This window comes from Pelagicoccus albus, from assembly GCF_014230145.1.
In the GTDB taxonomy this organism is placed as follows: Bacteria; Verrucomicrobiota; Verrucomicrobiia; order Opitutales; family Opitutaceae; genus Pelagicoccus; species Pelagicoccus albus.
Window position 1 is genome coordinate 580,435 of record NZ_JACHVC010000012.1, and the last position, 56,644, is coordinate 637,078.

At 52.2% G+C, this 56,644-nt stretch carries 58 protein-coding genes and 1 other RNA gene (2 of these 59 running past the window's edge); 34 read left to right on the forward strand and 25 right to left on the reverse strand.

Features of this window, described 5'->3' with window-relative positions:
* Nucleotides 1–2,847: the 5' portion of an FG-GAP-like repeat-containing protein gene (locus tag H5P27_RS12125; protein ID WP_185660657.1), read on the reverse strand. The gene continues 1,365 nt to the left of window position 1, outside the view; only the first 2,847 of its 4,212 coding nucleotides appear in the window; it begins with the start codon at nt 2,845–2,847; its stop codon lies beyond the left edge, outside the window.
* 193 nt (nt 2,848–3,040) lie between these two features.
* On the opposite strand from H5P27_RS12125, the gene modA reads away from it, so the two are divergent.
* The 7 genes from modA (at nt 3,041) to H5P27_RS12160 (ending at nt 8,666) form a co-directional block, all read left to right on the forward strand.
* Nucleotides 3,041–3,763, forward strand: a complete 723-nt coding sequence (gene modA / locus H5P27_RS12130; protein WP_185660658.1) for a molybdate ABC transporter substrate-binding protein — start codon at nt 3,041–3,043, stop codon at nt 3,761–3,763.
* A 140-nt stretch (nt 3,764–3,903) separates the two neighbouring features.
* Nucleotides 3,904–4,584, forward strand: a complete 681-nt coding sequence (modB, locus tag H5P27_RS12135) for a molybdate ABC transporter permease subunit (protein WP_185660660.1) — start codon at nt 3,904–3,906, stop codon at nt 4,582–4,584.
* On the forward strand, nt 4,581–5,648 hold the full coding sequence (modC, locus tag H5P27_RS12140) for a molybdenum ABC transporter ATP-binding protein (protein WP_185660662.1): 1,068 nt from the start codon (nt 4,581–4,583) through the stop codon (nt 5,646–5,648). Before modB ends, modC begins: the two co-directional genes overlap by 4 nt.
* A gap of 154 nt (nt 5,649–5,802) precedes the next feature.
* Nucleotides 5,803–6,468, forward strand: coding sequence for a hypothetical protein (locus tag H5P27_RS12145; protein ID WP_221774696.1), 666 nt, complete (start codon nt 5,803–5,805; stop codon nt 6,466–6,468).
* A gap of 75 nt (nt 6,469–6,543) precedes the next feature.
* Complete coding sequence (locus H5P27_RS12150) at nt 6,544–7,332, forward strand: CPBP family intramembrane glutamic endopeptidase (RefSeq protein ID WP_185660665.1); 789 nt, start codon at nt 6,544–6,546, stop codon at nt 7,330–7,332.
* Entirely contained in the window at nt 7,329–7,835 is a 507-nt protein-coding gene (locus tag H5P27_RS12155; RefSeq protein WP_185660666.1) for a GNAT family N-acetyltransferase, read from the forward strand. Before H5P27_RS12150 ends, H5P27_RS12155 begins: the two co-directional genes overlap by 4 nt.
* An 87-nt stretch (nt 7,836–7,922) precedes the next feature.
* Nucleotides 7,923–8,666, forward strand: coding sequence for a hypothetical protein (locus H5P27_RS12160; protein ID WP_185660668.1), 744 nt, complete (start codon nt 7,923–7,925; stop codon nt 8,664–8,666).
* Between the two features lie 35 nt (nt 8,667–8,701).
* On the opposite strand, the gene H5P27_RS12165 is transcribed toward H5P27_RS12160, so the two are convergent.
* Nucleotides 8,702–9,484, reverse strand: a complete 783-nt coding sequence (locus H5P27_RS12165; protein WP_185660669.1) for a TrmH family RNA methyltransferase — start codon at nt 9,482–9,484, stop codon at nt 8,702–8,704.
* A gap of 336 nt (nt 9,485–9,820) precedes the next feature.
* Here H5P27_RS12165 and H5P27_RS12170 point away from each other — a divergent pair, with 336 nt between their 5' ends.
* The 6 genes from H5P27_RS12170 (at nt 9,821) to H5P27_RS12195 (ending at nt 16,384) form a co-directional block, all read left to right on the forward strand.
* Entirely contained in the window at nt 9,821–10,678 is an 858-nt protein-coding gene (locus H5P27_RS12170; protein WP_185660671.1) for a BON domain-containing protein, read from the forward strand.
* A 57-nt stretch (nt 10,679–10,735) separates the two neighbouring features.
* Nucleotides 10,736–11,905: a glycerate kinase family protein gene (locus tag H5P27_RS12175; protein ID WP_185660672.1), complete on the forward strand. Its 1,170-nt coding sequence runs from the start codon at nt 10,736–10,738 to the stop codon at nt 11,903–11,905.
* Between the two features lie 161 nt (nt 11,906–12,066).
* Nucleotides 12,067–12,630, forward strand: a complete 564-nt coding sequence (locus H5P27_RS12180) for a DUF2062 domain-containing protein (RefSeq protein ID WP_185660673.1) — start codon at nt 12,067–12,069, stop codon at nt 12,628–12,630.
* 41 nt (nt 12,631–12,671) lie between these two features.
* A complete protein-coding gene (locus H5P27_RS12185) occupies nt 12,672–13,967 on the forward strand; it encodes a DUF1343 domain-containing protein (RefSeq protein WP_221774697.1) in 1,296 nt (431 codons plus the stop codon).
* Nucleotides 13,968–14,158: 191 nt separating this feature from the next.
* Entirely contained in the window at nt 14,159–15,202 is a 1,044-nt protein-coding gene (locus tag H5P27_RS12190; RefSeq protein ID WP_185660675.1) for a sugar phosphate isomerase/epimerase family protein, read from the forward strand.
* Nucleotides 15,203–15,226: 24 nt separating this feature from the next.
* Nucleotides 15,227–16,384, forward strand: a complete 1,158-nt coding sequence (locus tag H5P27_RS12195) for a Gfo/Idh/MocA family protein (RefSeq protein WP_185660676.1) — start codon at nt 15,227–15,229, stop codon at nt 16,382–16,384.
* Between the two features lie 58 nt (nt 16,385–16,442).
* Here the strand turns inward: H5P27_RS12195 and H5P27_RS12200 are convergent, their stop codons facing one another.
* A complete protein-coding gene (locus H5P27_RS12200; RefSeq protein ID WP_185660677.1) occupies nt 16,443–17,342 on the reverse strand; it encodes a LysR family transcriptional regulator in 900 nt (299 codons plus the stop codon).
* Between the two features lie 95 nt (nt 17,343–17,437).
* Here H5P27_RS12200 and H5P27_RS12205 point away from each other — a divergent pair, with 95 nt between their 5' ends.
* Together H5P27_RS12205 and H5P27_RS12210 are read left to right on the forward strand one after the other, a co-directional pair.
* Nucleotides 17,438–17,650, forward strand: coding sequence for a hypothetical protein (locus H5P27_RS12205; RefSeq protein ID WP_185660678.1), 213 nt, complete (start codon nt 17,438–17,440; stop codon nt 17,648–17,650).
* 177 nt (nt 17,651–17,827) lie between these two features.
* Nucleotides 17,828–18,538: a putative metalloprotease CJM1_0395 family protein gene (locus H5P27_RS12210; RefSeq protein WP_185660679.1), complete on the forward strand. Its 711-nt coding sequence runs from the start codon at nt 17,828–17,830 to the stop codon at nt 18,536–18,538.
* Here H5P27_RS12210 and H5P27_RS12215 read toward each other — a convergent pair.
* The 4 genes from H5P27_RS12215 to rapA all read right to left on the reverse strand — a co-directional run bounded on the left by H5P27_RS12215 (nt 18,521) and on the right by rapA (nt 23,730).
* Nucleotides 18,521–19,747 (reverse strand): hypothetical protein, encoded by a 1,227-nt coding sequence (locus H5P27_RS12215; protein ID WP_185660680.1) that lies wholly within the window; start codon nt 19,745–19,747, stop codon nt 18,521–18,523. The genes H5P27_RS12210 and H5P27_RS12215 overlap by 18 nt on opposite strands.
* Nucleotides 19,748–19,823: 76 nt before the next feature.
* Nucleotides 19,824–20,090 (reverse strand): hypothetical protein, encoded by a 267-nt coding sequence (locus H5P27_RS12220; RefSeq protein ID WP_221774698.1) that lies wholly within the window; start codon nt 20,088–20,090, stop codon nt 19,824–19,826.
* A gap of 112 nt (nt 20,091–20,202) precedes the next feature.
* On the reverse strand, nt 20,203–20,784 hold the full coding sequence (locus H5P27_RS12225) for an SGNH/GDSL hydrolase family protein (RefSeq protein WP_185660682.1): 582 nt from the start codon (nt 20,782–20,784) through the stop codon (nt 20,203–20,205).
* A gap of 84 nt (nt 20,785–20,868) precedes the next feature.
* On the reverse strand, nt 20,869–23,730 hold the full coding sequence (gene rapA, locus H5P27_RS12230; RefSeq protein ID WP_185660683.1) for an RNA polymerase-associated protein RapA: 2,862 nt from the start codon (nt 23,728–23,730) through the stop codon (nt 20,869–20,871).
* Nucleotides 23,731–23,914: 184 nt separating this feature from the next.
* On the opposite strand from rapA, the gene H5P27_RS12235 reads away from it, so the two are divergent.
* Nucleotides 23,915–24,871 carry a chemotaxis protein gene (locus H5P27_RS12235; protein ID WP_185660684.1) on the forward strand — a complete coding sequence of 319 codons (957 nt, stop codon included), beginning with the start codon at nt 23,915–23,917 and terminating at the stop codon, nt 24,869–24,871.
* Here the strand turns inward: H5P27_RS12235 and H5P27_RS12240 are convergent.
* Nucleotides 24,868–25,860, reverse strand: a complete 993-nt coding sequence (locus H5P27_RS12240; protein WP_185660685.1) for a hypothetical protein — start codon at nt 25,858–25,860, stop codon at nt 24,868–24,870. The two genes, H5P27_RS12235 and H5P27_RS12240, sit on opposite strands and share 4 nt — an antisense overlap.
* A gap of 100 nt (nt 25,861–25,960) precedes the next feature.
* Entirely contained in the window at nt 25,961–26,482 is a 522-nt protein-coding gene (locus tag H5P27_RS12245) for a chemotaxis protein CheX (RefSeq protein WP_185660686.1), read from the reverse strand.
* Between the two features lie 315 nt (nt 26,483–26,797).
* On the opposite strand from H5P27_RS12245, the gene H5P27_RS12250 reads away from it, so the two are divergent.
* From H5P27_RS12250 to H5P27_RS12260, 3 genes are read left to right on the forward strand one after another with little or no spacing between them, the layout of a single operon-like run.
* Complete coding sequence (locus H5P27_RS12250) at nt 26,798–27,658, forward strand: HDOD domain-containing protein (protein WP_185660687.1); 861 nt, start codon at nt 26,798–26,800, stop codon at nt 27,656–27,658.
* Complete coding sequence (gene sthA, locus H5P27_RS12255; protein WP_185660688.1) at nt 27,655–29,109, forward strand: Si-specific NAD(P)(+) transhydrogenase; 1,455 nt, start codon at nt 27,655–27,657, stop codon at nt 29,107–29,109. The genes H5P27_RS12250 and sthA overlap by 4 nt, the downstream gene beginning before the upstream one ends.
* A 54-nt stretch (nt 29,110–29,163) precedes the next feature.
* Nucleotides 29,164–29,925, forward strand: a complete 762-nt coding sequence (locus H5P27_RS12260; protein WP_185660689.1) for an SOS response-associated peptidase — start codon at nt 29,164–29,166, stop codon at nt 29,923–29,925.
* On the opposite strand, the gene H5P27_RS12265 is transcribed toward H5P27_RS12260, so the two are convergent.
* A complete protein-coding gene (locus tag H5P27_RS12265; RefSeq protein WP_185660690.1) occupies nt 29,922–30,902 on the reverse strand; it encodes a YheT family hydrolase in 981 nt (326 codons plus the stop codon). The genes H5P27_RS12260 and H5P27_RS12265 overlap by 4 nt on opposite strands.
* Before the next feature lie 132 nt (nt 30,903–31,034).
* On the opposite strand from H5P27_RS12265, the gene mgtE reads away from it, so the two are divergent.
* Entirely contained in the window at nt 31,035–32,375 is a 1,341-nt protein-coding gene (mgtE, locus tag H5P27_RS12270; protein WP_185660691.1) for a magnesium transporter, read from the forward strand.
* 211 nt (nt 32,376–32,586) lie between these two features.
* Entirely contained in the window at nt 32,587–33,108 is a 522-nt protein-coding gene (locus tag H5P27_RS12275; protein WP_185660692.1) for a chemotaxis protein CheX, read from the forward strand.
* Between the two features lie 6 nt (nt 33,109–33,114).
* Here the strand turns inward: H5P27_RS12275 and H5P27_RS12280 are convergent, their stop codons facing one another.
* Complete coding sequence (locus tag H5P27_RS12280; RefSeq protein WP_185660693.1) at nt 33,115–33,771, reverse strand: helix-turn-helix transcriptional regulator; 657 nt, start codon at nt 33,769–33,771, stop codon at nt 33,115–33,117.
* Between the two features lie 194 nt (nt 33,772–33,965).
* On the opposite strand from H5P27_RS12280, the gene H5P27_RS12285 reads away from it, so the two are divergent.
* On the forward strand, nt 33,966–34,295 hold the full coding sequence (locus H5P27_RS12285; RefSeq protein WP_185660694.1) for an ABC transporter permease: 330 nt from the start codon (nt 33,966–33,968) through the stop codon (nt 34,293–34,295).
* Here H5P27_RS12285 and H5P27_RS12290 read toward each other — a convergent pair.
* Complete coding sequence (locus H5P27_RS12290; RefSeq protein ID WP_185660695.1) at nt 34,292–35,047, reverse strand: exodeoxyribonuclease III; 756 nt, start codon at nt 35,045–35,047, stop codon at nt 34,292–34,294. The two genes, H5P27_RS12285 and H5P27_RS12290, sit on opposite strands and share 4 nt — an antisense overlap.
* Before the next feature lie 117 nt (nt 35,048–35,164).
* Here H5P27_RS12290 and H5P27_RS12295 point away from each other — a divergent pair, with 117 nt between their 5' ends.
* From H5P27_RS12295 to H5P27_RS12320, 6 genes are all read left to right on the forward strand, one after another.
* Complete coding sequence (locus H5P27_RS12295) at nt 35,165–36,670, forward strand: aminotransferase class I/II-fold pyridoxal phosphate-dependent enzyme (protein WP_185660696.1); 1,506 nt, start codon at nt 35,165–35,167, stop codon at nt 36,668–36,670.
* 7 nt (nt 36,671–36,677) lie between these two features.
* On the forward strand, nt 36,678–37,118 hold the full coding sequence (locus H5P27_RS12300; protein ID WP_185660697.1) for a DUF5069 domain-containing protein: 441 nt from the start codon (nt 36,678–36,680) through the stop codon (nt 37,116–37,118).
* Nucleotides 37,119–37,184: 66 nt separating this feature from the next.
* On the forward strand, nt 37,185–38,756 hold the full coding sequence (locus H5P27_RS12305; RefSeq protein WP_185660698.1) for an apiosidase-like domain-containing protein: 1,572 nt from the start codon (nt 37,185–37,187) through the stop codon (nt 38,754–38,756).
* 83 nt (nt 38,757–38,839) lie between these two features.
* Nucleotides 38,840–39,307 (forward strand): YiiD C-terminal domain-containing protein, encoded by a 468-nt coding sequence (locus tag H5P27_RS12310; protein ID WP_185660699.1) that lies wholly within the window; start codon nt 38,840–38,842, stop codon nt 39,305–39,307.
* Nucleotides 39,308–39,330: 23 nt separating this feature from the next.
* A complete protein-coding gene (locus H5P27_RS12315) occupies nt 39,331–39,786 on the forward strand; it encodes a transcription elongation factor GreAB (protein ID WP_185660700.1) in 456 nt (151 codons plus the stop codon).
* Between the two features lie 102 nt (nt 39,787–39,888).
* A complete protein-coding gene (locus tag H5P27_RS12320) occupies nt 39,889–41,859 on the forward strand; it encodes a glycosyl hydrolase family 28 protein (protein WP_185660701.1) in 1,971 nt (656 codons plus the stop codon).
* 7 nt (nt 41,860–41,866) lie between these two features.
* On the opposite strand, the gene H5P27_RS12325 is transcribed toward H5P27_RS12320, so the two are convergent.
* Nucleotides 41,867–42,628 (reverse strand): LysM peptidoglycan-binding domain-containing protein, encoded by a 762-nt coding sequence (locus H5P27_RS12325; RefSeq protein WP_185660702.1) that lies wholly within the window; start codon nt 42,626–42,628, stop codon nt 41,867–41,869.
* A 128-nt stretch (nt 42,629–42,756) separates the two neighbouring features.
* Here H5P27_RS12325 and H5P27_RS12330 point away from each other — a divergent pair, with 128 nt between their 5' ends.
* The 6 genes from H5P27_RS12330 to H5P27_RS12355 all read left to right on the forward strand — a co-directional run bounded on the left by H5P27_RS12330 (nt 42,757) and on the right by H5P27_RS12355 (nt 47,543).
* Nucleotides 42,757–43,737: a KpsF/GutQ family sugar-phosphate isomerase gene (locus H5P27_RS12330; RefSeq protein WP_185660703.1), complete on the forward strand. Its 981-nt coding sequence runs from the start codon at nt 42,757–42,759 to the stop codon at nt 43,735–43,737.
* Between the two features lie 143 nt (nt 43,738–43,880).
* Nucleotides 43,881–44,834 carry a polyprenyl synthetase family protein gene (locus H5P27_RS12335; RefSeq protein ID WP_185660704.1) on the forward strand — a complete coding sequence of 318 codons (954 nt, stop codon included), beginning with the start codon at nt 43,881–43,883 and terminating at the stop codon, nt 44,832–44,834.
* Between the two features lie 89 nt (nt 44,835–44,923).
* Nucleotides 44,924–45,553 carry a sigma-70 family RNA polymerase sigma factor gene (locus H5P27_RS12340; RefSeq protein ID WP_185660705.1) on the forward strand — a complete coding sequence of 210 codons (630 nt, stop codon included), beginning with the start codon at nt 44,924–44,926 and terminating at the stop codon, nt 45,551–45,553.
* 249 nt (nt 45,554–45,802) lie between these two features.
* Complete coding sequence (locus tag H5P27_RS12345; protein ID WP_185660706.1) at nt 45,803–46,126, forward strand: hypothetical protein; 324 nt, start codon at nt 45,803–45,805, stop codon at nt 46,124–46,126.
* A 1-nt stretch (nt 46,127) separates the two neighbouring features.
* A complete protein-coding gene (locus H5P27_RS12350; protein WP_185660707.1) occupies nt 46,128–47,117 on the forward strand; it encodes a S1C family serine protease in 990 nt (329 codons plus the stop codon).
* A gap of 6 nt (nt 47,118–47,123) precedes the next feature.
* Nucleotides 47,124–47,543 (forward strand): secondary thiamine-phosphate synthase enzyme YjbQ, encoded by a 420-nt coding sequence (locus H5P27_RS12355; protein WP_185660708.1) that lies wholly within the window; start codon nt 47,124–47,126, stop codon nt 47,541–47,543.
* Between the two features lie 68 nt (nt 47,544–47,611).
* Here the strand turns inward: H5P27_RS12355 and H5P27_RS12360 are convergent, their stop codons facing one another.
* The 12 genes from H5P27_RS12360 to rnpB form a co-directional block, all read right to left on the reverse strand.
* A complete protein-coding gene (locus H5P27_RS12360; protein ID WP_185660709.1) occupies nt 47,612–49,354 on the reverse strand; it encodes a type II secretion system protein GspD in 1,743 nt (580 codons plus the stop codon).
* Nucleotides 49,355–49,363: 9 nt separating this feature from the next.
* Complete coding sequence (locus H5P27_RS12365) at nt 49,364–49,759, reverse strand: hypothetical protein (RefSeq protein WP_221774699.1); 396 nt, start codon at nt 49,757–49,759, stop codon at nt 49,364–49,366.
* A gap of 68 nt (nt 49,760–49,827) precedes the next feature.
* On the reverse strand, nt 49,828–50,421 hold the full coding sequence (locus tag H5P27_RS12370) for a hypothetical protein (RefSeq protein WP_185660711.1): 594 nt from the start codon (nt 50,419–50,421) through the stop codon (nt 49,828–49,830).
* On the reverse strand, nt 50,418–51,020 hold the full coding sequence (locus H5P27_RS12375; protein ID WP_221774700.1) for a hypothetical protein: 603 nt from the start codon (nt 51,018–51,020) through the stop codon (nt 50,418–50,420). The genes H5P27_RS12370 and H5P27_RS12375 overlap by 4 nt, the downstream gene beginning before the upstream one ends.
* Before the next feature lie 5 nt (nt 51,021–51,025).
* The gene (locus H5P27_RS12380) at nt 51,026–52,057 is read right to left on the reverse strand and encodes a hypothetical protein (RefSeq protein ID WP_185660713.1); all 1,032 of its coding nucleotides are present in this window, start codon (nt 52,055–52,057) and stop codon (nt 51,026–51,028) included.
* A 455-nt stretch (nt 52,058–52,512) separates the two neighbouring features.
* Nucleotides 52,513–52,608: an AURKAIP1/COX24 domain-containing protein gene (locus H5P27_RS19975; protein ID WP_083794420.1), complete on the reverse strand. Its 96-nt coding sequence runs from the start codon at nt 52,606–52,608 to the stop codon at nt 52,513–52,515.
* A 121-nt stretch (nt 52,609–52,729) separates the two neighbouring features.
* Nucleotides 52,730–53,542: a pseudouridine synthase gene (locus H5P27_RS12390; RefSeq protein ID WP_185660714.1), complete on the reverse strand. Its 813-nt coding sequence runs from the start codon at nt 53,540–53,542 to the stop codon at nt 52,730–52,732.
* Nucleotides 53,543–53,625: 83 nt separating this feature from the next.
* Complete coding sequence (rpsT, locus tag H5P27_RS12395; protein ID WP_185660715.1) at nt 53,626–53,886, reverse strand: 30S ribosomal protein S20; 261 nt, start codon at nt 53,884–53,886, stop codon at nt 53,626–53,628.
* 63 nt (nt 53,887–53,949) lie between these two features.
* Complete coding sequence (locus tag H5P27_RS12400) at nt 53,950–55,332, reverse strand: DUF7305 domain-containing protein (protein ID WP_185660716.1); 1,383 nt, start codon at nt 55,330–55,332, stop codon at nt 53,950–53,952.
* Between the two features lie 54 nt (nt 55,333–55,386).
* Nucleotides 55,387–55,935 carry a PilW family protein gene (locus tag H5P27_RS12405; protein ID WP_185660717.1) on the reverse strand — a complete coding sequence of 183 codons (549 nt, stop codon included), beginning with the start codon at nt 55,933–55,935 and terminating at the stop codon, nt 55,387–55,389.
* A complete protein-coding gene (locus tag H5P27_RS12410) occupies nt 55,910–56,392 on the reverse strand; it encodes a type IV pilus modification PilV family protein (protein ID WP_185660718.1) in 483 nt (160 codons plus the stop codon). The genes H5P27_RS12405 and H5P27_RS12410 overlap by 26 nt, the downstream gene beginning before the upstream one ends.
* A gap of 219 nt (nt 56,393–56,611) precedes the next feature.
* Nucleotides 56,612–56,644, reverse strand: an RNA gene (gene rnpB / locus H5P27_RS12415) — RNase P RNA component class A; it runs 383 nt beyond the window's last position.

Sequence of the window (56,644 nt, forward strand, 5' to 3'; positions counted from 1 at the left end):
GCCCATGTACTTTCTCTGAAAGTTCGGACTATCCGAGATTTCATTATGGATGGTGTTCCAGTGCCCGGGCGGGGTTTCCGAGGCCGGACCATCGGCCCAAAATTCAGCGAGTATCCGCCCATAGTCAGCAAGCTTGACCTTATTTTCCGGATACGCCTCGCCAGTAACAGGGTTAACCAACCGTCCCACTCCATCATTTCGACCTAGAGAATTATTCAGCAAAGCACCGGGGGAGATATCGATGAGCTCGTCATTCGCAGGATCTAGAGCGGACGAATAACGGATAACCTCCAAGGCCGCATCGACATACGCTTGATGCGTTTCAGTCGCCCAAAGTGGCGGGGGGCCAGGATCGAAGCCAATCGTGTTGTGACTGGTTTTGGCCATGGCGAAAGTTCCGACCTCTCGCCAATTCACACCGAGAAAACTCTGCACTAAAGCCCCCAGCGGAATTCCGTTTTGGGAAATCGCGAAGTCGAACGCCAAAGGTTGCCAGCGATTCAAATCATCGACTCCGGCTCCCGGCAGCTCCAGCACAAGAGGTTGATTAACCGAAAAGTAGCCACTTGTATCCAAATATCCATTTTCCTCGTTGGAACCATCACTTAGATTCGCAGATAAAACCGCCTGGCCAATACGGTTGCCTACTGCGGCCGGATCATTGCCTTCGATTGAATCATTATCGGAATCATATCCGGAAGATTCCATCAGCCAACGAAATCCAAACAGAGACCGCTCTGCTCCGGGTGTTAAGCGATAACGTTCTACCAAAACGGTGTAGGCGGCATGGCTAATCGCCTCCGACTGGGCTGAAATCCGATTCCCTGAGAAATCGCTCTCCGCTAGATCTTCCTGATGAAAAACCGGCTGAGCTCGCGTCCACGCCTCTTCCTCGTAAGCCCAATAAGCATCCCACATTGCAGCGGACACATGATACAAATTCCGGCTATGCTTGGTCGGATCTGGAAAATCCTTTCGAATCGCCTCCAGAGTCAGCTCATTCCACCAACGGGCGATCGATTGCTCCTCCAGATCGATCGAAAGCGTCACGTCGACCTCGCGAGAGTAAGTGCCACCTCCGGCATTGACGGCTTTGGCTCGATAGACTCCCGCGTCATAAGGAGCCAAACGCTTCAAATGTAACCGACTATCACTCTCGCCCTCGATCACGACTCCATCTTTCTCCCATATAAAGATGGGGTCTGGAGAGCCGATGGCTTCTACTTCGAGAACGAGCTCTTCTCCGAATTCGTAGGACTCATTCGCTTCTGGTTGTTTCGAAATCAGAGGAGGAACTGGAGCATCCGCAGGCTCAACAAGCGTTAAGATCTGATTCGCGGATACAGAATCAAAAACCTCTTCGACCCCAGTCGGCCAACGCACCTCGATCCTATCCACAACTCCGTCCGACTCACCGAGACCGAAATGCAGATACCCTTCCCGCTGCCCTATGAAGCTATTGCTGGGATTGTAATTCAGAAGAGAAGCGTGACCGTCCTCGACAACCCGCACCACCGTGCCAATCGCATCGCGATTTGAAACCGTCCCTTCCAGCTTCAAGCGTATCCAATCATTGGATTTACTGGCAGCATCGTTCTCGTAAAACACCGGATCGCTGAAAGAGTTAACCACTACCAAGTCCTCGTCTCCATCGGAATCCCAATCGAGAACCAGCAATGCCTTCCCATAGCGGTTATCCGAAATTCTTGCACCGCTCGGGGCTTTGTCGAAAGTGCCATCGGCGTTATTCAAGAAAAGTGTCGTTGCGTCCTCCCCGGCTGCTGCAAATGGAGTCGTTTTGGGGTCCGCTCCTTCAGCCAATGGCCAGCCGTTTGTCGCTACCAAATCGAAGTCAGCATCGTTATCGTAATCGAAGAAGGCGGTACCCCACCCCCAGCCGGTCCGACTAACACCGCTTGGGACTGCCACCTCCTGAAAGTTCCGATTCCCCATATTCCGGTAGAGCTTGTTACCCGTCGCGCTGCCATCTCTCTGGTTTGAAAACTCGTCGTAGATCGAGGTAACGAAAAAATCGAGAAGCCCATCGCCATCATAGTCGGCGACCGCTACGCCCATGCCATTTTCATCAAAGCCCACCCCTGCCGATTCAGTATCCCGGGTAAAACTCCCGTCACCATCATTCCAATACATCTGACTCTTTCCATAGTCTACGATCAAAGCGAGGTCCGGCCAACTGTCTCCGTCGAAGTCTGCCCATGCTGAAGAGAAGCCGTGCTGCGTATCTGAACTGACCGGCTGCAATAGACCAGAGGCTTCGGTAGCCAGTTCGAAATGTCCGGGGGCCTCTGCTCCTCGATTATGAAGAAGCGCCGAGTGCTCCGCGAACTCGCTATCGAGAGTTACGCTCCATTCGCTTATCGAGATATCGAGATATCCGTCCAAGTCATAATCTACCAGACCTACGCTAAACCCTTTGTGCGGCGTATCCGCGACCGTCAGGTCAGCCCCTCGGGATACGGCTTCCTCACTGAATTGACCCGTCCCGTCATTGATGAAGAGATAGAACCGGTTCCCCTCGTGAGTGGTCATGTAAATGTCCTGATCCCCATCATTGTCGAAATCCGCCGCTCCAAAAGCGGAAGCATCCTGGGCTAAAGACAATCGGCGAGCAGCGGACTCTTCAGAAAAAGCCCCAGTCCCGTCGTTCACGTAGAGAAGCGGCGCTTTCTGATAGCGGGCGAACAGCAAGTCCGAGTACCCGTCTCCGTTGACGTCCACGACCGCCGCACCTCCGTGAGCGTTAGCGTTGTCCGATTTCAAGGAGTGGCGATAACTAATCCCCATTTGGGCAGACACATCAGTGAAGGCAGCCGCGGCGAACGGCATTGCCAAATGGGAAAGTGCCAGCAGGGCAAAAGCTGTCTGCAACGAGGTGGTCAAACGACGATTGGAAGGGGCAGTTGAAGGGATTAAAACGGATAGCGTATAAGTCTGAACAGCGAAACCCCGCGGGAGCAACTTTCCCTCCGCAAATCTTCTGGGCTCGACCCTCCGGCCACACTTGCTCATCTTGCCGAGCATGATTCGAAGAATCGCAACCGTTTTCCTTCCAATCCTGCTGACGGGTTTCGTAGCAGCCAAATCTGAGATACGCATCGGAGTGGCCGCTAACTTTCACCAAACTTTGGATACCCTGGCCAAAAAATACGAGGCGACTCATCCGGATCTCGACATCACGCTTGTTCCTGGTTCAAGCGGCAAACTATTCGCCCAAATCTCCCACGGAGCCGCCTTCGACGCCTTCTTCTCGGCAGATTCCGCTCGTCCCGAACGGCTGGAGAGCGAGGGCAAATCGATCCCGAATTCCAGATTTACCTACGCCTTGGGAAAATTAACTCTTTGGCAACCGGGCTCCGCAACCCCCGACCTCAACAAAGCGAAGACCCTTGCTTTGGCGAACCCTGAGCTAGCCCCCTACGGTCGCGCCGCCTTGGAAGTTCTGATTGCCCTAGATATTCCCGACGATCATCCAAAACGAGTGCTCGGGTCAAACGTCGCCCATGCATTCAATTTTGCCCAAAGCGGGGCCGCCGATACTGCATTCGTGGCAGCCTCACAGCTCTTGCAAATTTCGGCCGACCCAGCGGGTTACGAATTCGTCGATCCATCGCTGTATTCACCTATCGAACAACAAGCGGTAGCGATCACCGACGGACCCGAAATCCAAGGTTTTTTAGCCTACTGCAAAAGTCCCCAAGCGGCAAAGATCATCGTAGCCTCAGGCTATTTCCCGCATCCTTGATGCCCCTTGCGGGCGGGATAAATCCGAAATTGGGCAAAAAGCGTGCTCGCCCCTGCCTTTGCAATTGGCTTATTTAGCGGCCCGATGCAGGCAGACGCGCCAGACGACTTGAATTCAATCCCCACTGGGAAATAACTCGGATGAATGCCACCGAGATCTGGGGCCCCCTCGCCCTCACGCTCAAACTGGCTGCCGTCACTGCAGCGGTTTTGCTGGTGTTATGCTCTCCTCTTTCCTGGTGGCTGGCGAGATCCCGCTCCCGACTGCGTCCATTGATCGAGGCCATAACTGCTCTCCCCATCGTTTTACCGCCCAGCGTGCTTGGTTTTTATCTGTTGATTTGCCTAGCCCCCGAGGGACCGCTGGGGAAACTGTCCTCCATGCTGGGTGGCCCCAGTCTGGTGTTCTCATTTCCTGGGTTGGTTATCGGTTCCATCGTCTACTCCCTGCCCTTCGTGGCTCAGCCACTGCAAAACGCGTTCTCGGGAATCAAGTCTGAGCAACTGGAGGCTGCTGCGACCTTGGGAGCCTCTAACTGGGATCGCTTTTTCAGCATCGCCCTTCCGCAAGCGAAACGTGGCATCCTGACGGCCGCAGTTTTAGGATTCGCCCACACCTTAGGGGAATTCGGGGTGGTCCTCATGATCGGCGGCAGCATCCCCGGTGAGACGCGGACCATGTCCATCGCCATTTACGAAAACGTGGAGATGCTAAACTACGGCAAAGCTCATGCCCTAGCGGCCACCATGTTGATCAGCAGCTTCGCCCTTCTCCTGCTCATCTACGCCATCGATAGAAAGGGGAATCCCTTCCAGAGATGAAAATCGACTTCGATATCCAGCTCCAAAAAGGGAGCTTCCAACTGGAAGCAAAAGGCAGCATCCCTTCCGGCTCGGTTACCGCATTGATCGGCCCCTCGGGCTCAGGCAAATCGACCTTGCTCCGCTGTCTGGCGGGTCTGGAACCAGGAGCTAAAGGCCAGATCACGATCGGAGAGGAGCCTTGGCTATCCTCCGAAACAGAGCTTCCCACCCACCTGAGGCGGATCGGTTACGTTTTCCAACACGCGGCCCTTTTCGAACACCTTTCCGTGTCCCAGAATTTGCAATACGCACGCAAACGAGCCCAAGGCGAAGCCCAACATAGTTTGCCAGAAATAGCGGCAGCGATCCAGATCACCCCATTGCTCGAGAGGCAGGTGGATACGCTTTCCGGCGGAGAACGGCAACGAGTCGCAATTGCACGGGCGATCGCCTCCAATCCGAAACTGATGCTGCTAGACGAACCCCTTTCCGCGGTGGACGAAAACTCCCGCTACCAGCTATCGCTGGAATTGGAACGCCTCTTTCAGCAGTTTCAGATTCCCACCGTCTTCGTTACACATAACTACGCCGAAGCGGCCAGACTCACCAATTTCGCCATTAGAATGCGGTCTGGCAAAGTGATCGCTAGCGGACCCACGGCTGAGGTTTTGGACCCCACACACGGAGAGCCCTCCGCCACGCAAGCTCCTTTCTCGACGGTCGACTTACATGGACGAACCGACCTCGCCGAAGAGGGCCTTTGCCAATTGGAATCCGCCATCGGCCAACTCCTTGTACCCTTAGACTCGATACCAAACCAACTGCCTCGCCGCATCATCATTCGCAGCCGGGACGTCGGCCTGAGTATAAGCAAATTCGAGGGGAGCAGCTTTCTGAACCAAATTCCGGCACAAGTAGAAGAGATCCGCGAGTTTTCCAATAGCCAAGCCTTGGTCCGGCTTGGCTGCGGGTCAGGGACTCTGGTCGCTCTGTTGACGCTTCGCTCCGTGGAGAGTTTGAAACTCAAAGACGGTCTCGCTGTCTACGCCTTAATCAAAAGCGTAACCTTGGAGCAAAGCTGAGCGCTGGGCTTGCGTTGCCTGAAGAGTCAGCACAGTTTGGTTTAAAAAAAGGAACCAAAGACCTCGATTCCTCTCTTCATTAAGGAATTAAGCAGTTCCCAACTCCCTGTCCCCTCGCAAAGCCATCCAACCAATCAACATCAGAAACATGGCCATGAAATTACCAACGATCCTTGCCAACGTGTCCCTAGCTTCACTCATCGCCCTCGGAGGCTGCTCAAAAGGCCCCAGCGAAGAAGATCTTGCACGCCTAGAGGCGCAAGTAGAGGAGAGCAAAGCCTTGGCCGCCGCCGAAGCGAAACGAGCCGAACAATTGGCCGAGGCCAATCGCTTAGCGGAACTTGCCGCCGAAGCCTCCGCTAAAGCGGAAGCCGCTCGCCGCGAAGAGCTGGCTGCCCAGGTAGAACGCGACAAGGCGGAGAAAGCTCGACTCGCAAGCTTGGTTGACGATCTAAATTCCCAAACCGAGGAGATCAACCAGAGCAAAGCGGCTCTAGAAGCCGAACTCGCCGAAGCGGAAGCGGCTCGCGCAGCCGCAGCAGCAGAGGCTGAAGCAAAAATAGAGGAGGCCAAAGCCCAAGTGGCAGCCATCGAGAAGAATCGGGAAGCCGAGCTTCAAGCCGCCCGCGAAGCAGCGATTGCAGAAGCCACAGCGAAGATGGAGTCACGCGCCGAGGAAGCCGGACACACAGCTCCGACCGAGCTGATCACCGACCGCCGCAAAGAAAGCGCTACCTCCTTTTTCCAAGTTGAGGTGGCAGAACGTAACTTCCGCAACAATACCCGTTTGATCCTCAAGAAGCGCGAAGCAGAAGAATAGTTCCTCGCATAGCTTTAACGCAAACGACTCCTTTCTAAATCGACGCGGGCCTAGGCCCGCGTATTTTCTGCCCAAATGCCACATTCCCACGAGACTCTCGAGCTGAAGCCTGTCTGGAGCCAGCTCAGTCCCTCGCCCCTTGTCTTCGTCATAATTGCGTTCGGAGCCTTCACCGCCCTGCGTGCCTACGGTTTTTTCGGCCCGGAGCTGTATGATGCCACTCCGGTTTTGGCGAGTTTTCTACTCATGTTCTTTCTGCCCTTCGCGTCCCTCACCCGAGAAGGCAAGGAGCAGATCGGCATCGGCGCGCCCGTATCGCTAAAATGGTTACTCATCGCCATTTTAGCCGGAAGCCTGTTAGCCACCGCGCTTTATGAATTGGGCTTAATTCTTTACCAGAAGGGCGACAAAAATTGGCTCAGTAGCCTCGCCTTCATACTACAGAGCGATGACCGCATGCCTAATTTATCGCGGCAAGCGGCCTTCTTCGTATTTTCGGTTCCTGCGATTTTAGCAGCCCCTCTAGGGCAAGAGCTCTTTTATCGGGGCATGTTGGAAAAGGCGGCCCGCTCGAAATGGAGTCCCGTCGGAGCGGCCTGCGTATCCGCCGCATTTTTCGGGGCAGCACAACTCCTAAGTCATGGCGTCCAACGCGGCTATCACGGTCTGCAAATACTGGTCGCTCCTGGAGCGATATGGTTCGGGCTAATGTTCGCCACCGGACTCGTATTCAGTTATCTACGACACAAAGGCAGATCGATTTGGACTCCTGTCGTTGCGCATGCCGCCTTCAACCTGACTTTGAACTACTACCTATTTTACTACTACTTGGTATCTGAACCCAAAACCGTTCTCCCCGCATGAACAAACTCGTTGAATGCAAACTGGAACGGCACGGGCAGGCGATCTTGGAGATTTTTAACCACGCCATCAAAACCTCCACCGCTCTATACGATTACCAGGAGAGAACTTGGAAGGACATGGAGACTTGGTTCGACGTCAAAGCGACCAACTGTTTTCCCGTGATTGGCCTGGAATCGGAAGAGGGCGAGCTTCTGGGCTTCGCAAGTTTCGGACGTTTCCGCCCTCATGCGGGCTACCTCCATACCGTTGAGCACTCGGTCTACGTAGATCACCGTCACCGAGGAAAGAGCTTAGGGAAGAAGCTTTTGAGAGAATTGATCGAACGGGCAAAAGGGCAAAGCTACCACGTAATGGTTGGGGCTATCGACTCTTCAAACCTCGCAAGTAGACGATTGCACGAGTCATTCGGTTTTACCCATTCCGGAACGCTCCCCCAAATCGGCCGCAAATTCGACCGCTGGCTAGACGTTTCCTTTTATCAGCTTATCTTGGAGGAAGATTGAGGACTTCAATCGGCGGCCTCGCCGAATCGTTTGATCCAAATAAGGGAAACGATTAAAAGCGCCTCTCCTACCCTACCCCTAAAGCCCATGAAACGACTTACGCTTCTACTGCCTGCAGTTTTGACACTGTCGCTAGCTCTCCTGGCAAATGCTGCCCCTGACGAAATTAAAACCAAGTTCGTCATCAACGCGGTCTCGGAAAAATCCATTGAAAAAGGGGCTCCGGCTTTCCTCATTTACGCAGACGCGGAATCTCAACAGATTCTGGAAGAATCGGGTGCGGCTCAAACCATCGTCGAAGGCCTAGAAAAGATGGGATACCTCGTGGTGGAAAAAGAGCGAGATGCTGCGGTATTCGTGAAAATGGATTTTTTGAAGGAGCCTTCCTACGCGATAGAACTGGATTTGAAAACGCGGCCGACGATCGATTACTCCAATTCGGCGAGCACCCGCAATTACGCAGCGACCATCGGAGGCGGGCGCTACTCCCAGTTGGGCAATCCCTCGCGAAGCAGAGCGCAAAACGACGTGACCACCATTCTAGGGCCAAACGGGGAACCCATCACCCTCTCCGAGAGAGAGGATTACGCTGCAAAAATAAACGAGGGCGAAGATCAAAAGGTCGTCACCCGAATCTATCCGCTTACATTTCAAGTATCCGTCTGGTCCTTTCAAAACAGCGAGCCACAACAGCTTTGGGCCGTGCAAACGAGCTACAACAATCTGGCCGACGAAGAGCTTCACCCGCAACTGGAGGACATGAGCCAAGCTGCTACACGCTTTTTCGGGAAGAATCTGAAAAAGGAAAAATACGTTTCGCGAAAGGAATAGCTATTTTATCGGAAACTATCGTATCCGAAATACGCCTACGCCTCGATCAAGTATTTTTGCAGCAACAGGGCTGTTTCTGCCACTACGCTAAGACGATCGATCGCCCCACTTCCAGGAATGCCCACAACGGCCGAACACTCTTGCTTGGATGAGTCCAGCAATCCGTTCTCCTCATTGCCAATTACGATCGCGACAGGCTTGTCGATATCCTCGGGCGGACAAATAGCGGAGTGCTCCGGAAGCGGTGGCCCCTCGATATCCACTCCGATTACGAAGTGAGTCTTGCGAACCCCCTTCAGGAAACTGGGCACGTTGTCCACCAGACGCAGATCGACCATATCCAGCCCACCGCGGGCTGTGCGATAGGCAAGCTCGTTGGGTCTTGCTTGCTTGCGGGTCGAGGCGATTAGGAACTTCTCCACTCCAAAATAGGCCGAAGTACGTGCGATACCTCCCAAGTTCTCAGGTCGACTAACTCCGTCCAAGATGAGCAAAGGCATGCCTTCTTTGGCCCAAAATTCCGCGGCTTTGGGTGTCGCCAATTCCGGCTGACGACGTCTCACGATCGCCACAACTCCACCGTGATCCTGAGTTCCTCCCACTCGGGTCAACTCTTCTGGAGATACCTGATTGTAGGCCTTTTTCTCCTTGGCTAGGAATTTGCAAATCTCACCAAACATGGGCGAAAGCTCCGCATCGAAGTAGAGTCGCTCCACGATGAAAGGCTTACAGTGAAACAGACTGCCGACAGCGTGGATACCACAGACAGGCTCCAGCCACTGATCGCCTTGAGCGGTGCGGATAACAGTCGGCTTCACCTTCCCTTTTTCGACCGGAGAGCCTCGACCTCGGTCTGGGCGTCCTCCGGTACGAGGCCGACCCCTCGGGGCACGTGGCTTCCTAGGCCTACGCTCTTCGCTAGGCTCTTTTCTTCCCCATGGTGAATCTGATCTCTCGTTTTTCAAGCTAACCAAAAGACACGACTGGTCCCAAACATAGCAAGGCGAAATCATGATACCGAGCTGCCTGAATTCGTGCTATCCGACCGTCCAGACAGTCTATCTGCAAGGAAGGATTGAACAAAGGGAAGCGATCGACAAGCATGGCGAAACTGAACTTGGCGAATCCAAATACCCACTGAACTCCTTAGCTAAATGAAATCCTTTTTTGTCGCTCTCATCCTCGGAATTTTCGTGGGACTGTTGATAAACAACTTTTTTTCCGATCCAGAAGCCTACCAGAAGCTACAGGATGAAAAAGCAGCCCTCGACTTGCCGGCAGAAATCGAGCCGCCTGCGGAACCTGTTGCCGAAGAGACCGAAACACCCGAACCAGCCATGTTTGAGGTAGCGAGCGAAGAGCTGGATATGAAACGAGATTCCAAGGAATCCATCAGTCCTAGAAAGGTGCCTCCCGTTGTTATGCCGGAAGTCGAAACCTTGGAGCCAGCTCCCGAAGAGCAAGAATCAGCCGACGAAGAACCTGCGACCGAGGTCATTCCTGAACCCGAAATCAGCGAGCCCGCCCCACCGGAACCCGCTCCAGAGCCACCAGTAGCTGAGCCAGATGAACCTGTCGCCGAGCCAGAACCGCCTGTCGCCGATTTGCCTGCACCTATTGCCCAAGTTGAAGAGCTCAGTGAGGATGTGGATGAATCAATCTCTGAATCAATCGATGAGGCAGCCGATGAGATTGCCGAGGCGAGCGAGGAAGCTAGCGAAGAAATAGAGGAGGCCGTGGAGTCAGCAGAAGAGACCGTTCAGGAAATAGCTGAGGAGACCGTCCCCGAAATCGAGTCCGATGTCGATCAAGCCATCGCCGCCGCCCTGCGCGGTAAGATTGTGGCCGAAGCAAACTCGGTTGGTGAATCAGTCAGTATCCAAGTCAAAGACCGGGTCGTTACACTGACCGGAACCGTGCCGGACGAAGCCACCAAAAGCCAAGTCATCGAGCTTGCCGTCTACACTCAAGGCGTTCTCGGCGTCGAGGAGGAGCTGACAATCGCGCCCTAGCCGCTCGTGGAACATTCCTTGCTAGGTTGCCTTCCTTGAACGCCCAAAGCTGCAGGCATGAAAAAAAACGTACTCCTCGCCTTCGATAAATTCAAAGATGCCCTGACTGCCCACGAGGTTTGCCTCGCCGCTTCCCAAGCCCTGCAGGCTGCCAAACCGGATTGGCAAATCTCCACCTCGCCGCTCGCCGATGGCGGAGACGGATTCTGCGATACATTAACCCAGTTCTGCGAGGGAGAGTTTCGTCAAACCAATGTCACCGGTCCGCTCGGCCAAGCCACAAGGGCCCGATACGGATTGGTCGCGACTGATAAGATCAGCGCCGCAGCAGCCGAGAAACTGGATCTCCCCTCATCGGTGGGAACGCTGGCAATATTGGAATTCGCCCAGTCCAGCGGTATCGCATTGGTTCCGCAGAAGGATCGCTCTCCGTGGACCACGACAAGCTTCGGCTTCGGCCAAACCATCGCACACGCCATTTCGGAGGGAGCCGAAGCCATCCTTATTGGCCTTGGCGGTTCCGCAACCAACGACTTGGCCGTTGGAGCTCTACAGGCGCTCGGTTTCCGCTTGCTCGATAAAGACGGCGAGGAACTAAAACGTCTTCCCACTCCACGGAACTGGCAAGCCATCAGCAAAATCCAAGCTCCCGAAATCAACGCCTCCATACCGATCCGCATCGCTTGCGATGTCGAAAACCCATTGCTTGGCCCCATGGGCGCTACTCAGATTTTTGGGCCGCAGAAAGGGCTTGAGCCCGAAGATTTCAATTCCTTGGAGGCGGAAATGAAACGGGTCGCCACGCTTCTGTGCGAGTCCACCCAAGCCGATTCTGCTCTTTTCGACGAGCCCGGAGCAGGCGCAGCCGGGGGAGCTGCCTTCGGCCTGATGCTGGGGCTCGGCGGAAAAATAGTGCCGGGAGCGGAGCTGGTATTTTGTTGGTCTAACCTTTACCAAAAGTTGGAAAAAGCAGACCTAGTGATCACAGGAGAGGGACGCTTCGATGCGTCTTCTCTGCAGGGAAAAGGACCGGGATCCCTCGCAAAGCAATGTCTAGATTTGGGCAAAGACTTGATCGTGCTCGCTGGAAGCCTAGGGGATTTGAATGACGATCGCCTAAAGGATTGCAGCCACGCGATCACGCCACCTGGAACCCCTTTGGCCCAGGCCTTGTCGGAAACGAAAGCCAATTTGCAGAGAACGATTCGAGACCTGCTCTCCGATTGAGCGACAGGAAAGCGTCAATTTTCAACGAAAGGCGCCCCCCTCAATCAAGCCCTTGGTCTAGTCGTCGAATCTAGTAGGAGGACTACAAAGTCCGTAATAGCCGGACTTCGGGCCGGTTTTACTTGTACCCCCTTCCCCACTGACGCAAAACGGCAAGCCCAATGATGACCATCGAACCAGAGACACGCAACGAGCAGGAAAAACGCTCGCACGCGCACAATCGGTTTCGAAGGGCTAAACAAATCCTGCGACCTCTGCCTAGGCGGGCTAACCTGCACCGATGGCCGATCTTAAAATGGTTCGCCAAAGCCGCCCGCAAGTCTCCCTATCTTTGGAGGTTTGGCGAAAGAGAGGTCCGCATGGCCATCTATATGGGCAGCATCATCGCCTTTTTGCCCATATTCGGGGCCCAGTTCGTAGCGGCCTTCTTTGTGGCCCTAGCCTTGCGAGCAAACCTACTCGTCATCATGGCAGTCCAGTTGGTGACTAACATTTTCACAGCCATCCCAATCTACACTTTCACCGCATGGACTGGAGGTTGGCTAGTCGACCTATGGGGCTTGCCCTCCTTGCACTCCGGAATTTCCAAAGCGGCCTACAATATGGTAATCGGCGGGATTATCGTGGGCATCTTTTTCGGCTTCATCGTGGATCTCGTATTTCGCTTCTTCATCTTTAAGCGACTCTCCAAGAGCGTAGACGTGAAGCGAATGCTCAAAAGTTAGGTTTGCCCAATCCGTCTAGAGGCTCCAATTTCGCCTTCTTCATGCGGTGCGCTCCAACGAAAAAACAAGGCTTTTCGCCGATCATCCTAATCCTTCTTAGCCTGATTGCCAGCTGCCTGCTCCCCGTCGCAGCCGTAGGACAAGATATCCAACAAACCAATACTCCACAACGGACCCTGCTTGGTATCGATGTGCTTGCGGCTAGCAATTTCGACGAACTGGAAAACCGACGTGTCGGCCTCCTCACTCATCCCGCGGGTGTGAACCGTTACGGGGTAAGCTCCATCCGCGTCCTCCATTCTGCCCAAAACGTAAACCTCACCACCCTGTTCGGTCCGGAGCACGGAATTTACGGCGACGAAAAGGCAGACGTTCCCGTTCTGGACAAGATTGATTCCCGGACCGGACTGCATGTCTACTCCTTGTACGGAAAATACCGTAAGCCGACTCCGGAGATGTTGAGCAATATCGACACCTTGGTGATAGATCTGCAGGACATCGGCACCCGCAGCTACACCTTTGTGAGCTGCATGAAGCTTGCCTTGGAAGCGTGTTTCGAAAACGGTAAGGAGGTAGTCATTCTTGACCGCCCCAACCCGCTCGGCGGACTAAAAGTCGATGGACCGCCACTCGAAGAGCAATGGATGAGCTACGTCGGATCGTTTCAGGTTCCCTACGTACACGGACTCACCATCGGTGAACTCGCTCGCATGGCAGTATCCACACCGGGAATACTCAATATCACCGAAGAGCAGCGCCTAAACGGCACACTAAAAGTGGTTACCATGGAAGGCTGGAATCGCTACATGAGCTGGCCGCAAACAGGCCTAAGATGGGTGGCTACCTCTCCCTTTATCCCAGACTTCGAATCGGTAGTCGGCTACCCGATGACGGGGCTCGGCGCTCAGCTGGGAGGTTTCAAACACGGAATCGGTTCGGAGTATCCCTTCCGTTGCCTTCGCTACGGCGCCATGGATATCGATCAACTCCACGCCGAGCTGAAAGCCTGCAACATTCCGGGAATCTCTTTCACGAAGAAAAAGACCAACCAAGGTACCGGACTCTACGTGCGCGTCACCAATTGGAAAACATGGCGACCCACTGAGCTGAGCTTCTACATGATGCAGCTTACTGCGAAGTTCGAAGCTGGAAACCCCTTCGCCCAAGCGACCGAAGCCCAAGCCAACTTGTTCAACAAGCATACCGGTTCCTCCGGGTGGTGGACCCAACTCACTCAACGCGGTGAACATGCCAACGTAAGTGGATACATCACACTTTGGCAAAGACAGGCTCAACAATTCCAAATCGAAAGCCGCAAGTTTTGGCTCTACGACTAGGAAGCTGCGAACGAGTTCACCCCAAAGTCTATAGGGCTACTCTTATGCAAGCCCTTGCCCATCCCAATTCCTGTTGCCCGCTGCCTCAAGTTTACTAGGGTAGCCCAGACAATCGTTTTTAGAAAGAGAGCGGCCCTACCCCAATCGTGGCCAACGCTCCCCTCATAACAAAAAGCTAAAGAAGCAAAACCATGCCTAGACCTGTCACCTTGTTCACCGGCCAATGGGCCGACCTGCCAATCGCCGAACTAGCGCCTCTTGTCAAAAAGATGGGTTACGACGGAGTCGAGCTCGCCTGTTGGGGAGATCACTTCGATGTGGACCAAGCTTTTCGCAGCAAAAAATACTGCCAGGAAAAGTGGGAACTCCTGGCGGAGCATGGCCTTAATTGCTACTCGATTTCCAATCACTTAGTCGGCCAAGCCGTTTGCGACCCTATCGACGAGCGACACAAAGCGATCCTACCTCCCGAAATCTGGGGTAACGGCGATCCAGAAGGCGTTCGCAAACGTGCTGCCAAAGCGATGATCAAAACCGCTAAAGCAGCTCGGAAGTTTTTCGACTGCAAGCCGGGTCGCGGAAAAAAGGATGACTTCCCGGTCGTAGTAAACGGCTTCACTGGCTCCTCGATCTGGCATGCCCTGTATGCCTTCCCACCTACCGATCAAGCCTACATAGATAAAGGCTTCGCAGACTTCGCCAAACGTTGGATCCCCATATTGGACGCCTTCGACAAGGTGGACGTTAACTTCGGACTCGAAGTCCATCCAACGGAAATTGCATTCGACACCGCCACGGCTCGCCGAGCGATCAAAGCAGTAAAGGGACACAAGCGATTCGGCTTCAACTACGACCCTTCACACCTCGGGTATCAAGGAGTCGACTACGTTCGCTTCATCCGAGAATTCTCCGATCGCATCTACCATGTCCATATGAAGGACGTGTGGTGGGGTCATGGAGACGGATCCGTAGGCGTATTCGGAGGCCATACTAATTTTGGCGATCCAAAACGTTTCTGGGACTTCAGGTCTCTCGGACACGGAGACATAAACTTTGAAGAAATCATCGTTGCCTTGAACGACATCAACTACGTTGGGCCACTATCGGTCGAGTGGGAAGATATCCGCATGGATCGCGTACACGGTGGGAGCGAGGCCTCTGAATTCGTCAGAAAATGCGACTTCCCATCCAGCAAGGTCGCCTTCGATGCGGCTTTCGACAAAGAACAACAATAAGCCTTCAACCTTCGAATATTTGTCATGAAAAGAAAACTACGCATGGGCATGGTGGGAGGCGGACAAGGTGCCTTCATCGGAGCGGTACATCGAGCCGCCGCAAATCTCGATGGCCAAATCGAATTAGTGGCAGGCGCGTTCTCATCCGATCCAGCCCGATCAAAGGCATCCGGCAAAGAACTCTACATCGCACCTGACCGCTGCTACGCGAGCTACCAGGAGATGGCTAAGGCGGAGGCGGCCCTCCCCGAAGACCAACGGATCGACTTCGTATCGATTGTTACTCCCAACCACACACACTTCGACGTCTCCAAAACTTTCCTACAAGCTGGGTTCAATGTCATTTGCGACAAGCCTATGACCTTTGATCTGGCTCAAGCCAAGAAAATGCGGAGCATCGTCAAAAAGTCAGGAAAGGTCTTCGCTCTCACTCACAACTACACAGGCTACCCAATGGTCAAGGAAGCACGGGACCTCGTATCAAAGGGCAAGCTCGGCAAGATCCTGAAGATCGTTGTCGAGTATCCACAGGGCTGGCTGCTTTCCGCCTTGGAAAAGGAAGACCAAAAGCAAGCGGCTTGGCGAACGGATCCCAAAAGAGCGGGAGCATCTTGCTGTATTGGAGATATCGGTACACACGCCGAGAATCTTGCTCGCTATATCACTGGACTGAAGATCACAGAAATGTGTGCAGATTTCACGACCTTCGTGCCCGGGCGGCTGCTGGAAGACGACGGCAACATATTGGTCCACTACGACAATGGAGCTCGTGGCATCCTCTACGCATCCCAAATTTCCGGAGGGGACGAAAACAATTTGAACATTCGTATCTACGGCGAAAAAGCATCACTCGAATGGCACCAGGAAGAGCCAAACGACCTGATCGTAAAGTACGCCGATAAGCCTCGCCAAACATTGCGACGCGGAAACGACTATCTCAGCAAAGCGGCCAAGGACAACACGCGCCTGCCGGCTGGACACCCAGAAGCATTCATCGAGGCATTCGCCAACATCTACATGGCTGCCGCCAAAGCGATCGATTGCGAAGTCCACGGCAAGAAAATGCCAAAGGTCTTGGATTTCCCAAATGTGGAGGACGGTATAGAAGGCATGGCTTTCATCGAAACCGCAGTCCGCTCCGCCAAAGGAAAAGCCAAGTGGACGAAGTTCGTAAAAGCCTAGCCCGCCGAGCCAACTTTCTACTTTAAAATCAAGGAACGCCTCAACCGGCGTTCCTTTTTTACTTACTGTCGTAGGTGTAGGCCACGTCTCGAATCAAGTCCAAGAAGGCCCGAGCTCCGGGCGAAAGGTAACGGCGAGCATGGGTCAGGGCGAAAAGCAATCGCGTCATCCGCTCGGAAACCAAAGTCCGGTACACGATCTCAAAGGGCAAATGCTCTTCCTTAGCCATGGCAGGCAGGATCGCGACCCCCACCCCGAGATTGACCATCTCCTTTACAGAACGAACCTGCGAACACAGTGCCACCACATTAGGCTCCACATTCATGCGGTCGAAGAAATCGAAAACCTTGTCGCCTAATGTAGCCGATTCCCCAAGCAACACCAAAGGTTCGTCCTTGAAATCGTCGATCGAGATTTTCGATTTCTTTTTCGCCAGCGGATGGTCCTTGGAAACTGCTAAAACTAACTCTTCTCGGAGTATCGGTTCCGCATCGATGCTGGGAGCGTCTCCAGTGTAAGAGGATACAGCGACTTCCAGGCGCCCTTGGGCAACTTCATCGATCAAGCGTCGGCGCAAATTCTCCTGCACGTGGATGTTCAGCTTCGGATAACGCTCGCGGCATAACTTGATGACTCTCGGGATGAGATAAGGGGTCACCGACGGGGTCACTCCCACTTTTACAATCCCTTTAACATCGTCCTCGTTCTCTTTTATCTGTCGTTCGGCGTTCTCAACCTCCATCAGGATGGTCCGAGCACGCGACTCCAGAAAGGTCCCAGCTCGAGTGAGCTCCGCCTTACGACCCAGTCGGTTAAAGAGTTTTTGGCCTAATTCTCCCTCTAACTTAATGATTTGAGCACTCAACGAAGGCTGCGAGACAAATGATTTCTCTGCCGCCCGGGTAAAATTTCCCTCCTCCGCAACCGCCAAAAAGTACCTGAGTTGATGCAATTCCATAGTCGTTTCCTATGGATTTCATAATTAAAGAGTATTTCAACTTATAAATTAAATCCGTTATAGTTTTCAGCGTCGGCAATAACCGACATCCAACAATGAACACACACTACACTAGACATATATTGGTAGCTTCCTTGATCGCCTTCGTGGCGTTCCTCGGAATTTTGAACCTGTTCGCGGGTTCAGAAAAGCTTACCGCTAGCACCGCGGTCCTCGTAGGACTCGGCTTCTTAGGTGCGCTTGAGATGCGCCGGGGTACTGGCTCCCGTTTGAAAACACGCCAGATGAAGAAACGCTCTCACGCATAACGAATTTGATTTAAAAAAACAGGGAGCCAACCACTCCGCCTAAACCAGAGCCTCCAGCCCCCAAAGCTGGAGGCTTTGCAATTTCTGGGTCGGACCGCCGCTTGAAGCGTTCTCTTCAGCAAAGAAGCTTAGCGCCGATTAATACAATAAGGCCCCGTGCCTCTCCCCTTGTAGACGATGATCGCGCCGATTAGTAGCACCAGACTCTCAGGCTTCAGCACATCTGCTCAAACCCGGAATGGGTCGGGCGAGGCTGAAAACGCTACTTCGTACGAAAAAAAGGCGGAAGAGTCGAAAAACGAGAAAGAGGAATTCGATCCGTCCAATCCGCAAAAGCTCGATGAAGCAGAACAAAAGCAGGTCGAAGACCTAAAAAAGCGTGACGCCGAAGTAAGAGCTCACGAACAGGCCCATATGGCAGCCGCAGGGAGTCTGGCTATGGGGGGACCAAATTACGTTTTCCAAACCGGTCCCGACGGAAAGCAGTATGCCATCGGTGGCAGCGTAAAAATCGACACCAGTCCGGGAAAAACTCCCGAGGAATCGGCTCGGAAAGCTCAACAAATCAAAGCTGCCGCCCTAGCCCCTTCCGAACCATCTGCTCAAGACCTTAAGGTAGCAGCTTCAGCAGCGAAACTGGAAGCCGAGTCGGAGGAAAAAGAGGACTCTCCTCAGGATCTTTTCCGCAAAAATAATTCTTCTGGACTAGACGCAAGCGAGGACGCCAGCGGAGAGATTAGCTCCATTCGGCAAATCTTTGCTCCTTCTTCTACACAAGGCGAAGAAAGCGACGGGCAAGAGCAGCGGCGTAGCCAAAGCTCAAATGTCTACATGCAGCTTGCAGCCGAGAAATACTCGGCTCGAAAAGGCTTATATACCAACGGCTAAACCCTTTTTCTTCAATGCGGACTTAAAGGCTGAACGGTACATCCAATGGTTTATGAAGGCCATCAGAGGAAGAGCTAGTCCCCCTAATACAGGTACCAATTGGAGCATGGCCAGGATCAACAACACTATGCGCACCAACCATTTAGTCAAAAAACTTTTGCTCCATGGTAAAAAACGACGATAGGGTGCAACTAACTGGATTCGGTAGTAAATGACACCGATTATCAAACCAAGGAGAGGTATAAACCCCAAAACCGCCGCCACCATCAAAACCTTGGGCAACCGGCTATCCACAGTCTCGAAATAAGTCTGGTTCAGCGCGGGATCCGAGAAAAGCACGATCCCATCCTCTTGACATGAGATATCCGCTCCACGCCCCTTCACCTTCTCGCCTGATTTTGGGGAACGCTTCAGCTCAATGAGTCGAACTTTCTGAGCCGTGAGATTAGGCTCTTTGCGTTCCAGCATTCCTCCCAGCATTCCAAGAGCAACCGGGCTAGGATTCGGCGCGTCGCATTTCAAGCAAGCGGTCGAAAAGCAATGGATTCTCGTTCCACAGGAGGGACACTCGATGCGGGCGTCTTCCATTTTGCTCTCGTGCCTCTTGCGAATCAGGAAAAGCACTCCAAAAACGATGCCGTTCAGCAGCAGAACTGCCGCGGGCAAAGCAAGCAGCATCCAAACCCCGAAGGTGGCCCAAAGCTCTTCGCACCAATTTATGAATTTTCGCAAGCCCAGCGAATCATCCTCATCCGCCTCACTCAAAATCCCGACTACGCCGTTGCGAGTCATGCTCAGGAAAAATGTCAAACCGCCGGTTAAAGCTGCGGGGATAGATTCCAAGATACCGGCTTGTGAAATGATGTCTCCAGCTACAGCAGCGTCAGAAGCGCTGAGTAATCCATAGCTGGTAGCCATGGACAGCCCGGATTTCAAATAGACCAGACCTTCATCCATGAGCTCTCTGAGCTCGGGCGATCGTTCCGCCAACATTTCGGCCAGAGCAAGGGCTCCTAAGCCCAAAACCACCGCCGGATGTGTGAACCAAGACGGTGCATTGGCCATTTCTTTGATAAACTCGATGTTCCCGAGCCAAGGAAACGAGCTGCCGTACTTCATAGCGAAGGCGGCAGCAAATGCGGGCAGAAATGCTCTAGATGCAAAGAAACCGGATAATCCGAATGCGTAGAGGAGACTGTTCAGATCCATACACCAGAAAAGCTGCCGTCTCCGCTTCGATTTGCCAGCCGATTTTACAAGCGAATGAGTTGCCGCTCAAACCGTGCTAAGCGCGAGCCGAAAGCAAACTGCCCACCTGTGTCTCGGGCGACAGAAGTCCGCGTTGGTCGTAAGCTCGCTTTTGCGATACCATCCGACTCAGCTTCGCCCTAGCAGCTTTCAGTAAAGTCTCTTCCGAAATGTTAACCGATTGCTTGGTTCCAGATTCCGAATTCGAGTCTCGCCGAGTGCCAAAGCCCATTGCCTCCTGATCGAAACCTGAGGCTCGACCATGAGTAATAGAGTTCACCATTCTCGCGCTATCGAAGGACATTACGCCTAACTTTCTAGCGCAATTCCTCAACATGACAATAGAGGAGAATGCTCAATTTACCGACTTTTCCTAAAGTCGATCCTCTAAGAGTATGAAAATGCCCGTGAAAACCCTAGCTTTTCGAGATCAAGTCACTCAAACGAGTCGCGATCGCTTTCGCCAAATAGTCGCTTGCGTGTTGATCAAGCCGGATTCCATCCGGACGCGCCGAATCGCTACGGGCAGCCGCTTTGACGATTCCGTACAGATCGATAATTTGGACTCCAAGCGAACGAGCGACCGACTTCGCCTCTTCATTATAGAGGGACACAGTCTCATTGTCGTAGCCAAACTCCTCTTCGTCCTCAACGCGTCGCACATCAACTGCTGGGATCGTTGCCCAAACCGGGGTGGCAGTACTCTGTTCCAAAACGATTTTTAAGGCACAGCGTACATTGCGCGCGTAGACATCGAGCGGTACCACTCGCTCACTATCTCCAAAACAGATCTTGCGTGTGTCCATGACGCCCGAGGTTAACACCGCGATACTTGGCTGGCGCTTGGGGATCCATTCGCGAACGCCCACCAGAGTGTCGACCGAAGTACGGACCGGGTCGGGAGCAAGCCAAAGTTCAGCCTTTTCCTTGAGAAGGGCAGTCAAAACTGGAGTCAAATCCGAACAGATCTGGTCGCCTATGAGTACTATGCGTTTCATATTCATTAACTTAGAGGAGCCTATTCCCTAGCGCTTTCGCGTCTATCGTTCAACTCAACTAATACACGTATTGCGTGATAACAGTTAATCTTTTTGCAAACCGTCAACGGCTCCCTCCACCACGAGCCTGATCGAATCGAGTCGCAGGCTAGATTCTCCTACCGCATTGCGAACTCCTTCCAACTCTTCCTTAGCTGCATCGATCTCCTCTTGCCTGACGTTATCATTGATCTTCTGCAGATCCTCGAGACGGTCTATTTCTCCCTGCAGAACCTTTTTCGCTTTGGATTTCGCAGTACTGATCAGCTTACCCGCCTTTTTCTTAGCAATGTCTTCCGCCCCTCCAATCATGGCTTCCAGAAACTCCCGATTGAATCCCGGGCGTTCGAGAAATCGATTGATATCTCCCGGTTCAAGGTTCTCCTCGGCCCATTCGAAATCTCGCTCATCCGACAAATCGTTTCCACGGATATCCACAATCACGCGGACCGGCGTGGGGGAAAGGAATCGATCTACATGCAAATTCGACAGGGCAATGGTCTCCAGCATGAATATAGCCTCCAAGCTCAAACCTGGCTCATCACTCTCTAGTAATGAAAATGCCGATACACCCTTTTCGGATGTCACCAGCAAATCTATCGCGTCGCCCACCAAAGAATGGTCGGGAGTGATAAAGGTAATATCCTCACGAGAAATCGCTCTTTGACGTTCAAAGGTTGCCAAGGCTCCCTCGGGCGGGAGAGAGGGAAACGACTCCACAAAGGCGTGAGAAGGATCAAGGATGACATCCCCATCCTCTTGTTCATCCACGCGAACTCCAAAGAACTCCAACAAATCGTAGAGGAAACCTTTCAATTCGGAATCCGACTCCGCTTCCTTTACTCGGCGTATCACGTCATTCGCTACCTCGGAATCGAAAGAGTTGAGTTCAAGCAGCCTATCGCGACCTTTTTTCAATTGGAGTGACAGCTCCTCGCGAAAGGCTTGAGTCTCTTGGACAAACGCTTCCAATTCATCTCTAGAGCCATTGCGACTACATCCGTATTCAACGGCTAATGACACGAGACGGTCTGCGAATCGAGCCATGTACTCGGACCCTCCATGCACGCAGGTCTCAAACGCATCTAGCCCCTGATGGCACCACTCTGCGATACACTCTTGAGGAGAAGCGACAACATAGGGTACATGAATTTGGATCGTACTCGTTTGTCCAATACGATCGAGTCTTCCGATACGCTGTTCCAGCAAACCAGGATTAATGGGCAGATCGAAAAGCACCAAGTGGTGAGCAAACTGAAAATTGCGGCCCTCACTACCAATTTCAGAGCATATCAAAATCTGGGCGCCGTCCTCCTCCGCGAACCAGGCCGCGTTACGGTCACGTTGCACCAACTGCAGCTCCTCGTGGAAAAGAGCGATGTTGATATTCAAGCTTTCCCTCAGGGCTGCCTCTAGGGCGATGGCTTTCTGACGCGATTTACAAATCAGCAGAGTTTTAACGCCCTTTCGCGCTTTCAGGAAGGAGACCAGCCAAGACAAACGAGGATCACCCTTGAAGTTGTAGCGGATTCCAGATTCCGAGTTGGTCGACTCAGCCTCGAGCTCGCGTACTAGCTTGGCCATCAAAGTGGCATCCTCATGACCTTCTAGAGGAGCTGGACAATACATGCGCTTCGGGAAGCCTTTCATATTTGCCCGCGTATTTCGGAATACAACTCGCCCCGTGCCATGTTCATCGAGCAAAGAGCGAATCAGCGACTTTCGAGCTTCAGGCTTACCTGTCTCCAAATCTCGGAGACGCGCCTTCAGTCCTTCAGGATCACGGTCGAAAATAGATTTTAAAGCCTCGCCATCCTCAGCAGTCAGTGTCTCTTCATCGATGATCTTTCCTGCAATTTCAGCGACCTTTTCGAACTCCTTCATTTCCTTTTGGAAAGTATCGAGATCTGAATACCGATCCGGATCGAGAAGTCGGAGACGAGCGAAATGGCCCGCCACTCCTAGTTGAGTCGGTGTAGCGGTCAGCAACAACAAGCCCGGGCTTCGCTCACCCAAGGACTCTACCAGGGCGTACTCAGGACTCGTTTCTTCCGGGGACCATTCCAGGTGATGAGCTTCGTCCACCACTACAAGATCCCAACCGGCGTCGATCGCTTGAGCGCTACGAACTTCGCTATTGGCCAAATAGTCGACACTACAAAGCACCAGCTGCTCGTCCAAAAATGGATTTTCGCCTTCGTTGCTCGCTTCCAACGCACGGCAACGTTCTTCGTCAAAGATGCCAAACCAAAGCCCAAACCTGCGCAGCAACTCCACGAACCACTGATGCACCAAGGCCTCCGGAACCAGAATCAAAGCCCGCTGAGCACGCCCCACCGCTCTGAGTCGTTGTAGGATTAAACAGGCCTCGATGGTCTTTCCCAAGCCAACTTCGTCGGACAGCAAAACTCTCGGCAATTGCCGCGATGAAACCTCCTTCAGGATGTAGTACTGATGCGGAATCAGATCCAAGCGGCCGCCAAAAAATCCTCTCAGCTCTGCTCCCCTCAAATCGGATTGCATCGATAGAGCTCTGTAGCGCAAAGCGAATACCTCGTCATCATCCACCTGTCCTGCCATCAGCCGATCCTGAGGATGGCTGAAATTTCCGGCCGCGACTAAGTCAGACTCTAGCAAGCTCTGCCCTTCACCCAAATAAACGATGAGTCCATCTTTCTCATCGAGTTCCTCCACTGTAAAAGAAGCGCCGGACTTTCCGTTAACTCGCTCACCCACGCGAAAAGATACTCGCTTGAGGACCGCTGCGCCTGCGGCGTAGATCCGGCGTTCTCCGGTGGCGGGAAACCCCAAGGTGATCCTGTAACCATCAACCTCCTCGACTATACCAAGCCCCAACTCAGGCTCTGGCTCGCTCACAAATCGCTGTCCTACTGCGTACTTAATCATTCGGAGACAGATCTTGGGTAAATGCGGCAAAAAATCTACGAGAAAGGACGGCCAATCTGAGTTGGCGAATATTTCCTCAATAGCGCGGAGATGGCCCGTCTCGATTTTAGGGCTAAAATTTCGGATATCTTTGCCGATGATCGATAGGTATTTTCTCCCCACCCCCTTACCTACCTGAAAGCAAATGACTCAAAACGCAGCGACGCGTGATTCGATCCTCCTCGAGTCCGGTACCAACGAAGTCGAATTCATCGAGTTTTTCCTGGGCGGAATAAGTCACGGAATTAACGTTTCTAAAGTGCAACGCGTCATGGCTCGCAGCAGCGTGAAGGTCACAGGCGTCGCCCAAGCGCCCTACGGGACCATTGGTATGATTCATATTCAAGATGAGCCCATAATGCTGATGGATTTGAAGTCGGTTCTGGGCATCCCCTTCGATCCAGAGAGTCTAAACCTAGATCGCCAACTGATCCTAGTCACATCGTTCAACAAGCAAACAACTGCCTTCCTGATCGACGGAATCTCCAAAATTCACCGCACCTCTTGGGAATTCTTCGAACCTCTCAGCCAGAGCGCTACCGGCTACAACGGCAACTCCTACTCAACTGGAACAGTCACTATCGATGAGAACATCATCGTCATCCTGGACCTCGAGCAGCTCATGCTGAGCCTCTTCCCGTCAACTCATGGGGCTTACACCACGGAAGACTTGGTCGAATGCAAGGAGGAGAGAACAGCGATCCGGATTCTCTATGCAGAGGATTCGAAGATGGTCCGCACCATAACAGAGGATATTCTCAAACAATCCGGCTATATTCAGATCGAATCATTTTCAAACGGGGAGGAAGCATACTCGCATCTCTTGAAAAGAATTTCAGAAGGCGGACCCCCCTCTCCCTACGATCTGGTTCTAACCGATATCGAAATGCCCCAAATGGATGGCTTGACCCTCTGCAAGCGGGTTAAATCGGAAGCATGCCCCGATTCGCCTCCCAAGGTCATCGTCTACTCATCTTTGATAAACAAGGAGATGTCCCTGAAGTGCGCTTCCGTCGGAGCAGATGCTCAACTGGCGAAGCCAGACGTGGCACAGATCGTAGAGCTCATCGACTCCCTCTGCTTGCCAACTTCGCTCAACTAAGAAGCGTTGGGGCCCACTACCTTGCGAGTGGCGTAATCCCAGAAGAAGGGCGACTCGGCATCGATCTTCGTTCCTCCCCACCAACGTTCAGGAAAGGATCCACTAAGGTAATTGCTTCGGCCTTCCAGAACCGCCAAGCCGCGCTCCGTCAAATCAAGCCTCTGGGCTTCAAAAGCTTCGAAGGCCAAATCCCTAGGAGGACACAAAAACGCAGCACCACTTTCCAGGCTCAAGAGCGGCTCGGGCTCAGAACACAAAGCATCCAGAATCTGCCAAAACTCCCAGTCTATGCGAAATACGTTCTTTTCCGTCCTCTCAACCTCAGACCTCAAGGAACGCGGATCTCGAATCCCAAGGCGAACCGCGTCGAGTACCTGCATTTGACTGATGGAAAGCCCATTTTCTAGGCTGGGCAGCTCTTGAAGCCACCGCTCCAAAGCAGTTGCCAGACTACTCAGTTCCGCCGACCTCGCTCGATCCATCGCGTCTTCGACTTGCTTAGGATCGCAGCCAGCTATCGCATCCCACGTGATGGCGTAGACGGCATGCATGTTAGCCGGAATCCGCTCCGCAGTCTTAACAATTTCCAGCAGGGCGCCTTCTGAAAAAACCGATAGATCCCCGTCGACCTGCACCAAATGCCCCTTTGCTTGCTCCGCGATCGGGCGTTCGCTCAACCAACCGAGTATTTGGGAAAGGCCAAACTGGTCGGCCAGAGAACCTCCAAACAAAAGATAAACCTTGTCCTCAGACGCAAAGCCTTGCTGCAAATCCGCGTGGCGCAACTTGAAGTCCTCTTCCACCACGTTGTCCTCATCCCAATGGGAAGCAGCGTAGGCAAATGACCTCGCGCTTGCGAAGGCATCCAGATCGTTACCCGATACCAGACGTCCAAATGTCAGCGGGTCTTGCCAAGCGATGGCCTTTACTCGGGCATCCGCCCTTTCCAAAGCATTGGCTGTAGCTACGTCGTTTGTAAAAATGAGCATCTAGTGGGGCTATAGGTGATTCGATTAACCCGAGTCGTCAAACGAGATTTGGACTCCAAAGGAGCTCAGAAGACTGGCGACACACCCATGCGGGTCGAAATCACTCGCAACAAAAGTCTATCATGAGCTCAGATCCAAGCCCTTCGAAATGATACTGCCGACGAAAACTCATCGTAGAAGTATCAACTTTCATGCGGCGGTTCTTCAGTACTTTCGGAGTCGTAAGAGCCAGATTCGGATACCACTTGGTCAGCCCTCCCTTGACTAGGCCTACAAGCATATTGCCGAGTTCGCCCAAAGAGTCCTGCAGAGCTTCCTCTGAATCGCCCTCCAGCCAATCCAAGCTAGGCACGTCAAACAGCTTCATGGCGAAATGCTCGGCCGCTTCCTTAGGAAGGACCAACATGACCTTGCCTTTAGCGTCGCCGACCCAATTGACCACGATCGCGTAAAGCCCTTTGGAAATGGGTAGCTTCGCCAATATGTCACCAGACGGGTTCTCCATGAGACAGGCTCTGGAAAGCCAGGTCACTGTTTCATTTATCATGGAATCGAATACAGTAACCACTGCTTCGCGAGCGAGGTTGTCCAATCGTTCGGTAGGAACTTCTTGAGCGGGCATATACGTGTCTTGGTGGATGGAGTGAACAAATGTGAGTTCAACAGATAAGAGGACAATTAACCCAATCGTCATTTTATAAGTAATCCTAAGCCTCTTTATCTGAATCCTTGCGTAGGGTCCTTCAGAAATTCCTCGCTCAGGTCATCATAAACACCCCAGCGCCCTTCGGCGGTATACTATTTCATTATGATGCAATTTTGCGGAAATAGCTTAATATAAAGCCTCATCCTGCCGAAGGAATAGGACGACACCTACTTCTCTCTACCTCTTTGTACATTTCGGTAAAAGCATCCATTTGCACCAACCCTCCAGATTATGCCTAACCAGCAAGAAACCTTATCCCCTGTCCAACAAGTCGCCAACGCCATCGTATCCGGAGTAAAGAACGGGGATCTCGAGCTCCCCGTCATGCCGAGCGTAGCCAGCAAAGTATTTAGCCTTTCGAGAAATCCGGAGGCCGACATGGGCGAGCTCTCCAAACTGATCCATAGCGACCAATCTATCGCGAGCCATGTGCTCCGGATCGCCAACTCCGCGACCTACCGGAGTGGAGAGCCCATAGTATCCCTGCAACAGGCTGTGACTCGGCTAGGAATGAAACTGATGGGAGAAATCGCCATAGCCGTTTCCCTACAAGGTGACATTTTCAACGCAGGCGGCTTTGAGAAACAGATTAAGGAACTGCTTCGCCATGCGCTCGCAGCCGCAGCTTACGGACGCGAGATTGCCAAAAAGCGCAGACGCAACGTGGAAGGACAATTCCTCTGCGGACTTCTCCACTCCGTGGGACGTCCTATCTGCCTGAAGCTTATCTCAAAAGTGCAAAAGCAATTGGACGTGAGACTCAATGATAAGGAAGTCGCCCAGATCGTTTCCGCCATGCATTCAAAAATTGCTACTAAGGCGGCCCTTGACTGGGATCTGCCGAGGCAATTGCAGGTGACCACTCACTACTATCCCACCTACGAGAGAGCGCCCAGCTTCAAGGACGAGAGTGCAGCGACCTACCTTTCCCAACTGCTCGGACATTGGATGATGGAGCCCATGAAGTTCAATGTGCTGGACCTGTCCAAAGACCCCGTAATCGAATACCTTAACTTTTATCAAGACGACTTCCAGTACCTGCTCGGAAGAAAAGACGAAGTAAAAGCGGTTGTAGCCGCCATGGAACTATGACCCCAGACGAACTTTTCGACATCATCGTCATCGGATCCGGACCCGGTGGCCAAAAAGCAGCCGAGCAAGCCACTAAGTCAGGCCTAAAAGTAGCCATCGTCGAAAGAGAAAGAGCGGTGGGCGGAACCTGCGTTCACCTGGGTACGATTCCAAGCAAGACTTTGCGCGAAGCAGCTCTGACCATAACGACCCTCAAGCGCAACGCGGACGTATTCGACTTTAAGCTCAAGGAGAATATGGAGGTCTCAACCCTGATGAGGCGCTTGGACTCCGTGCTGCAGTCCTACACCAATCACATCTCCCAACAGATGGACCTCACTGGAGGTAAGGTATTCCTAGGCCGAGCCTCATTTATTGACGAAACCACTGTGCTGGTAACGACGGTTAAAGGAAAGCGGACCGTGCTTCAGGGTAAACACATTATCGTAGCAACCGGATCACGTCCTCGCACTCCCGAAGAAATTCCTGTCGATCATGAGCACATTCTCGATAGCGATTCTATTTTGAGCATGATTTACCTGCCTCGATCGCTAACGGTGATTGGCGCAGGTGTCATAGCGTCTGAATACGCCTCCATCTTCTCCCTGCTTGGCGTAAAGGTCACAATGATCGATAAAACGCCACGGCCTCTGATGTTCATGGAGCCAGAGCTAACCGGAAAATTCCTAGACAATTTTACCCGCTACGGGGGTAAATATATCGGCAATGTTAACGCCAAATCCGTCGAATGGAATGGGCTGCAAGTCCGTACCATTCTGGACAACGGACAGGAGCTCCTCAGCGACAAGATGCTGGTCGCCCAAGGTCGTCTCGCCAATACAGAACCTCTCAACCTGAGCAGCACGGGAGTGCAGCTTGGATCAAATGGTACCATCGACGTCGATGAAAACTATCAAACCTCCACCCCTTCCATCTATGCGGTCGGCGATGTCATCGGACCGCCTTCTCTCGCTTCAGTATCCATGGAGCAAGGACGCAGGGCAATAAAGCACATCATCGGAGAATCGAGCAAGGAATCTATCAGCCTAGTGCCGATAGGGATCTACGCAGTGCCAGAGCTATCCTCAGTCGGACTTTCGGAAGAGCAAGCCCGCGAGCAATACGGAGATAATATTATAATCGGAAGAGCGAGTTTTGACGAAGTTGCCCGCGGACAAATCGCAGGTATCAAGGACGGCATGCTCAAAATGATTTCCGACGAGCAAGGAGAGAAGATCCTGGGCGTACACATCGTTGCCGAGGGGGCAACCGATTTGATCCATGTTGGCGAAATGGCTATCCTCAACGGCAATTCCATCGACGTCTTCCTAGAAAATATTCTGAACTTCCCCACCCTCGGAGAAGCGTACCGCATCGCAGCCTTAAACATCGCTACCAAACGCTCTCAACGCCAAAGCAAGAAGCTGCAGCCCCGTATCCAAAAACTCATAGATGAAGCCGAGTTGAACTAAGGGCTTTATTGTTTTTTTACAAAACTTTACGAGTTCCCGTTTGTAAACCGGCCTATGCTCTACATTGTGGAGAGCACTGGCATGTGCGGGCGATACACCTTAAGAAAAGGCTTCAAATCTCTGGGCGAGAGCGTTGGGGATTACCTTCTGGAAAACAAAGTTGAAGCTCTCGGCGAAAGCGTTCCCCGCTACAACATCGCCCCGACCCAAAATAACACCGTCTTCCTACCCTCCCAGAACAATTCCAAAATCCTGAACACATCGCGGATGCGGTGGGGGCTAGTACCAAGCTGGTCGAAAGAGCCTCGCAGCCAATCGCCGATGATAAACGCGAGGTCGGAAACCGTTTTCGACAAGCCCTCGTTTAGGTCCGCTTTCGAACGCAGACGCTGTCTCGTACCCGCAGACGGTTTTTATGAATGGAAAAGGCGAAATGGCATTAACCAACCGTACCATTTTACCCTACGGGATGAAGCCCCGTTTTGCATGGCAGGAATTTGGGAGAGCTGGACAGGCAAAGATGGATACGAAATCCAGAGCTATACCATTCTGACCACCAGAGCGAATTCGCTGATGGCTAAATTCCACGACCGCATGCCCGTAATTCTCTCAGCGGAGCGATGCCGAGACTGGCTGGAGCTAAACACCTCTTCGATTAACAAGATCAAAGCCTCGGAAATCTTCGCTCCATTCGATTCCCAGGCAATGGCGTACAAGGTCGCAAATCCGGTTGTGAACAACAACAGCAACGAAGGCCCTGCTTGTCTCGAAGCACCCACAGCAGCCGACCAACCCCAGCTAGACCTGGACCTCTAGTCCGCGAGTTTTTCCTGCAGAAACGCCAAACAAACCCGCTCGTGCCAAGCCATCCCGCCCTTGCGAGCTCCGGGAAAACCTAGATGACCTCCTCGCTCGGGGAAAGTGGCGTAAAACATATCGCTTTGCGATGCGAGAACTTCAGGAAAACAGGCTTCGGTAAGAAACGGGTCGTTTCGCGCATTAAGAAGCAGCGAGGGTCGGGTGATGTCCTGAAGCCAGTTCAAAGCGCTACTACGCTTCCAATAGTCCTCTGCGCTGGCGAATCCATTTAAAGGAGCCGTGTAACGCCCATCAAATGCCTCAAAATCATCCAATTCCCTGCACCCTTCCGCATCCAGATCCTCAGGAAACAGCTTGGCTTTCCTTTCGATCTTTTCGCTGAGCAGACGAATGAACCGCTTCATGTAGAAGCGATTACTCGGTCGGCCGATGCGGAGAGCCGACCCCTCGAGATCGATCGGTGCCGAAATAGAAACCGCCGCTCGAACCCCTTTCGGCAGGCAATCGGAATTCTCTCCCATATATTTGAGCACGACGTTCCCTCCGAGACTAAAACCAACCAAAGCAAGACGGTCGTATCGCATTAATAAATACCTAGCCACCTCATCGACATCCCCGGTATCTCCACTGTGATAAAATCGGGCTTTGCGATTCATCTCTCCACTGCAGCCTCTGAAGTTGAGCGCCGCAAAATCCCAACCTAAGCGATTCACACATCTCGACAGACTCTTGACGTATGGAGCTCCCGAGGAGCCCTCCAGTCCATGCATTGCTAAAACGCAAGTATCGATATTATCATTACAACTGGGCTTGGAGAAATCTATGTCCACAAAATCGCCATCCGCCAGCTCGATACGCTCCCTACGGTAGGACAGCCTGAACCGCCTCCGAGTTACATTTGGTATGATCGTTTCCAGATGTTCCCCTCTCAGGCCGAGGGGACAGTGATAAGGTGGAGCTTGATAGATTGGCATTTAGCTTAGACTGAAGGCTTCCACCTTTCGCAGAGGAAGGATCGATAAAAAAGTCTCAGCCATTCTTTTTTTGCGCCATCTTAAAATAGCGATCTTGCTGCAGCAGCTACTATTTGTCTTAACCAAATCCTCATGGAGCAGCGGGAAGACCAGACAGAGATCGCGACCAACGCCTTCAACCGCGACCTAAATCGGCTGAAGGATATGCATCCTAGCGACATCGCGGAGAATCTCGAAGACAGGAGTCTCCCCGACATTCGTCAGGTGCTGCGCGAGTTACCGGACGAAAAGGTAGCCGAGATTTTGACCGAGCTCCCCCAGGACATCCAAACCGACCTTCTGGAAAATATGCGCTTGGAACGCGTTTCCGACATCATTCCCGAAATGTATTCGGACGATGCGGCCGACGCATTGGGAGGCGTCTCCGCAGAACGACTCCAGGAGATCATGGACCAGCTCCCCGACGAGGACGTCGAGGAGATAACCACCCTGCTTGAGTACGAGGCCGATACCGCAGGGGGTATCATGAGAACGGAAGTCAACGCGGTCCTCACCACGCTGGCCCTTTCGGAGGCAAGAGAAGCCATCCGCAAAGACGAAGACCAAGATCAAGATAACGCCATCTACATTTACGCAGTCGATGAAAACGAGCGTTTGCAAGGCGTGCTGAAACTAAGAGACCTCCTTTTCCGAGACCTTCGTCTGAAAGTGGCTGACGTCATGATCACCGAGGTACGCTCCGTATCGGTGAACGCCGACCAAGAGGAGATCGCCAACATCTTCCAAAAGTACAACTACCTCGCCCTCCCCGTAGTGGACGACTTCGGCAAACTAGTCGGACTCGTAACCTCGGACGACGTTATCGACGTTATCCAAGAAGAGGCCACAGAGGACATGCAGCGCATGGTGGGCTTGAGCGGAGAAGAAATGGTTACCACTCCGTGGAGCCGATCCGTGAAGAATCGCCTCCCTTGGCTGATGGTAAACCTGGGCACAGCATTTTTGGCCGCATGGGTGATATCCATGTTCGAAAAGACCATTTCCGCCTACACCGTACTCGCCTTTTTCCTACCCATCATAGGCGGAATGGGAGGCAATGCCGGCGCTCAAACCCTGACCATCGTTGTACGCTCGCTGGCTCTCGGAGAGATCGAGGACAAAGAGTGGAAACGGGTCTTGGTGAAGGAAATCATCATTGGCTCGGTAGCCGGCCTTGCCATTGGGATCGCAGTAGGAGCGATTTCCTGGCTCTGGCAAGGCAGCTGGCTGATCGGAGTCGTCGTATTTATGGCCATGCTGCTCAACATGGTTGCTGCCGCCCTAGCGGGAGTACTTGTCCCCGTCGGACTGCGAGCGGTCAAAGTCGACCCCGCACTTGCGTCCTCCATCATGGTAACCACAGTGACCGATGTGGTTGGCTTCTTCTTGTTTCTGAGCCTTGCCTCTTTGGCTCTCAAATTCGTTGCTCTCTAAAGCCTACCAAAGCGATCCAATCACTAGCAGTAAATTTCGCGCTAATCACCCCTATTTCCATCTCAGTTAACGAGAAATGCTCCGATTAAGGACTCTAGTCCTCAACATACTAACCGACCACTTCTAGCGAATTTTCGAACGAGCAAGCCTCACACGAACGCCCAACACCTCCGACAAACGTCGACCGCCACACCAAGAGAATCCCACCAAAATGTCCGTTTCTGTACCCGTCGGAAAAATTCACGAATTTCTCAGCACCTCGCTCGTCAAGGTTATCGACACGATGGCCAGTATGCAATGCGAGTGCAAAGGGCACGAATCCTATTCGGGCAAGCAAGCATTCAGTCCAAAGATCGATCCCGCCAAAGATGATTCAAAGCGAATGTTCGCTTCTTCCGTGGGATTTGCAGGCGAAATCAATGGCGTGTGCTATCTCTTCATGACGGAAAACTTCGCGTACGAAGCGAGTGGGAAAATTACAGGATTAGATCGCGAAGACTTGGATGATGACGTCGTGCGCGACGTTTGTGGCGAATTGACGAACATGTTTGCGGGCACTTTCAAAAACAAGCTAGCAGACCTAGGACTGCCCTCGACACTCACCCTCCCAACTGTTGTCCAAGGCAAACGCATGGCCATCAGTACAGCGGGTACCGCAGAGCAGTATCGGTTTACCTTCGAGGTCGGAAATCTCAATATCTACGCGGACCTCTTGCTTTCGCAACGCCTGTAAATCCGCTCACTTGGGCAAAATACGGTAAGCGCAACGACTACCGCCGCCTAGGAGATGTTCAACCCTCTCCACCTTGCAATCCGGGCCAAGAACCCGTTTGAAGACGGTCAATTCCCGCGCGCACAAGCCTTCGCAAACGGAAGCAGCGGCGCAAATCGGGCAATGATTCTCCACCAGCCGGAAACCAGCTTCTTCGTCGGCACTCACTTCCGCCATGTACCCTTCCGAATTGCGAAGGCGGGCAAGTTCCTTCACCCGCTCCTCTAGCGATTCGAACTGCTTCATCCGATCTGCGTAGTTACGCGCCTGTTCGTCCCTTCGCTCATTGAGCAATTTGTCGAGCGCTTCTTGGCCCAGAACAGTCTCTACGCTCCCCAACAAATCCAAAATGAGATCGCGATGCCGATCCGGGAAATGCCGAGCCGCTTCCGGCGTCAAAGACCAGTATTTTGTCGGACGCCCTTTCCCTTTGACCCGGTCCTCAGATTTCACGTCACCCAGTTGCTCGAGCTCCTGCATGTGCTGACGTATCGCCATGGAAGAGACACCGAGCTCGTCAGCCATCTCCTTGCTTGAAAGAGGGCCTTTCACCTTAAGCATCTCAAGTATGGTGCGGCGAGTCGCCCAATTCGGGCCTTTATAGCTGCCATTCTTTAAAGCCATCCCTTTTTAAAAAGGAAATTCTTTCTTAATAAGTCGAGCTTAAACGCCTGACAAAGAAGTGTCCTGCCCCGAGGAATCCCTCTGGCTTGCATCCCGACCCTTCAATCATGCTTCCCCCCTATCGACTTTTCTACGAAATGCTCTACAGTAAAAAGTCCGTAAAGAATCCCAAGTAGACAAACGAAAGGTAAGAGATGGATGACCTGCTCATAGTACGAAGTTCCGATAGGGTGCGACCGCACCTTCGCCACAGGCGAGAAGCCTCTCCGATCGGAGCAAATTTTGGTATCATCCTAGGAGCAGCATGCGGTATAATCGGAGCGAGCCAGACGCCACACAGCCCCACCATAGGGTTGGCCTTGGGGCTTGCTGTAGGTATCGCGATCGGCGGATTGATTGGCCCACTACTCCGATCACGTTTCAATCGGATAAGCCGCTATCCCCGAAACCACTACGACGGAATGCCTTTCTCGGAGCCCGGTGAAGAGCAGGAGGATAACGAAAAACGCCTCGAGACGTCCTAAGCCAAGGTCATCTCGACTGGGCAATGGTCCGAGCCCAGAATTTCAGGAAGGATCCTTGCTCCTTTGAGCCGAGGACGAAGGCTCTGCGATATGAGGAAATAATCGATTCTCCACCCCACATTCCGAGTCCGAGCGCCAGCACGGTAACTCCACCAGGAGTAATGCCCCTTCCCCTGGGTAAATTCTCGAAAAGTGTCTACAAAGCCCGCTTCCAAAATTGAGTCGAAACCCGCTCGTTCTTCGTCCGTGAAACCCGCGTTTTTCCGGTTCGTCTTCGGATTTGCCAGATCATCCTCGGTGTGAGCCACATTTAGGTCACCGCAAAAGATAACCGGCTTCGTTTCCTCTAGCTTCTTCACGAAGGCGAGAAAATCGCGGTCCCATTCCTGACGGTAATCAAGCCTCTTGAGCTCGTTTTGCGAATTCGGGGTGTAAACGGTGACCAAATAGAAATCCGAGTATTCCGCCGTGATCACGCGCCCCTCGGAGTCGTGTGCCTCCATACCCAATCCATAGAAGATAGATTCAGGCGTTTCCTTGGACAAAATAGCAGTTCCGGAATAGCCTTTTTTGACCGCCTCATTGGCTAAGACACTCTCATAGCCAATCCATTCAAAGCCTTTGACGATTTCTGCGGTCGCTTTGGTTTCCTGCAAACAAATGAAGTCGGCTCCACTTCCATCGAAGAAATCCATAGCCCCTTTTTTCAGGGCCGCCCGAATACCGTTCACATTCCAAGAAACAAATTTCATCCGAGCGTTCAAAACCACCTTCCCCGAGGCATCAAACTGAATTCACCAAAATTCGACTCGCTATCTAGCGCTCGACAAGCGGTAGGCGCCGCCTAAAGTCCCCACCTCCACCAAGAAATGACAGCCGGACGACACATACCATTGGGCCAGGCCATACCTGACTCTAAACATGCCGTATCAGTCAGCATACCAACGATGCGGGACGTGATTGGCTATGAAGAGAAGTCGCCCGAAACCCTAGCTAAACTGGATTCCGGATACCCGCGTTTTGTGCTTCACCAGCACCTGCGGCAAATCGAATCCCACTGGCAACGCCTCTTCGAAAAGCCGGATGCTAGGTTCTGGCCCACCTCTAGCGAGAAAATGGCCAAGCGCCTACAGGCCCGTTTGGGTTCGACTCCAAGCAAGTTGATTAAACATAGAGGAGTATCGGCGATTAGGATACAAGACGATCCACAAACAAATCTAGAGGCGAAGAGTTTCCTACAACATGTGGGCGGTTTCTTGTCCTCGCGACAAGCAGAGGATTATCTTTTTGCAGAAGGGGTCATTTCCGAAAAACAAGCCGAAGTCACCTACGAAGGTGATAGCGAAAACCGGATACTGGACGAGCTTGAGCCTCTTCTGGGAGTAGATCGGGAAAACATCGTCTTTTCAAACTCGGGGATGAATGCCTTCTACGCAGCGTTCGAGGCGGTACGATCCGTTCAAGAGCCAGAAGGTCGAACCAATTGGGTGAAGTTGGGATGGCTCTACTCCGACACCATGCACATCCTCGATAAACTCGGAGCTGAAAACTCCAACAATATCGAGCTAATGGACGTGCTGGATCTCGATGCCTTGGAGTCGAAGCTTGAAGAATGCGGATCCACCGTAGCAGGCATTGTCACGGAGACCCCAACAAACCCGTTAATTCAAACTGTCGATCTCCAACGTATCCGTAATTTAGCGACAAAACACGGTGCCTATCTCATTGTGGATCCGACTGTCGCGTCTCCGGCGAACATAGACGTATCCCCTTACGCTGACATCATCGTAAACAGCCTTACCAAATATGCAGCCAACGAAGGCGACGTGCTGCTTGGCTTGAACGCGATAACGAAAAATTGCCCCCGAGGAGAAGAAATCCTCAATAGCATTCGCGAAAACGTAGAAGCTCCCTACTCGAGAGACCTCGACCGCTTGGCACAGCAAATTGGCGGCTATGGTAAGCTTACGGAGAAAATAAACCAGTCGATGCCAATCGTAGCTCGTTTCCTCGAACAACACCCTAAAGTTGCTAGCGTTTATTGGGCAAAACAGGAGCAGACTCGGGCGAATTTCGAAAAGATCTCCCGCAGCCCGGATTCGTGCGCTGGTTTGCTCTCCTTCGAATTGAATTCAGAGCTCGCGACTTTTTTGGATGCCACCCCTTTGCCCAAGGGGCCTAGCTTCGGCATGCGGTCCACATTACTTTGCCCCTACATTTATCTCGCTCACTACTCTCTCGTCAGTTGCGAGGAGGGTCGCAAAGAGCTGCTCCGCTGCGGCATCAATCCCGAACTCCTACGCCTTTCGGTGGGAGATGAGCCCGCTGAGGAAATTATCTCAGCCCTCGAAATTGGTCTAAACGCAAAATCCTAAAACACTCATGTCACGTCCCGATACTGGCGTCGTCCACTACGACCTTCCTTCACCCTACATTCCCCACCCTAATGGACTGCTGCACTTGCCGCGGTTCATCGCCAAAGCGAAGAAAGCTGTTAAAGGGGAGCTCGGAAAGTCATACCAACGCAACTACAAGAAAGGCTTCGACCGCTTCCTCTGCCTCCACTTGGGCATCGATCCAGACGATGTGGAAGCCATCGTCCGTGAATCAACGGATGACGCTGAAATCGAGGAGCGATTGAAGAAAATTCTGCCCGAAGATCTCCAAGTCGCAAAATGGAACCGCGAGGTGGTGCAAAAGGGACTGAGCCCTATGGGACGTGAAGCCCTCGATTCGGCAAAACGCAAGATGGGCATCGAGGATCGCGACGATCTGATGACTTTCGCCGACATGATCGAGTTTGACGAGGAACGAATCCCCTAACATATAGTTGCCCTACCCGCATAACTAGCGGGCCGATCGGACACCAACTCCGTCTCTTGTACAACTATGACAACCTATTCTGATCAGGAAGTCCTAAGTAGCGGGACATTGCCCGCCAAACGTGGGGGCTGCCACGAACTGGAGTTCTCGGGCGAACATGTAGTGACCGCTAAGATTCCGGTTCTGCCCTTGCAACTCACCTACACGCTCCCATCGGGAGCTCGCATCTCCGCCCACGCCTTCGCTCGGGGAGACGGCAAAGCGGTGGCCCGGTGTTACCTACCCGAAAGCGGCGAGTGGAAATGGGAGGCTAAAAATTCCCTCGGCAAGGGAGTCGCCAGCGGGCTTATCCACGTCCGTACCTCTGACCTGCCGGGCAAGCTCCGTGTTTCGTTACAAGACAATCGGCAATTTCAATACGACAACGGCACCGCTTTCTTACACTTGGGGGACGTTGCAGAGGCTTTGCTTTCACCAGATCAGGACAACTGGGCCGCCTACATCAACCAAGCAGCCCAAGCGGGATTTACCAAAATCCGAGTTCGACTGGGCGAGTCCGAAGATTCCGTATCGAACTTCTATGGTCCCAACCGGAAACAGCTAAACCTCGCGTTCTGGGACGAAGTCGAAAAGCGGCTTCTCTTCGCACTCGGTCGATTCCCGAAAATCCAGTTTCAGCTAAACCTCTTCGCCCAAGACCGGGAAGAGCTCGAAAAATTCGAGGAGGGAGACATTCTGAGCCATTTATTGGTCTCCTACGTCTGCGAACGGTTCAGTCCTTTGGCTAACGTTCACTGGAGCCTCGCCTCCGAGATCGATCCAGCCAAGGACAGTGCCGTAACGCTTCAAGCCCTCTCTAAGCTCGGCAAAACGATATACGAGCAAGCACCATGGCATTCCCTCATCACCTGTGGTCAGCCCCGCTTCGCGAATTTCCTTTTCAATGGCGAAAAGTGGTGCGGCATGACTTCGCTGTCCTCCCTAGGACAAGTGCACGGGGAAGTTGTCACCGCAAATGCGCCCTTATCCTCGAAACCTATCGTTCTCGATCAGGATCGATCCGAGTACGAACTAGCTCCATTGGTTCCGCGTTACTATTTCCGGCGACTCTTCTGGGGTATGATTCTTTCGGGAGGACACCCAAGCTACCACGGTCTCGATACCAGTGGAAAAGGCAGCGGGCACAAATCTGGAATAGTCGGCTACTACGACGCATGCCACGCAGCTCGCTTGCACTCGGGCGCCCATGACCTCCTCCACATCCGAACCTTTCTAAGCGAGACTTGCGGTGACCTCAACGGATGGGTGTCAGATGACTCTATAGCCGGCAACAAACCACTACTCGCCAAAGCGATGCGTTCCTCCGATTCGGATTCCTGCATTATCTATGTTGCAAATCCAGATTCTCACGAGGGCCACAGCGGAAAGAACGGGAGTGGCTTCTATTCCGATCAAAACGCAAGCGCCAGCGACATCTTTACCACTTTCAATCTCGAGCTTCCTTTCGACAATGGCTCCGCCAAGTGGTTCAATCCTCGCACCGGCGAGTGGAATGGCTCGGTCGAAATTAGCAAAGCCTCAACTATTTTCCTCACTCCAGAGCCGGAGGATTGGGTTCTTTGGGTTCAAAAGAGTTAGCCTGCAGGGACTAGTCCCTAAGCCAAAGGAAAACGCCCTACTCGATTCGACAATTCAGAGTGGCTGCGCCAAAATCATGCGTGATGGAGCTCCCAATAAAACGCATCGAAGAATTCCTGCACAATCGGATTCCCGTATCCCGGACAATCGATTGCCGGGTTGTAGAGGCCGACGGAAAATCCCTCAAGCTGTCCCTGCCCAAGATTAGCCCCAACCTCAAAGATGAGGATTTTTCGGACCTGAGCGGCTTAACACTGTGTCAGTTGACGGCCTGGGCTTACCTCCAAGTCACGCTGCAACGCCTGAACTACAAGCCATTCACCAGCCTCACGAGCTGCTCCTTCAAGAAAAACCGAGAAATCGACTCCAACTCATCGACCATATTCGCGAGCTGCACCGTGCCTTGCGACAAAGAGTGGCAACAGTTCCTTCGCATGCTATCGCGCAAGGCTCGAGCTAAGGTCAGCCTCGAAGTGAATCTGAGCGATGAACTTGGCGAAACCGCGACATTGACTTGTGAATACGATACGCGCGATCTGGATCCTTCCTAAACCAGTGTTGGATTCACGTCTCTATGGATAAAACCCTTCTCGTCGCCCAAATCATCCAAGTTATCGAGCAAGAGCTCCAAAACGCTTCCAAAGCAGCCCTTGAGAGCGCTCAAGAAGCCACGGACGAGGAGTCCCGAGCCGAAAACAAATACGACACTCGAGCCCTAGAAACCTCATACGTGGCAACCGCCCAGGCAGGTTACGCTAAGGACATGAAACAGGCATTGCAGGCCTACAAAAACCTCAACCTGCCAAACGATAGCTCCACTGGCCCCGCCGCGATCGGATCGTTGGTCACCACTTTAGGCTCGGCTGGCAGAGAAGTATTTTTCATCGGTCCAGCCCGAGGCGGCCTAGAGCTGGAAACCGAATCCGGTCCCATCACGGTGGTCACTCCCAAATCCCCGCTTGGCTCCCAAATGATCGGCAAATCGCTCGGGCAAGATGCCGGCGGGCGGAAAATCCTGCGGCTCAGCTAGTTTTTCCCTTTCCGCACAACCCTTCGCATTGGCTTGCCAATTCCGCTTACACGTGTTGGGTTCTGCGTGAAAATTGCTCAACCCCGAACCCCATACCTCTCGATGAAGTCGATCGCCCCCTTTCGTCTCAGCGTCGCTTTGACTAGCCTGAGCCTCCTCATTGCCAATCTCAACGGCAGCTCGAAACACTCCGAAATCCTACTCGAGGCCGAGAACGGCAACCCGACTCCTCCCTTCCAAATCTTTTCGGATACCGAGGCCTCCGCTGGCTCCTACATTTGGGCGCCGGAAACCGAGCCCAACGCAGAAACGATTGAGCAAAGCTTGGGACACGCGACTTTCCACGTCGAAATCCCCGAAGCAGGCGAGTACGAGCTTTGGGGCAAAGTCTTCACTCCAGGCGCTCCACGCACCCGAAAGGACTCATTTTTCGTGGATGTAAACGGAGAACAACTGACCTGGTTCGTTCACGATTGGGCTGACAACTGGGTTTGGAGAAAACTGACCGTACTGGACCGGACCCGCGACATTAGTTTCGAGCTACCTGCAGGCGACAACGAGATAACGATCTCCCACCGTGTTTCCGGAACAAAAATAGACCAAATCAAACTCGTTCCAGTGCGGCCTTTAACCTCTCTGTTCGGAGGTATCGATCCCACGGAGATCGAAGCGAGCTCAACCAAGCTGTACGAAAACCTAAGCCCCTACTTCCATATGGAGCCTCTGAAGGTACCCCAGTTTCCTGACCAGGTTTTCAGCATCGTCGATTACGGTGCAATCGAGGGCGGATTCGAGCTGAATACGGAGGCGATAGCCAAAGCTATTGAGGCGTGCGCCGACGCCGGAGGAGGAAGAGTGCTCGTCCCAGCTGGGAGATGGTTAACCGGGCCGATTCACTTGAAAAGCAATGTGGATTTCCATGTATCCGAGGGTGCTACTGTATTGTTTAGCACCGACCGTTCCCATTACTTGCCCGTCGTCTTCACACGATGGGAGGGCATGGAATGTTACAATTACAGCGCTCCGATCTATGCCAATGGTCAGAAGAATATAGCCCTAAGCGGGAAAGGCGTGCTCCACGGCCAAGGCCACAGTTGGTGGGGCTGGAAACGAAAGCACCAGAAGGCGGCCGCAAAGGCACTGTATCAGATGATTCAAGACGGCCTTCCGCCGGAAGAGCGAATCATGGGCGACACGGTCGAAGGTCTGTGCCCGAACTTCGTTCAGTTCGTCAATTGCCGGGACGTGCTGATCGAAAACCTCACTTTCGTCGACGGCCCCATGTGGACACTCCATCCTATCTATGTGGACGGTATGGTCGTAAGAGCGGTCAAGGTGACCACCTCGGGTCCAAACAATGATGGAATCAACCCGGACTCCACCCGTAATCTCCTGATCGAGGACTGCTATTTTTCAACTGGAGACGACTGTGTCGTCCTGAAATCCGGGCTCAACGAAGATGGCTGGCGTGTAGGGCGCCCAACAGAAAACGTGGTCATCCGAAATATTTATGGGAACGAAGGGCACGGCGGAGTCGTTATCGGCAGCGAAATGTCGGGCGGAGTCCGTAACGTTTACGCTCATGACTGCTACTTCGTCGGCACCGATCGGGGTATCCGACTAAAATCCATGCGAGGTAGAGGCGCTTTCATAGAGGACCTCTACTGCGAGCGAATCAAAATGTCGGACATCGGAGGTCAGGCCATCCGCATAAACTCTTTCTATTCCTCAAGCACTCTGAAGCCGGCCAGCGAAGTGCCACCTTCCTTTAAGAATATGCTCTTCAAGGATATCAGCTGCGAGGGAGCTGCTCGAGCGGTAGAAATCACCGGATTGGAGGAGTCATTGGTGGCGAATCTCAAATTCGAGAATATTCAAATTTCTGCCAACCAAGGCTTTATTGCTACCGATGCGGAAAACATCACTCTCGAAAACGTCAAAATCGAAACCCAAAAGGGTCCGGCTTTCGCATTTCACAACACGCAAAACGTGGAATTGAAACAGGTCAGCGACGGTAGCGAAAACTCCCTGATTCCCGAAATAAGCGGTGAAAGGTCCGCCAATATCCGGTAGTCGAGATCTAGGGGATTCGGATTGTGGTGCCGACCTTGAGACTACTCTCGTTAGGAATGAGGTCACGGTTGGCCTCCAAAATATCCCTCCAGCGACTGCCGTCTCCATAGACCTGACGAGAGATTTTGTAGAGCGAGTCCCCTGACTTGATCGTATACCTCCGGCCACTGTCTTGAGGAACCTGCAGAGTCGGTTCTGGGATCGGCTCACGCGGAAGCGTCGCTTCGGGCCGCAAAACCGGTGCCGAATCTTCCAAACGATGCACCGCGACTTGCGGTTCCTCGGGAGAATTCAGGCGATTGCGGGCATCGGTAAGCTGTCGCTTCAGCAATTCGTTTTCCGAACGCAAAGCCTCGATCGTATCGAGCAGTTTCAGTCGCTCCAAAGGATCCTTATACACCTTGGCATCAAAGGTCATCGCGAACTCCTTCTTGGCCGTTTTGATCCTCTCCTCGACCAAGGCTATTCGTGTTTCGGCATCGTCTCGATCGCTCCGCTGCATCAGCGCCTCGTAATGCTTGAAATGATAAATAGCCGACACCGGATCGCGAAGGTGCTTCAAATAAATATTGCCCGCATCTAGGTGAGATTCGGGGGCATTGCCATTGCGACGCTGGATGAGCTTAAGAAAATTCTCCAAGGCCTCGTTCTCCATGCCGCGGGCGTAGAGGTCGCGAGCTCTTCTGAAAATCGGCTCCTCCTCCTCGTTCAGCACCTCGAGCGAGTTCTGCTGGGAACAGCCCGCTAGCAAAGCGAGCCCAGCGAGCATCAAAAAAATTAGTCTGGAAGCGTTAGCCCTTAGCGTCATTTAGTATCGTCCTTCACCGCATAAGACAGCAACCCAAGCTACGTTTCCAAGTCCTAAATCCTCAATAGATACTTTTGCTTCCCAACGTAATGGAAACACCTGAAATCATAGCCAAAGGAAAACTCTGCTTAGATATCGAGATCGCCGCTCTCCAAGCTACGAAGGACACGCTGGACGAAGGCTTTGCGAATGCAGTGCGTATCCTGCACTCCACTCTGCAGCAGGGAAACAAGCTGATCCTCAGCGGCGTGGGTAAGAACGCCCACATCTGCCAAAAGCTAGTCGGCACCTTGAATTCGACAGGCGCCCCATCGACCTTCCTCGACCCCGTGCAAGCTTTGCATGGAGACCTCGGTCTTTGCCGTCAGGGAGACACCGTACTCGCTTTCAGCAACAGCGGCGAAACAGCGGAGCTCCTACGCTTTTTGCCCATGGTTCAACGATTCGATGTGAAGACCATCGGCGTAACCGCCAAACCAGACTCCAGTCTGGCAGGTATGTGCGACGCCACCTTGGTCTACTCCATCGTCAAAGAAGCCTGCCCTCTCGAGCTGGCTCCGACCGCCAGCACCACCGCCGCCATGGCCATCGGCGATGCAGTCGCCATGGTCCTTCTGGAGCTGAATGCCATTTCCAGGGAGGATTTCGCAAAATACCATCCCGGCGGAGCTCTGGGCCGCGTGCTCTCCCCCAAGGTGGACGAAATCATGAGATCCAAAGATCGCTTGGCCGCACTCCCTTCCGATTCTCCGTGCAAAGATTGCCTGTCCGAAATGTCTGCCAAGAGCTCCGGCTGCATCGCGTTGCTCAATCCCGACCAAACCCTGGCTGGCATCATGACCGACGGAGACATTCGCCGCTACATCCTCAGTCATCCCAATTTTCTGGATAGCCCGGCCAGTTCCGTGATGACTGCCAATCCGATCACCATTTCCAGCGGTTCCTACGCCGCCCAAGCCCTCAAAAAATTTGAGCGACACAGCATCGACGATCTGATCGTGGTAGACTCTGGAAATCGGCCAATCGGGATAATTGACGGCCAAGACCTGACCAAAGTAAGAGTCGTTTAACCGCGGCGAGCCCCTCTACGCGCATTCGGGTTTGCAATGAGAGCGTCGTATGCGATGCATACTGCGTTTACTTTTCATAGATGCAAAACACGTCTCAAACGCCCAGCGCGGAAACTTCAAAACAGCTCCCTGAACTGTTTCAAATGCTCCAACCTCACCTAGAGGCCTTGGACGCATGTCTCGAGCAACAGGTCGAGAAGTTCGAGCCTGAGATTCGCGAACACGTTTCCTACAGCATCGACACAGGCGGAAAACGCATCCGTCCTTCGCTCATTTTCTTCAGCGGCTGGAATTCGGAGGGATCTGTCGATAAAAACCTAGTTCAGCTGGCTGCAGTTGTTGAGACAGTGCATCTGGCTACTCTCGTCCACGATGACATCATGGACGAAGCGGATATCCGACGTAATCGAGCCACGGTTGCCAAAAAATACAACAACGCTACCGCGGTACTTCTGGGCGACGCACTTTTTTCGCACGCAGTCTACCTCGCGACTCAGTTTCCAACCAACGAGGTTTGCCGCGAAATCGCGGTTTCCATGAGACAGGTTTGCACGGGCGAAATTCTGCAAACGATGCAACGAGGCGACCCAGATCTCGATATGGAAACCTATTTCCGCGTCATCGATCTAAAGACAGCAGAGCTATTCCGCGTATCATGTCACCTAGGCGCAATGCTCGCCGGCTTCGATCGCTCCTACATCGAAGCCGCAGCAGCATTTGGAAGACACCTAGGCATCGCCTACCAGATCTATGACGACATGACCGATCTCTTCGGCTCCCAAGAGAAAATCGGCAAAACACTCGGCACCGATATCGCCACCGGCAAACCGACCATGCCCATCATCCTAATGCGTGACCGACTGCCAGAAAGCGAAGCCCAAGAGCTAAGGGAAACTCTGGCAGGCAAGATCGAGGCAGATGTGCCTCGGTGGCTGGAGAAACTCAAAGAAATGGGAATTTTCGAAGAGGTGCGCCAAGCGATCTTCGAGGAAATTCGAAAAGGCAGGGAGGCGATCGAACACTTCGAAGATAACCCCTCCTCCCTGCACCTACGTACTATCAGCCAACTCCTATGGAACCAAGTGGCGGCCCTATAGGTCGCTCGTGGCTGCAAAAGTAAAAAACCGACTTCTAAAAAAGGATTTTTCAGGTATAACCTTTTAGGAAAGTCCTCCTCTTCAACGAAATGAGCATCAGCAAGGCCATCAACAAGACCTTGGTCTCCACGCCGGAACGGCAGCAAGAGGCTGACGATGATCTTGTGATCGTGCACAAGGTGCAAGAGGGGGATGTGGAAGCCTTTGACGAGCTGGTCACAAAATACCGAGAACGCATTTACGCCGTTGTCTACAACCTGACTTCCAACCGCGAAGACGCGTCTGACTTAACCCAAGACGCCTTTATCAAGGCGTTCCAGTCCATCGGCAGATTCAAAGGAAAATCGAGCTTCTTTACCTGGCTTTACAGAATTGCTCTGAACACTACCCTCACCCATCTTCGCAAAAACAAGCTGAGACGATTCTTGAGCTTCGAGAAGATGAACGACGAGGACCACTCCGCCGGATTCATCGAACAGCTCGTTACAGACTCTGACTCTGACAAAAGGGCTCTGATGAACGAGCTGCAGGAAAAGCTCAACGATGCCTTCCAAAAACTCTCCGTAAAGCACCGCACCGTAATCACACTCTACGAAATCGATGGTCTCAGTCATAAGGAGATCGCCGAGATCGTCGGGACTTCAGTCGGTACCGTCCGATCGCGACTGCATTACGCCAAACTCTTCCTTCAAGCCGAACTGAAAGACTACGTCGAGTAGCCACAGAAACTGATGCTTAGCGCTTCCAAAATCAAAGTTTCAAACAAATCAGATCAGCAATTGAGCCAGTTGATTCGGCTCAAGAAACTGGAGCGGCCCGACGCGCAATTCTGGGAGGAGTTCGAACAGGAGTTTAGGAGCAGGCAGATATCCTCCCTTGTACAGGTGCAACCGCTACACACCCGTCTGAGAAGAGCCTGCCTGATTTTTGCGCGAAAAGTAGGTCCCCCCGCTGCGGCAGTCGGAGCTATGAGCCTGACAATCTTTACGGTCAGCAATTCCAGCCACGTTTCAGACACGAGTACCCCGGGCAGCTCTCTTGCCACCACGCAACCGATCGAGACGAAGACTCCCGAGACTCCAACCTTCGATGTCCATGTTGAAGCGGAGACAGAAAAGAACGCGTACAACGCCTTTTCAGTGGACGGTACCATCTACAAGATCAATTTGCTAGGCAGCGGCTTTGACGTCGCAAACGGATACCAGCTCAACGCCACTCCAGTCACCTTTTCCCAGGATAGCCTGAAAGCTGGCGTCAAAACCGACATCAACAGCAAGCTGCAAAGCTACTAGAATGCTGCGGATTGCTAGATTTGTTGGAGCGCTAATCGTTACTGCGCTCGCTACGCTGAACCCAGCGACATCGAAAAGCCAACCGCTCGAGGCAGAATTGAGGCTTATCGATTTGTATCAAAATTTCAAAGACGCGGTCGTTAAGGTCAAAATAGCTATACAAACGACTGATGCAAACGGTGACACAAAGGTTTCCCTCACCGTGATGACTGGATTTTACATAGACAGCGAGGGAACAGTATTAACCAACGCGGTGCCGATGGAGCCTGGTCCAAGGATGCGAATCGAACACAAGGCAACTCAGTTTCTCGCTGTTCCGATCGCCTCCGACCCAGTAACCAACCTTGCGCTTCTCAGAGTCGCTCAACCTCCGGAAAAAATCGACTATATTGACATTAATGCATCAAACGATTCCCCAGAAATCGGATCTATCGCATATGCGATTTCAAGTCCGCTAAACCTGGATCCAACTCCTAAATTGGGATTGGTCACGGGTAGAGAAAGTAACTTTAACGAGGTCGCTTTCCCATTCACTTACACGCGAGTGAGCATTCCCTCCGGCCCGGCAGAAGGAGGATCCCCGTTCTTCGACTCGGAAGGCAAGCTAATCGGCATTAGCGTGGCAGCACTCCCTGACGTCGACTCCAGCTACATCATTCCGGCCGACCAGCTCGCTAAAATAGTTGAGCAACTTCAATCTGAGAAAAGCGTATCACACCCCTTAATACGTGCGAGCTTCCTGGAGCAAGGTGGACAAGAGTTTGGCAAGAGGTCGATAATCGTAACCGGATTAGCGGCAGAATCGAACGCCGAAAAAAGCGATCTTCGAGTGGGCGATAAAATCATCCAAGCCCAAGACACAACCCTCGAGAGCATCAATCAATTTCGCGACCTGATCGCCGAACTCCAGCCAGGCAACTTCATCAGGCTTACCATAGAACGGGGAAATCAAGAGCTAGAAATTCCAATCCTGTTGGAAAAAAGAAATTAGAGGAAGATGCCTGTATATCATTCTGAGATTACCATCCGCACCAACGGGAAGCGGACCATCGAGATTAGTGACCAAATCAGAAACGCTATCCGCGAAAGCAAATTCAGCGAGGGAATCGTCACCGTCTTCTGCAGGCATACAAGCTGCAGTCTAGTGCTGATGGAAAACGCGGACCCAAGCGCCAGGCACGACCTCGAAGGATTCATGAATAGGTTGGTACCGGAAAATGATCCGCACTTTACCCACACCTACGAAGGTCCAGATGATATGCCGAGCCACATAAAGATGGCCCTGACACGCTCATCCGAAACCATTCCCTTCAGCCGTTCCAATCCTCTCCTAGGAACTTGGCAGGGCGTTTTTCTGTGGGAGCATAGATCCAGTCCGCATTCTAGATCCATTATCGTCACCGTGATTGGCGAATAAAAAAGCGCTCCCCGCCAATGACGGGGAACGCTCAGATGAGAGAAATGCGTTGCTATGAGGGTCTAAGACTATCGGTTCTTCAGAGCTACCGGATCGATACCTGCAGCTTTCATTGTCTCCTCGGAGAAGACATCCTCGAAGTCTGCTTCTTCACTTGGTAGAATCCGTGCAGTGATGAAGATGAGCAAATTGCGGGTGGTATCGGTCTTGGACTCATGCTTGAAGAGGCGACCGAGTCCAGGCACCTTACCCAGGACAGGGACATGATTGTTGCTTTCGCTACCCGAGCTCTGCATCAAACCACCAATACCCATCGTAAAGCCATCCTTCAGAGCGATCTGAGTGGTAGTACGACGGGTTGAGATAATTGGAATATCAGCACCGTCGAAACTGCTCACGCCAGTACGGCTGCTCACCTCAGGTAGTACCTTTAGCGAAATCAAACCATTGTGATTGACCGAAGGGGTTACGCTCAACTTAACGCCGATCGACTTGTAGTCAAAACCGTCCACTCCGAATCCTCCAGTCTCTTCATTGTACTGGTAGCGAGGAACTGGATACTCTTCGCCCACCGCAATAGTGGCTTCCTGGTTATTCAAGGTAACGACTGTTGGATTGGAGACCAAGCGGCTACCGCCCTGCTCCTTAAGCGCACTCAGAACAAACCCGAATTGATCCGCGGTGAAGACTGCAGACGAAGTACGAGTCACACCGCTAGTGTCTACCAGTGAGGTCAAATTTGTTACCGCATCAGAGATCAAAGAGCTTTCACCAATTGAAGTAGCATCGATCAAAGTTTGGCCGGTGAGATTGTCTATCAAGGTACCATTCATTGTACCAACGCCATCCATGGAGGCTTCGCCAGACTCGAAGGCAACATCTTCAACATTAGATGAATCAATAGATTCGCTGCTATTGTCGTAGGAATTGCTGCGTTCAAAACTGTCTCCATATTCTCGGGTCAAATTCCCTACGCCCACGCTGTAGTTGCGTAGAGAGGACCAATTAACGCCAATGTTCTTAACATCTGTATCGGTAACTTCAATAAACCGAGTCTCGATAAAGACCTGCTGAGTCGGCTTGTCCAAACGCTCTACGATTTGACGGATATCGTCCATCTTGGAGGCGCGCTCAGAAACAATCAAAGCGTTACTGCGCTTGTCTACCTGCACTGCTCCACCCGCTCCAGCATCGATAAGGTTGCGAAGCGTTGAGGCGATGGACTCTGCATCCGCATAGTTTACCATAAAGATCTCAGTAACAGGAGGCTCGATATTGAGAGAGTCACGGCTAACCACTTTGACAATTGAACCTTCCTCAATGAAAGTAAAACCAACCGGGTCCAAGACGACCGAATAGATCTGCCGCCACGTTACATCTCGCAGCTTGATGGAAGTAGTACCTACCAAAGTGTCTGGCACTACTAAGTTTAAAGTGTATAGATCTGCTACATTACGAAGAACGGTGCGAATTTCCTCGTTGGGATAATCGACCGATATCAAATCGGAAGAGGCAAGATTCAAGTCACTACCGACAGGATCTTGTCCCAAGGGAGAAACTACTGCACTATCAGGAGTTTTGGCCTCTCCATTTTCGTTAGAGCTTGAGTCTTCCGCACTGGAGGGGTCGTCAAACAATCGATCTATGTCCGTCAGCTTGGGACCAGACTCGGTCTCTGGAACTACTGGATTTTCCTGTTCATCGAAAGCATCGGGGACTTCCTCCACCGCCACTGATTCTTGGCCAGACAATGAGGTCAAGCCTGCAGCGAATAATGCAGCTGCATAGTATATAATGTTGTTGGATTTCATATAACGCATTTAATTAAGTTCTCTTTGTAGTTCTGCAGTTTTGTAACGCAGCTGATAAGTCACTCCTGTAATATCAGACAACAGGACTATATACTCACTATCATTTAGGCTTACCTTCAGTTGAGAGCCGGACCCTCTACGCCCGTCCTTGAACATAAGAAAATACTCGCCACCTAAATTAAAAACACCGCTTGGCTTGATCTGATCAGCCAAAGCCTCGAGCACTTGGTCATCAGTCAGTACCACTTCTTTAACTTCCTCGATTACCTCTATTTCCTTGTGCCCAAGGTTAGCGGAAAACGGACTCGGTGCTACAGAAAGCAAATCAGGCTCCACTGGACGCACTTCCGTGGCCAAGGCCTCGCCAATTTTTTCTAGTTTCTCGAGGCGTTCCTCTGGAGACATTATAGCGGACTCTACAGAAGAATAAGAAACCGTCAGGAATACTGAATACAGAAAAATTTTCAACCGATTCATTGAACCTTCCTCCCTAGAACATTATAGGAAATTCTCATATTGAGCCTAGTCTCGACTGAAGCGCCATTAATGGGAACAACAGAGAACCCATCTAGAGCGGCGAGAGCCTTACCACCCTCTACACCTCTCATAAACTCTAACACTTCTGGGTAGGTACCATGTATATTCATATCATACACGAGCTCTTGATAAGGTGATTTCTGGGCCTTTTTCCTCGCCTTCTTGGCATTCTTTCCAGTTGGCAAGGCTTTCAGCAATTGCTGAAGACTAGTCATCTCGACTCCCGTAGTTGACTCGATCTGATAGAAATACCTTTGATTAGTCGCCAAATCCTCAGGCAAGAATAACCGCGATTCCACATCAGCTTGAAGCTGATCTAAACGCTCGAGATCTACTTCGATGTCGGATGCGTTTTTCAAGTTCCTTAGAATGCGAGTATGCCTCACACTGAGGTCGTCATAATCCGCCTCGAGTACAGTTATAGATTTACCTCTATAGAGATAGAAAGATATACAAACCAAAGCGACCAGACCGCTAGCCACCACGACATAATTCTTCTTCAAATAAGCTAATATGGTTTCTAGGCTCATTTCTTTTCCTCCGCTTCGGAATTTGTAACTTCAATTCGGAAATTGAAGTGAGCTCCCCCAGCGCTCCTTTCGAGACTCGTTAACTTATAGTCATCGAGGAGACCCTGCAGAACGTCAGCCTCTTCCAGCGAAACCATGAATTTATCTACAAGACGGGAGGCCTCTTCTGCGGAAACTTTCAGGTTCCCTTCGATGCTAGCTCGTCCTTCGATGTATTCAATTCTACTGAGATACATCCCCTCTAGGAGACGAGAAGAAACCGCCAACAAGAAATCGCTTCCAAGTAATCTTCCAGATCGGAATTGCACGATTTCATCCAAGGTACGAGTTGTATTCATGAAACCCGAATTAAGTTCGACCTTGGCATCATGCTTCTCTTGGTAGGATGCGATCTCGACTTTGAGGCTCTCGATATTCTGCTGAATATTCTTAACGTGCACTTCTCGCAAAACGCTAAAAACAATAGTAACTCCCGCGATTACGAGAAAGAGCGTTGGCAGGAAAAACTGGGTACGTACCGCACGCAGTTCGGGTAAATCCTCGAGGTCTCGAAAGTCAGGACGCCAATTATAGGAAAGTCCAATTTCCTTCTTTTTCATTTTGATCATGAATTCGCCTTTCTACTGTCGAAGTTCATGATCAGCGAAAGCAGGCTCACCCAAGTCGTATCCATCTTTTCGAAATCAGATTGATTCGAGAAAGAGACATCCTCTCGTTGAAGCCACTTTTCCAAGTCGATCGTGAACGGCTTGAGATTCAACAGGTCGCAAATACTGTTCTCGAGCCAGGGCAAGGTCTTCCCACCCTTCACGCAATAGAGCTCGGAAACAGAACTACCGGTTTGCACCTCATAGAAGCCGATCGAGCTCTGAAGCTCTCGGAGAAGTTTTCTCAGTAGCTTAGGGGCAATCGAACCTAGGTCGAATTCCCGCGACTTTAAAATCTTCTCCGCAGCCGCTTCGTCCTTTAAATTCATTTCTTGCTTTAGGCCGGCTACCAGATGCTCAGATCCAAATTCGATGCTGCGAGCCATCTCCACACCCTTAGCGCCAACGATCACGACCTGTGTTTCCTGAATATCGATTTCGAGAAAGAGCACTGGCGATTTGTCAGACTTGGAATCAACAACGTTCTTCAGAACGCCGAGTGTTCCCACCGTTCCAAACTCCAATCTCCCCGGATAAATCGCATTGTGGACAAGAGAAGATTGCACATCAGAAATCGACTTCTTCGGCGCCCCACAGACAAGAATGTCCTTCTTGTTAAATTCGGAAAGCTCAGCGTCGGCTCCATCTGACGCAGAGAGGCAATAAGTTGAAAACTCTTCCGGTGTGATACCGACCGATTTTCTTAAATAGTCCGTCACGAATTCGGCCTCCTTGCCCTTGGTGGAGTCCAGTCGAACTTGCCGCACGATGCGACCTTCGGGGTAAACGGAACAGGAAGCTCGAAGAAATCCGTTCGATTTGGCCTTGGCGAAACCGCGAACTTCTCCCGCGATATCCCCTTTCTCTTCCAAATCGATTTCCAGGACCTCTTCAACCACCAGTGGGGACTTACTGGAGCTCAAGCGGGCAGCCCTGATCGTAGTGGGTCGGAATTCTACGATAAAATTGTTCTTTTTAGCTGAGATCATCGTCGTTTTTACACTCCCCTAGGCGCTATCCACTTAGAGTTGCATATCTGGCTATCGGCTATCCTCAGCTTTGGTTAAGGTGAATGGGGCATCTTATTTTACACAACACGCCCTCCCCCAGTCAGGTTGGGCATATTCCACCTAACTCCTAGCCGGCAGCCTGAGCATTCAGCTCTATTTTCTTTTCAAATCCGCCGAAACCCCACCTGAAGCATAACCGCTCTTTCCATTGGCCTAAACTAGCGCCGCGACGGGTAAAATTAGGCTAGGAAACCAAAATATACGTAAGGGAGTCCCAAGGTCCGGGCACAAAAAAGCCCGAACTCTTTGAGTTCGGGCTCGGAATGCTTGTCGGGCGCCAGCGAAATGGGACTTGTACGACGGTTTTCTGTAATGGAGCTTTCAACGATCTCTGTCGCTTATCGTTGCTAGGCGCCCCGAATCGAAAACCTAGTCTACCAAGCCTTCTTCTTGTGGCGGTTCGACTTCAAGCGCTTACGACGCTTGTGCTTAGACATCTTGAGTCTGCGTTTTTTCTTTAGATTACCCATTGATATTGCTCCTTGAAAATTAGGAAAAGCCCGAAAACGTGGCCCTTCACCCCATGCCTGTAAAGCAGAAACTAGATAAAAGTTTGGAGACTCAGGAGATCCCCCAAAACGGCTTCAAGCCTTAGCCCCGACCTCCTCGATACTCGTCGAGTCGTTTTAGCAAAGTCTCGAAACGGCTTGGCAGTGGCGCCAAGACCGGATCCAGCTCACGGCCCGGAATAGCAAACGAGACTTCTACCAAGTGCACACAAAGCTTGTCGTAGAGTGGCTTTTCGCGGCCCTTACCTCGCATGTAGTCCCGCTTTAGCCGAGACAGGTAGATCTCGTCCCCATCTGCATACAAATCCTCTCCCACGATGCTGAGACCTCTCTCTGCGGCATGGACTCTCACTTGATGTGCCCTAAGATTCGTAGAAACAGCCTCCCACAACTGGTACTGCCCAAAACTTCTTAGGAACTTGAAATGGGTTTCACACTTTTTCCCAGTGCGGTGAGACACCACCATTCGCTTCGCCTGGAAGTGCTTGGAAAGCGGCAAATCGCAAACGAACTCTCGGTCTTCGGTCTCCGACCGGGCCAAAAGATGGAAATGATACTGGACCTGGCTCGAGCCCGCCGCGTTTTTGAGAAGAACTTCGTTTTCTTCGTTCTTAGCGTAAACCAGGGCGCCACTGAGCTCAGCGTCCAAATTGAAGACACGAAACATCCCCTCGATGCCTAGCTTTTGCAGCTGAGGTTTCTCGTTCAAGAGCTCACGTCGCAATGCCATGGAGAAATCGGGCTTGCCCAGCGTCCACTCGTGCTGAAAACAGGCGAGCCCAGCTGGCTTATTGATGGCGAACAACGCTTCGTTGTTGGCGATCAACGGAAACTTCTCCGGTCGATTGCCCAAGTAGCCTGGAGGGAAGGATATCAGTTCTTTCTTTGAGCTCATCGTTTCGTGCGGATTCGGGGAAAAGAAAGAACCCCCATCGTCAGAAACGTATGGGGGTTCATGATGGGAGGAGGAAAAATGGATTATCCAGCGATGTACTTCGCAACGGAAGCCTTAGCGCGGCTTGCCTTGTTTGCATGTACGAGATTGGTCTTCGCCGCCTTGTCCATTGCGGATACGTAGTCGATCGCGGCAGCCTTGAGCGCTTCCTTATCAGAACCGTCAGCAGCGAGTGCTGCTACCTTCTTGGCCAGCGTCTTGATACGAGTCTTGCGAGAACGATTGTGCAGTGTGCGCGCGATCGTCTTGCGGTTGTTCTTAATTGCTGACTTGGTATTTGCCATAAGGGGAGCGGATATTTCCGCCCGAAGCCCCTTTGTCAAGGCTTTAGCGGGCGGAATATTGTTTTAGTGACTCAAGCTGCTTCCTGTAGAGGCAAAGGACTGGAACGCTTCATTCAACGAGGAGGGCGAGTCGAAGGGCAAACGCTCGCCCTCCGCTTTGAGTTCACGCCAGAAATCGATGTTCATTCCACCGCCCCCGGCCAAATCCTCCAGGGCTTCGTCGTAGTGGAACTCGTAACCACCATTCAAAGTAATCTCATAGCCGACTATCGCTCCGTAGACCGAGCCGCTGTTGCCGCCGCCCTGCAGATGAACATTCGAGTTCGGAGCGTAAACAACGGCGTAGACCAAACCATTTCCGGCTACATCTACACTCGTTCCTCCCGCAGTTGGGGTCGTATTGTAGATCATGAACTTCTCTGGCTTCTCGGTTTCGTTTTGCATACCGTAGGCAGAACCATTGCCCGAAATGCTCAAAGACTCCGCCGAGTAGAGCTCCAGAGAGCCCGTGCTAGTAATTCTTATCGTACCCTTACCTGAAATACTCACGTTCCGTCTCACATAGAGACGGACTGGCCCATCTATCACTAGATCGTCTCCATTTCCGCTGAGGGAAATTCGTTCCGCTTGGTAATTAGCGGGCGAGGTATCAGTCGGATTCCCCAAAGTTAACGCGCCGGTGATATCTGAAGCTCCCGAATTGATAGTCGAAACGTCCGTCCAGCCCGAATAGGCAGGCACCGTGACTTCTGGCAGGTCCGCGTAGAAATCTTCCGTTACGCGATTGAGGTCCTTGGTGCCAGTCGAGGCTCCCCACACCCCTAATGTGCCGTTGTTGTGGAACGAAGAGTTCACATTGAAAGTACCACCCACGGAAAGGTAACCGTAAATGTCCGCATTGTTGATGAGCACATCCGTGTTCGCCAAGTTGAGGGAAGCCACATTTCCATTGGAGAAACGATTCGCGTAAGAAGACGGCGTGTAAGAGCCCAAGCGAGAATCGTAGCTGTCAACGATGACGTTGTTGCCGTTCATAATCACGTTGCGACGGGCCAATAGTCCGTTTGCAAAAAGACTTCCAGAGGAGAGATCTACCTTGATTTGGCGACTCACCGGAGTCCCGTCGGCCCCCAGGATCTTCCCCTCCGCGGCAATGGTGGGCGATGTCGGGCTGTCGCTGACGAAAATCTTAATGGTACCCGAACCCTCAGAACCGAGCCAGTCAGCATCGATCGACTTAAAATACCCCTCTGAATAAGCAGTCCAGCCTGACCAAGATTGGGAATTGAAAGCACGCACCCCCTCTTCCAACCCTGACTCCGCTAAGTTCAGAGCACTCTGCATGTTGAGGTAGCGATTCGACATCTTGTATTCAGTAAACGACGACTGCATGGCCGCCGCCATCCACAGGCCCACGATGACCACAATCAAGATCGACGCGAGCATGGCCGACCCCCTTCTACTCCGTAAACGACTCTTATTCATAATCTCTCCTTCTTTCTAACTACTAACTGACCGGTTTCTCATCATGAAACGGGCCGAAATTATTTCATTGGTGTTCTTGATGCTCAGGACATTGCGTCGCATCTCCGCCTGCAATTGGACTTCCTTGATCTCCAATTCCGTGGTCGTCGCATTCCCATGCAGGTTGTAGTAGACGAGACTTAAGCTCTCCACATCCTCGAGGATAACTTCCGTCGTACTCCCGATTACTCTCGAGAAGGTTCCCTCGCTTGAGTCGTAGCGATAAATGACTGTCGTCAGCCCACCTGAAGAATCGTAGACCTCTAGCGACATCGAACTAGCGTTGGCGTAGTTGACGTCCTTGGTCATGCGGGCATCGGAACCAAAGTCTTCCAGAGCGAAGCGGCTTGCCATGTTCATACCCTGATAGTTACCCAGCCCCTTGGTAGCCTTCGCTAGAAACAACATGCTGCCGGTCGAAACTGCCAACACCACACCGCAAAGGGTGATGGCAATCATCACCTCCACAAGGGTCATGCCCTTCTTTCGCCTCAAAGGCCTAGAATGATCTATAGTAGTAGTCATGGAGACCATTTTGAGTAAACCAAGACACCGTCTTCTCGGTTTTAGTGTTTCCTCGGGCATCTTCCCACTTAACCCAGATCGTCGCTTGCTTCTGGTCGGAGTAACGATCCTCGATTAGCCGCAGAGCCCGATAGCGAAGGCCAAAGGCTTCATTAAATTCCGAAGTCAGATCGAGCTCCTTGGTCCCTGCGTCCGAAGTTTGCAAAGCTTCGAGCTCCGACCAGCTCATAGTCCTAAGATCCTCCATCTCGCTTTGCAGGATCTGGGCAATACGGGCGTAGTCCCGAGACGTCTCCATCGTCTGCAACGCCTGCGTCACTGTAGAAAATGCCGCCGTAAGCACGAGTCCGATCAACATGATCGCGACCATTACCTCTACCAAAGTAAAACCACCCTCGCCTTTACCGCGAGAGCGACGACGCCCTGCCAGCCGACCTGTATTGATAGAAATGTGCACTCACAACTTCGATCGGAGCAGAAATCCAAACAGACTACCACAAGGCAGGAAATAGTGACCATCTTAGGCTAAAAAAGCGCTCAGCTAAGCCGCCAAGAGAAGTTTCCTTCACGGGCCCTCCGTTGGAGCGCCCAAAAATAGCGCGTCCAAATGGAGGACTGCCCTAGGGTGCTCAAACACTAACATCCGGAGAAATCTTCATTCGGCCACCAGAGAGTACTAGTTTCGGAGCCTGTAAGCCGGATCCTGTAT

Bases quoted from the DNA above. Each gene is read 5' to 3' on its own strand.
- modA (WP_185660658.1), top strand. From the start codon at position 3,041: ATGATTCGAAGAATCGCAACCGTTTTCCTTCCAATCCTGCTGACGGGT.
- modB (WP_185660660.1), top strand. From the start codon at position 3,904: ATGAATGCCACCGAGATCTGGGGCCCCCTCGCCCTCACGCTCAAACTG.
- modC (WP_185660662.1), top strand. From the start codon at position 4,581: ATGAAAATCGACTTCGATATCCAGCTCCAAAAAGGGAGCTTCCAACTG.
- H5P27_RS12145 (WP_221774696.1), top strand. From the start codon at position 5,803: ATGAAATTACCAACGATCCTTGCCAACGTGTCCCTAGCTTCACTCATC.
- H5P27_RS12150 (WP_185660665.1), top strand. From the start codon at position 6,544: ATGCCACATTCCCACGAGACTCTCGAGCTGAAGCCTGTCTGGAGCCAG.
- H5P27_RS12155 (WP_185660666.1), top strand. From the start codon at position 7,329: ATGAACAAACTCGTTGAATGCAAACTGGAACGGCACGGGCAGGCGATC.
- H5P27_RS12160 (WP_185660668.1), top strand. From the start codon at position 7,923: ATGAAACGACTTACGCTTCTACTGCCTGCAGTTTTGACACTGTCGCTA.
- H5P27_RS12170 (WP_185660671.1), top strand. From the start codon at position 9,821: ATGAAATCCTTTTTTGTCGCTCTCATCCTCGGAATTTTCGTGGGACTG.
- H5P27_RS12175 (WP_185660672.1), top strand. From the start codon at position 10,736: ATGAAAAAAAACGTACTCCTCGCCTTCGATAAATTCAAAGATGCCCTG.
- H5P27_RS12180 (WP_185660673.1), top strand. From the start codon at position 12,067: ATGATGACCATCGAACCAGAGACACGCAACGAGCAGGAAAAACGCTCG.
- H5P27_RS12185 (WP_221774697.1), top strand. From the start codon at position 12,672: ATGCGGTGCGCTCCAACGAAAAAACAAGGCTTTTCGCCGATCATCCTA.
- H5P27_RS12190 (WP_185660675.1), top strand. From the start codon at position 14,159: ATGCCTAGACCTGTCACCTTGTTCACCGGCCAATGGGCCGACCTGCCA.
- H5P27_RS12195 (WP_185660676.1), top strand. From the start codon at position 15,227: ATGAAAAGAAAACTACGCATGGGCATGGTGGGAGGCGGACAAGGTGCC.
- H5P27_RS12200 (WP_185660677.1), bottom strand. From the start codon at position 17,342: ATGGAATTGCATCAACTCAGGTACTTTTTGGCGGTTGCGGAGGAGGGA.
- H5P27_RS12205 (WP_185660678.1), top strand. From the start codon at position 17,438: ATGAACACACACTACACTAGACATATATTGGTAGCTTCCTTGATCGCC.
- H5P27_RS12210 (WP_185660679.1), top strand. From the start codon at position 17,828: ATGATCGCGCCGATTAGTAGCACCAGACTCTCAGGCTTCAGCACATCT.
- H5P27_RS12215 (WP_185660680.1), bottom strand. From the start codon at position 19,747: ATGGATCTGAACAGTCTCCTCTACGCATTCGGATTATCCGGTTTCTTT.
- H5P27_RS12220 (WP_221774698.1), bottom strand. From the start codon at position 20,090: ATGTCCTTCGATAGCGCGAGAATGGTGAACTCTATTACTCATGGTCGA.
- H5P27_RS12225 (WP_185660682.1), bottom strand. From the start codon at position 20,784: ATGAAACGCATAGTACTCATAGGCGACCAGATCTGTTCGGATTTGACT.
- rapA (WP_185660683.1), bottom strand. From the start codon at position 23,730: ATGATTAAGTACGCAGTAGGACAGCGATTTGTGAGCGAGCCAGAGCCT.
- H5P27_RS12235 (WP_185660684.1), top strand. From the start codon at position 23,915: ATGACTCAAAACGCAGCGACGCGTGATTCGATCCTCCTCGAGTCCGGT.
- H5P27_RS12240 (WP_185660685.1), bottom strand. From the start codon at position 25,860: ATGCTCATTTTTACAAACGACGTAGCTACAGCCAATGCTTTGGAAAGG.
- H5P27_RS12245 (WP_185660686.1), bottom strand. From the start codon at position 26,482: ATGCCCGCTCAAGAAGTTCCTACCGAACGATTGGACAACCTCGCTCGC.
- H5P27_RS12250 (WP_185660687.1), top strand. From the start codon at position 26,798: ATGCCTAACCAGCAAGAAACCTTATCCCCTGTCCAACAAGTCGCCAAC.
- sthA (WP_185660688.1), top strand. From the start codon at position 27,655: ATGACCCCAGACGAACTTTTCGACATCATCGTCATCGGATCCGGACCC.
- H5P27_RS12260 (WP_185660689.1), top strand. From the start codon at position 29,164: ATGCTCTACATTGTGGAGAGCACTGGCATGTGCGGGCGATACACCTTA.
- H5P27_RS12265 (WP_185660690.1), bottom strand. From the start codon at position 30,902: ATGCCAATCTATCAAGCTCCACCTTATCACTGTCCCCTCGGCCTGAGA.
- mgtE (WP_185660691.1), top strand. From the start codon at position 31,035: ATGGAGCAGCGGGAAGACCAGACAGAGATCGCGACCAACGCCTTCAAC.
- H5P27_RS12275 (WP_185660692.1), top strand. From the start codon at position 32,587: ATGTCCGTTTCTGTACCCGTCGGAAAAATTCACGAATTTCTCAGCACC.
- H5P27_RS12280 (WP_185660693.1), bottom strand. From the start codon at position 33,771: ATGGCTTTAAAGAATGGCAGCTATAAAGGCCCGAATTGGGCGACTCGC.
- H5P27_RS12285 (WP_185660694.1), top strand. From the start codon at position 33,966: ATGGATGACCTGCTCATAGTACGAAGTTCCGATAGGGTGCGACCGCAC.
- H5P27_RS12290 (WP_185660695.1), bottom strand. From the start codon at position 35,047: ATGAAATTTGTTTCTTGGAATGTGAACGGTATTCGGGCGGCCCTGAAA.
- H5P27_RS12295 (WP_185660696.1), top strand. From the start codon at position 35,165: ATGACAGCCGGACGACACATACCATTGGGCCAGGCCATACCTGACTCT.
- H5P27_RS12300 (WP_185660697.1), top strand. From the start codon at position 36,678: ATGTCACGTCCCGATACTGGCGTCGTCCACTACGACCTTCCTTCACCC.
- H5P27_RS12305 (WP_185660698.1), top strand. From the start codon at position 37,185: ATGACAACCTATTCTGATCAGGAAGTCCTAAGTAGCGGGACATTGCCC.
- H5P27_RS12310 (WP_185660699.1), top strand. From the start codon at position 38,840: ATGGAGCTCCCAATAAAACGCATCGAAGAATTCCTGCACAATCGGATT.
- H5P27_RS12315 (WP_185660700.1), top strand. From the start codon at position 39,331: ATGGATAAAACCCTTCTCGTCGCCCAAATCATCCAAGTTATCGAGCAA.
- H5P27_RS12320 (WP_185660701.1), top strand. From the start codon at position 39,889: ATGAAGTCGATCGCCCCCTTTCGTCTCAGCGTCGCTTTGACTAGCCTG.
- H5P27_RS12325 (WP_185660702.1), bottom strand. From the start codon at position 42,628: ATGCTCGCTGGGCTCGCTTTGCTAGCGGGCTGTTCCCAGCAGAACTCG.
- H5P27_RS12330 (WP_185660703.1), top strand. From the start codon at position 42,757: ATGGAAACACCTGAAATCATAGCCAAAGGAAAACTCTGCTTAGATATC.
- H5P27_RS12335 (WP_185660704.1), top strand. From the start codon at position 43,881: ATGCTCCAACCTCACCTAGAGGCCTTGGACGCATGTCTCGAGCAACAG.
- H5P27_RS12340 (WP_185660705.1), top strand. From the start codon at position 44,924: ATGAGCATCAGCAAGGCCATCAACAAGACCTTGGTCTCCACGCCGGAA.
- H5P27_RS12345 (WP_185660706.1), top strand. From the start codon at position 45,803: ATGAGCCTGACAATCTTTACGGTCAGCAATTCCAGCCACGTTTCAGAC.
- H5P27_RS12350 (WP_185660707.1), top strand. From the start codon at position 46,128: ATGCTGCGGATTGCTAGATTTGTTGGAGCGCTAATCGTTACTGCGCTC.
- H5P27_RS12355 (WP_185660708.1), top strand. From the start codon at position 47,124: ATGCCTGTATATCATTCTGAGATTACCATCCGCACCAACGGGAAGCGG.
- H5P27_RS12360 (WP_185660709.1), bottom strand. From the start codon at position 49,354: ATGAAATCCAACAACATTATATACTATGCAGCTGCATTATTCGCTGCA.
- H5P27_RS12365 (WP_221774699.1), bottom strand. From the start codon at position 49,759: ATGTCTCCAGAGGAACGCCTCGAGAAACTAGAAAAAATTGGCGAGGCC.
- H5P27_RS12370 (WP_185660711.1), bottom strand. From the start codon at position 50,421: ATGAGCCTAGAAACCATATTAGCTTATTTGAAGAAGAATTATGTCGTG.
- H5P27_RS12375 (WP_221774700.1), bottom strand. From the start codon at position 51,020: ATGAAAAAGAAGGAAATTGGACTTTCCTATAATTGGCGTCCTGACTTT.
- H5P27_RS12380 (WP_185660713.1), bottom strand. From the start codon at position 52,057: ATGATCTCAGCTAAAAAGAACAATTTTATCGTAGAATTCCGACCCACT.
- H5P27_RS19975 (WP_083794420.1), bottom strand. From the start codon at position 52,608: ATGGGTAATCTAAAGAAAAAACGCAGACTCAAGATGTCTAAGCACAAG.
- H5P27_RS12390 (WP_185660714.1), bottom strand. From the start codon at position 53,542: ATGAGCTCAAAGAAAGAACTGATATCCTTCCCTCCAGGCTACTTGGGC.
- rpsT (WP_185660715.1), bottom strand. From the start codon at position 53,886: ATGGCAAATACCAAGTCAGCAATTAAGAACAACCGCAAGACGATCGCG.
- H5P27_RS12400 (WP_185660716.1), bottom strand. From the start codon at position 55,332: ATGCTCGCGTCGATCTTGATTGTGGTCATCGTGGGCCTGTGGATGGCG.
- H5P27_RS12405 (WP_185660717.1), bottom strand. From the start codon at position 55,935: ATGACTACTACTATAGATCATTCTAGGCCTTTGAGGCGAAAGAAGGGC.